This window comes from Pelagibaculum spongiae (assembly GCF_003097315.1).
GTDB classification, from domain to species: Bacteria; Pseudomonadota; Gammaproteobacteria; order Enterobacterales; family Pelagibaculaceae; genus Pelagibaculum; species Pelagibaculum spongiae.
On the sequence record NZ_QDDL01000002.1, the window covers coordinates 576,713 to 629,729 of the forward strand.

Annotated in this window: 50 protein-coding genes and 3 rRNA genes (1 of these 53 only partly in view); 26 read left to right on the forward strand and 27 right to left on the reverse strand. The window is 42.1% G+C overall.

All coding sequences use genetic code 11. The annotated features are described in order from the left end of the window. The 5 genes from DC094_RS08550 to DC094_RS08570 all read left to right on the forward strand — a co-directional run. Window positions 1–830, forward strand: a protein-coding gene (locus DC094_RS08550; RefSeq protein WP_116686107.1) for an IS3 family transposase; it begins 723 nt to the left of the window's first position. Within the gene, window positions 1–830 belong to an annotated coding region that runs on past the window's edge; the region does not span the whole gene. Window positions 831–891: 61 nt separating this feature from the next. Then, window positions 892–1,230 (forward strand): hypothetical protein, encoded by a 339-nt coding sequence (locus tag DC094_RS08555; RefSeq protein WP_116686693.1) that lies wholly within the window; start codon window positions 892–894, stop codon window positions 1,228–1,230. After that, window positions 1,227–2,966 (forward strand): hypothetical protein, encoded by a 1,740-nt coding sequence (locus DC094_RS08560; protein WP_116686694.1) that lies wholly within the window; start codon window positions 1,227–1,229, stop codon window positions 2,964–2,966. Before DC094_RS08555 ends, DC094_RS08560 begins: the two co-directional genes overlap by 4 nt. A gap of 451 nt (window positions 2,967–3,417) precedes the next feature. Next, window positions 3,418–3,666 (forward strand): Rossmann-fold NAD(P)-binding domain-containing protein, encoded by a 249-nt coding sequence (locus DC094_RS08565; RefSeq protein ID WP_116686695.1) that lies wholly within the window; start codon window positions 3,418–3,420, stop codon window positions 3,664–3,666. Between the two features lie 334 nt (window positions 3,667–4,000). After that, window positions 4,001–5,155, forward strand: coding sequence for a PDDEXK-like family protein (locus tag DC094_RS08570; RefSeq protein WP_116686696.1), 1,155 nt, complete (start codon window positions 4,001–4,003; stop codon window positions 5,153–5,155). Between the two features lie 147 nt (window positions 5,156–5,302). Here DC094_RS08570 and DC094_RS08575 read toward each other — a convergent pair whose 3' ends face one another. Then, a complete protein-coding gene (locus tag DC094_RS08575) occupies window positions 5,303–6,304 on the reverse strand; it encodes a hypothetical protein (RefSeq protein WP_116686697.1) in 1,002 nt (333 codons plus the stop codon). Between the two features lie 861 nt (window positions 6,305–7,165). Here DC094_RS08575 and DC094_RS08585 point away from each other — a divergent pair. Further along, window positions 7,166–7,426 carry a DUF4404 family protein gene (locus tag DC094_RS08585; RefSeq protein WP_116686699.1) on the forward strand — a complete coding sequence of 87 codons (261 nt, stop codon included), beginning with the start codon at window positions 7,166–7,168 and terminating at the stop codon, window positions 7,424–7,426. Window positions 7,427–7,584: 158 nt separating this feature from the next. Here the strand turns inward: DC094_RS08585 and DC094_RS08590 are convergent, their stop codons facing one another. Next, entirely contained in the window at window positions 7,585–7,926 is a 342-nt protein-coding gene (locus DC094_RS08590) for a PilZ domain-containing protein (protein WP_116686700.1), read from the reverse strand. A 286-nt stretch (window positions 7,927–8,212) separates the two neighbouring features. Between DC094_RS08590 and DC094_RS08595 the strand changes: the two genes are divergently transcribed. Beyond that, window positions 8,213–8,407, forward strand: a complete 195-nt coding sequence (locus DC094_RS08595; protein WP_116686701.1) for a hypothetical protein — start codon at window positions 8,213–8,215, stop codon at window positions 8,405–8,407. A gap of 34 nt (window positions 8,408–8,441) precedes the next feature. On the opposite strand, the gene DC094_RS08600 is transcribed toward DC094_RS08595, so the two are convergent. Both DC094_RS08600 and DC094_RS08605 read right to left on the reverse strand, forming a co-directional pair. Then, window positions 8,442–9,161 carry a TetR/AcrR family transcriptional regulator gene (locus tag DC094_RS08600; RefSeq protein ID WP_158527268.1) on the reverse strand — a complete coding sequence of 240 codons (720 nt, stop codon included), beginning with the start codon at window positions 9,159–9,161 and terminating at the stop codon, window positions 8,442–8,444. Between the two features lie 65 nt (window positions 9,162–9,226). Further along, window positions 9,227–9,871: a TetR/AcrR family transcriptional regulator gene (locus DC094_RS08605; protein ID WP_116686703.1), complete on the reverse strand. Its 645-nt coding sequence runs from the start codon at window positions 9,869–9,871 to the stop codon at window positions 9,227–9,229. A gap of 162 nt (window positions 9,872–10,033) precedes the next feature. On the opposite strand from DC094_RS08605, the gene DC094_RS08610 reads away from it, so the two are divergent. Continuing rightward, window positions 10,034–10,579 carry a PaaI family thioesterase gene (locus DC094_RS08610; protein WP_116686704.1) on the forward strand — a complete coding sequence of 182 codons (546 nt, stop codon included), beginning with the start codon at window positions 10,034–10,036 and terminating at the stop codon, window positions 10,577–10,579. Beyond that, window positions 10,576–11,019 carry a PaaI family thioesterase gene (locus DC094_RS08615; RefSeq protein WP_116686705.1) on the forward strand — a complete coding sequence of 148 codons (444 nt, stop codon included), beginning with the start codon at window positions 10,576–10,578 and terminating at the stop codon, window positions 11,017–11,019. The genes DC094_RS08610 and DC094_RS08615 overlap by 4 nt, the downstream gene beginning before the upstream one ends. 129 nt (window positions 11,020–11,148) lie before the next feature. Here DC094_RS08615 and DC094_RS08620 read toward each other — a convergent pair whose 3' ends face one another. The 3 genes from DC094_RS08620 to rsmD form a co-directional block, all read right to left on the reverse strand. After that, entirely contained in the window at window positions 11,149–11,460 is a 312-nt protein-coding gene (locus tag DC094_RS08620) for a hypothetical protein (RefSeq protein ID WP_116686706.1), read from the reverse strand. Next, a complete protein-coding gene (locus DC094_RS08625) occupies window positions 11,460–12,245 on the reverse strand; it encodes an SDR family NAD(P)-dependent oxidoreductase (protein WP_116686707.1) in 786 nt (261 codons plus the stop codon). The genes DC094_RS08620 and DC094_RS08625 overlap by 1 nt, the downstream gene beginning before the upstream one ends. Window positions 12,246–12,326: 81 nt before the next feature. Next, window positions 12,327–12,932 (reverse strand): 16S rRNA (guanine(966)-N(2))-methyltransferase RsmD, encoded by a 606-nt coding sequence (gene rsmD, locus DC094_RS08630; RefSeq protein ID WP_116686708.1) that lies wholly within the window; start codon window positions 12,930–12,932, stop codon window positions 12,327–12,329. 197 nt (window positions 12,933–13,129) lie between these two features. On the opposite strand from rsmD, the gene ftsY reads away from it, so the two are divergent. The 5 genes from ftsY (at window position 13,130) to DC094_RS08655 (ending at window position 19,464) form a co-directional block, all read left to right on the forward strand. Then, window positions 13,130–14,998 (forward strand): signal recognition particle-docking protein FtsY, encoded by a 1,869-nt coding sequence (gene ftsY, locus DC094_RS22845; RefSeq protein ID WP_116686709.1) that lies wholly within the window; start codon window positions 13,130–13,132, stop codon window positions 14,996–14,998. Continuing rightward, window positions 14,998–15,735: a cell division ATP-binding protein FtsE gene (ftsE, locus tag DC094_RS08640; RefSeq protein WP_116686710.1), complete on the forward strand. Its 738-nt coding sequence runs from the start codon at window positions 14,998–15,000 to the stop codon at window positions 15,733–15,735. Before ftsY ends, ftsE begins: the two co-directional genes overlap by 1 nt. Then, window positions 15,732–16,790 carry a permease-like cell division protein FtsX gene (gene ftsX / locus DC094_RS08645; RefSeq protein WP_116686711.1) on the forward strand — a complete coding sequence of 353 codons (1,059 nt, stop codon included), beginning with the start codon at window positions 15,732–15,734 and terminating at the stop codon, window positions 16,788–16,790. The genes ftsE and ftsX overlap by 4 nt, the downstream gene beginning before the upstream one ends. Window positions 16,791–16,946: 156 nt before the next feature. Further along, window positions 16,947–17,807: an RNA polymerase sigma factor RpoH gene (gene rpoH, locus DC094_RS08650; RefSeq protein ID WP_116686712.1), complete on the forward strand. Its 861-nt coding sequence runs from the start codon at window positions 16,947–16,949 to the stop codon at window positions 17,805–17,807. Between the two features lie 109 nt (window positions 17,808–17,916). Beyond that, complete coding sequence (locus tag DC094_RS08655; RefSeq protein ID WP_116686713.1) at window positions 17,917–19,464, forward strand: hypothetical protein; 1,548 nt, start codon at window positions 17,917–17,919, stop codon at window positions 19,462–19,464. Window positions 19,465–19,659: 195 nt separating this feature from the next. Here the strand turns inward: DC094_RS08655 and DC094_RS08660 are convergent, their stop codons facing one another. The 3 genes from DC094_RS08660 to DC094_RS08670 all read right to left on the reverse strand — a co-directional run bounded on the left by DC094_RS08660 (window position 19,660) and on the right by DC094_RS08670 (window position 23,337). Next, entirely contained in the window at window positions 19,660–20,928 is a 1,269-nt protein-coding gene (locus DC094_RS08660) for an MFS transporter (protein WP_116686714.1), read from the reverse strand. A 95-nt stretch (window positions 20,929–21,023) separates the two neighbouring features. Then, window positions 21,024–21,758 carry a gamma-glutamyl-gamma-aminobutyrate hydrolase family protein gene (locus tag DC094_RS08665; RefSeq protein ID WP_116686715.1) on the reverse strand — a complete coding sequence of 245 codons (735 nt, stop codon included), beginning with the start codon at window positions 21,756–21,758 and terminating at the stop codon, window positions 21,024–21,026. A 274-nt stretch (window positions 21,759–22,032) separates the two neighbouring features. Beyond that, the gene (locus DC094_RS08670) at window positions 22,033–23,337 is read right to left on the reverse strand and encodes an L-cysteine desulfidase family protein (protein ID WP_241503996.1); all 1,305 of its coding nucleotides are present in this window, start codon (window positions 23,335–23,337) and stop codon (window positions 22,033–22,035) included. 521 nt (window positions 23,338–23,858) lie between these two features. On the opposite strand from DC094_RS08670, the gene DC094_RS22850 reads away from it, so the two are divergent. Both DC094_RS22850 and DC094_RS08680 read left to right on the forward strand, forming a co-directional pair. Beyond that, window positions 23,859–24,065: a Rid family hydrolase gene (locus DC094_RS22850; protein ID WP_206605617.1), complete on the forward strand. Its 207-nt coding sequence runs from the start codon at window positions 23,859–23,861 to the stop codon at window positions 24,063–24,065. A gap of 150 nt (window positions 24,066–24,215) precedes the next feature. After that, the gene (locus DC094_RS08680) at window positions 24,216–24,668 is read left to right on the forward strand and encodes an Lrp/AsnC family transcriptional regulator (RefSeq protein WP_116686716.1); all 453 of its coding nucleotides are present in this window, start codon (window positions 24,216–24,218) and stop codon (window positions 24,666–24,668) included. Window positions 24,669–24,675: 7 nt separating this feature from the next. On the opposite strand, the gene DC094_RS08685 is transcribed toward DC094_RS08680, so the two are convergent. Further along, the gene (locus tag DC094_RS08685; protein WP_116686717.1) at window positions 24,676–26,190 is read right to left on the reverse strand and encodes an MATE family efflux transporter; all 1,515 of its coding nucleotides are present in this window, start codon (window positions 26,188–26,190) and stop codon (window positions 24,676–24,678) included. 243 nt (window positions 26,191–26,433) lie between these two features. Here DC094_RS08685 and DC094_RS08690 point away from each other — a divergent pair, with 243 nt between their 5' ends. Then, window positions 26,434–27,351 (forward strand): hydrogen peroxide-inducible genes activator, encoded by a 918-nt coding sequence (locus DC094_RS08690; RefSeq protein WP_116686718.1) that lies wholly within the window; start codon window positions 26,434–26,436, stop codon window positions 27,349–27,351. A gap of 205 nt (window positions 27,352–27,556) precedes the next feature. On the opposite strand, the gene DC094_RS08695 is transcribed toward DC094_RS08690, so the two are convergent. Together DC094_RS08695 and DC094_RS22090 are read right to left on the reverse strand one after the other, a co-directional pair. Next, on the reverse strand, window positions 27,557–28,186 hold the full coding sequence (locus tag DC094_RS08695; RefSeq protein WP_116686719.1) for a TetR/AcrR family transcriptional regulator: 630 nt from the start codon (window positions 28,184–28,186) through the stop codon (window positions 27,557–27,559). A 78-nt stretch (window positions 28,187–28,264) separates the two neighbouring features. Beyond that, window positions 28,265–28,423, reverse strand: coding sequence for a hypothetical protein (locus DC094_RS22090; RefSeq protein ID WP_158527269.1), 159 nt, complete (start codon window positions 28,421–28,423; stop codon window positions 28,265–28,267). 189 nt (window positions 28,424–28,612) lie between these two features. Between DC094_RS22090 and DC094_RS08700 the strand changes: the two genes are divergently transcribed. From DC094_RS08700 to DC094_RS08710, 3 genes are read left to right on the forward strand one after another with little or no spacing between them, the layout of a single operon-like run. Further along, window positions 28,613–29,461 carry a DUF72 domain-containing protein gene (locus DC094_RS08700; RefSeq protein WP_158527270.1) on the forward strand — a complete coding sequence of 283 codons (849 nt, stop codon included), beginning with the start codon at window positions 28,613–28,615 and terminating at the stop codon, window positions 29,459–29,461. A gap of 60 nt (window positions 29,462–29,521) precedes the next feature. Then, on the forward strand, window positions 29,522–30,076 hold the full coding sequence (gene moaB / locus DC094_RS08705) for a molybdenum cofactor biosynthesis protein B (protein ID WP_116686721.1): 555 nt from the start codon (window positions 29,522–29,524) through the stop codon (window positions 30,074–30,076). Next, entirely contained in the window at window positions 30,058–31,344 is a 1,287-nt protein-coding gene (locus tag DC094_RS08710; protein WP_116686722.1) for a molybdopterin molybdotransferase MoeA, read from the forward strand. Before moaB ends, DC094_RS08710 begins: the two co-directional genes overlap by 19 nt. Before the next feature lie 109 nt (window positions 31,345–31,453). Here DC094_RS08710 and DC094_RS08715 read toward each other — a convergent pair whose 3' ends face one another. From DC094_RS08715 to polA, 10 genes are all read right to left on the reverse strand, one after another. Next, the gene (locus DC094_RS08715) at window positions 31,454–33,115 is read right to left on the reverse strand and encodes a hypothetical protein (protein ID WP_116686723.1); all 1,662 of its coding nucleotides are present in this window, start codon (window positions 33,113–33,115) and stop codon (window positions 31,454–31,456) included. Between the two features lie 40 nt (window positions 33,116–33,155). Continuing rightward, window positions 33,156–34,463 carry a tetratricopeptide repeat protein gene (locus DC094_RS08720; RefSeq protein ID WP_116686724.1) on the reverse strand — a complete coding sequence of 436 codons (1,308 nt, stop codon included), beginning with the start codon at window positions 34,461–34,463 and terminating at the stop codon, window positions 33,156–33,158. Continuing rightward, on the reverse strand, window positions 34,460–35,899 hold the full coding sequence (locus DC094_RS08725; protein WP_158527271.1) for an LPP20 family lipoprotein: 1,440 nt from the start codon (window positions 35,897–35,899) through the stop codon (window positions 34,460–34,462). The genes DC094_RS08720 and DC094_RS08725 overlap by 4 nt, the downstream gene beginning before the upstream one ends. A gap of 80 nt (window positions 35,900–35,979) precedes the next feature. Continuing rightward, a complete protein-coding gene (locus DC094_RS08730; RefSeq protein ID WP_116686726.1) occupies window positions 35,980–37,002 on the reverse strand; it encodes a penicillin-binding protein activator LpoB in 1,023 nt (340 codons plus the stop codon). A 66-nt stretch (window positions 37,003–37,068) separates the two neighbouring features. Then, window positions 37,069–37,671 (reverse strand): hypothetical protein, encoded by a 603-nt coding sequence (locus DC094_RS08735; protein WP_116686727.1) that lies wholly within the window; start codon window positions 37,669–37,671, stop codon window positions 37,069–37,071. 457 nt (window positions 37,672–38,128) lie between these two features. Then, the gene (locus DC094_RS08740; RefSeq protein WP_206605606.1) at window positions 38,129–40,024 is read right to left on the reverse strand and encodes a methyl-accepting chemotaxis protein; all 1,896 of its coding nucleotides are present in this window, start codon (window positions 40,022–40,024) and stop codon (window positions 38,129–38,131) included. 370 nt (window positions 40,025–40,394) lie between these two features. Then, on the reverse strand, window positions 40,395–41,084 hold the full coding sequence (locus DC094_RS08745; protein WP_116686728.1) for an RNA ligase family protein: 690 nt from the start codon (window positions 41,082–41,084) through the stop codon (window positions 40,395–40,397). Beyond that, a complete protein-coding gene (locus DC094_RS08750) occupies window positions 41,074–41,616 on the reverse strand; it encodes a hypothetical protein (RefSeq protein WP_116686729.1) in 543 nt (180 codons plus the stop codon). Before DC094_RS08750 ends, DC094_RS08745 begins: the two co-directional genes overlap by 11 nt. Continuing rightward, window positions 41,613–42,896, reverse strand: coding sequence for a DUF3696 domain-containing protein (locus DC094_RS08755; RefSeq protein ID WP_116686730.1), 1,284 nt, complete (start codon window positions 42,894–42,896; stop codon window positions 41,613–41,615). The genes DC094_RS08750 and DC094_RS08755 overlap by 4 nt, the downstream gene beginning before the upstream one ends. 158 nt (window positions 42,897–43,054) lie before the next feature. Then, entirely contained in the window at window positions 43,055–45,823 is a 2,769-nt protein-coding gene (gene polA / locus DC094_RS08760) for a DNA polymerase I (protein WP_116686731.1), read from the reverse strand. Window positions 45,824–45,916: 93 nt separating this feature from the next. On the opposite strand from polA, the gene DC094_RS08765 reads away from it, so the two are divergent. From DC094_RS08765 to ccoS, 6 genes are all read left to right on the forward strand, one after another. Beyond that, the gene (locus DC094_RS08765) at window positions 45,917–47,536 is read left to right on the forward strand and encodes a hypothetical protein (RefSeq protein ID WP_116686732.1); all 1,620 of its coding nucleotides are present in this window, start codon (window positions 45,917–45,919) and stop codon (window positions 47,534–47,536) included. Between the two features lie 136 nt (window positions 47,537–47,672). Then, window positions 47,673–49,043 (forward strand): YjiH family protein, encoded by a 1,371-nt coding sequence (locus DC094_RS08770; RefSeq protein WP_116686733.1) that lies wholly within the window; start codon window positions 47,673–47,675, stop codon window positions 49,041–49,043. A 236-nt stretch (window positions 49,044–49,279) separates the two neighbouring features. After that, on the forward strand, window positions 49,280–49,600 hold the full coding sequence (locus DC094_RS08775; protein ID WP_116686734.1) for a DUF2782 domain-containing protein: 321 nt from the start codon (window positions 49,280–49,282) through the stop codon (window positions 49,598–49,600). A gap of 67 nt (window positions 49,601–49,667) precedes the next feature. Next, window positions 49,668–50,597 (forward strand): homoserine kinase, encoded by a 930-nt coding sequence (locus DC094_RS08780; protein WP_116686735.1) that lies wholly within the window; start codon window positions 49,668–49,670, stop codon window positions 50,595–50,597. A gap of 80 nt (window positions 50,598–50,677) precedes the next feature. Further along, window positions 50,678–51,091 carry an aspartate 1-decarboxylase autocleavage activator PanM gene (panM, locus tag DC094_RS08785; protein ID WP_116686736.1) on the forward strand — a complete coding sequence of 138 codons (414 nt, stop codon included), beginning with the start codon at window positions 50,678–50,680 and terminating at the stop codon, window positions 51,089–51,091. A 6-nt stretch (window positions 51,092–51,097) separates the two neighbouring features. Next, complete coding sequence (gene ccoS / locus DC094_RS08790) at window positions 51,098–51,295, forward strand: cbb3-type cytochrome oxidase assembly protein CcoS (protein WP_116686737.1); 198 nt, start codon at window positions 51,098–51,100, stop codon at window positions 51,293–51,295. Window positions 51,296–51,365: 70 nt separating this feature from the next. Here the strand turns inward: ccoS and DC094_RS08795 are convergent, their stop codons facing one another. The 4 genes from DC094_RS08795 to DC094_RS08810 all read right to left on the reverse strand — a co-directional run. Beyond that, complete coding sequence (locus DC094_RS08795) at window positions 51,366–52,016, reverse strand: hypothetical protein (protein ID WP_116686738.1); 651 nt, start codon at window positions 52,014–52,016, stop codon at window positions 51,366–51,368. Window positions 52,017–52,412: 396 nt separating this feature from the next. Next, window positions 52,413–52,528 (reverse strand): 5S ribosomal RNA (rrf, locus tag DC094_RS08800). Window positions 52,529–52,663: 135 nt separating this feature from the next. After that, a 5S ribosomal RNA gene (gene rrf, locus DC094_RS08805) occupies window positions 52,664–52,779 on the reverse strand. Window positions 52,780–52,929: 150 nt separating this feature from the next. Next, window positions 52,930–53,017: ribosomal RNA gene (locus DC094_RS08810) — 23S ribosomal RNA — on the reverse strand; the annotation flags it as partial.

Below are 53,017 nucleotides of genomic sequence, written 5' to 3' on the forward strand. Positions count from 1 at the left end.
TAAATATTAGTAATCAAAAAGAATTCAGTCGGTTACCGCCTTGTCAGATTGTCCCTACGCTTGCAGATCGCGGCACCTATATTGCCAGCGAATCCTCTTGGTACAGAGTATTAAGACGAAATGGCCAATTAACGCATCGAGGCCGTAGTAAAAAGCCTCATAAACGGCGAAAGCCGACAACGCATATCGCGACAAGCGCAAATCAAGTCTGGACATGGGATATTAGTTATTTACCTTCTCGAACCAAAGGCTTGTTCTGGTATTTATATTTGATTGTCGATATTTACAGTCGAAAAATTGTTGGCTGGGAAGTCTATGAAGTGGAATCGGGTGAGTATGCCAAGGTATTGGTAGCGCGCACTTTATTATCAGAAAATTGCTTGAAAAACCCACCCGTACTTCATTCTGACAATGGTGCGCCGATGAAGAGTTTTACCTTTAAGGCGCGCCTCGAAGAATTAGGTGTTGGATCTTCATATAGCCGTCCTAGAGTCAGTAATGACAACCCTTATTCAGAATCGTTGTTTCGAACGGTGAAATACTGCCCTGAATATCCGAGCAGCGGCTTTGCAACTCTGGATGATGCCAGAAGCTGGATGTTAAAATTTGCACGTTGGTACAACCACGAGCATCGACATAGTGGTATCAAATTTGTGACGCCGCACCAGCGCCATAATAATGAAGACAAGCAACTACTTGAAAAGAGAGTGGCGGTTTATGAATTGGCTAAATCAGAACATCCAGAGCGATGGCCAGGCGCAATCAGGGATTGGAGCCATATAAATGAAGTCGCTTTAAATCCAGAAAGAGAAAGGGCGGGTATAAATTAATCTAAAAAGGGACAACTACCTTGAAAAATACCGCAAAGAAAAAATAGAAGAAACCTTTTCTATGATGACAGAAAGTAAAAAATCTTTTAATTTTTGGAGAAGCTACTCTAAAGAGTTAGCGGCCCAGCTGGAGATTTCACTCCCCATACAACGAAAATCGGAAGAGCTACTTAAAAACTGCTTTGATTATTTCAAGGATATTGAGCAAATAGAATATAGAAAAATCTACAATTTTGTGAAAGATAGAACAGATATTGATGAGAAGCACATATCTGAAGCCGACTGTATAGTTGACATGTACAAGACATATAAAAAAGAATTTGATCCGAGATTAGAAAACCATATGGTGGCATTTTCTATAATTGCAGCATACGTCGAAACAAGAGGGATGGATGAATGATTTCGCTGATTTTTAAAAGTCTTCTAGTTTATTCGCAAAACAAAGGCCATGGCTTTCACACTCATTTTAGCGATACAGTAAACATCATCCACGGAAGAAACACTTCAGGCAAGAGCACACTAATCCAATCAATCATTTATTCCATGGGTATAAATGATTCTAAAGAAAATTTAAGCGACATAAACGATCCACATACAATTTTTCGTTTAGATTGTGAGCTGACAAAGGAAAATGAAGGAACCAAATTATCATTCATTAGATCTGATGACACTATCGTCTTAGCCATTGACAATAAGCCGCCGATGAGATTTGATGGCATCAATTCAAACAACTCTTATGAATATAAAAAATATAAAGATATAATCTCCAGTCTGTTTTCTTTCAAGCTGCTTCTTCAACAACAAGGTGAGCAAGTAAAGGCCCCTCTGGAAGCAGCTATGCTGCCATATTACATATCACAGTCTGTTGGCTGGGTATACATTCGAGAATCAATAGGTAACTATAGGTTTTATAAAGACTTCAAGTATGATTACCTGGACTACTACTGCGGCATCGAAAGCAACGCAAGAAAAATCGAAAAATATAAATTAGAGAAAGAAAAAAAGGAGCTGACTTTTGAACTTAAACAGCTTGAATCTTATGAGGAAGGAAATAAACAACTTAAAATATCAAAAATTATAGATGAAAAAATAAAAGGAGAAGCATCAAGATTTTTTGATGAGTATCAAGAGCTAAACAATGACTTGACTGCAAAAGAATCGGAACAGACCAAGCTTTGCAATAAGATCAGCATGCTAAAAAATAGGCAAAAGGTTTTATCCCAGGTTATCAGAAACATCAAACACCAAGTTCCTGAAGTAGACAGCTGCCCAACTTGCCAACAGCGACTTCCTGGTGATTTACGAGAGTTTTACAAGTATACACAGAATGTTAATGATGCCATAAGCGAGCTGGAAAAAACTAAATCTGACATAAAAAAAACATCCTCATCCTTGAATTCTTCAGAAGTGAAAATAAAAAAATTGCGATCCGAGTTTGAAGAAAAGTATGGCTTGATGGAGAGGGTTAAAATCGAAAATGTTAGCATCAACTCCTGGATTGACCATCAGTCAAACTTGAAAATGCTGAAAAAAATTGAAGGACAAAAAGCTTTCACCCAAAAAACAATTGACGGAATTACAAGCAAAATAGAGGAGAACCAAGATGGAGACATCGAAGACCTCAGAAAAAAAGCAGATGGAAAATTCCTGAAAATCTTCAAATCCAAAGTCAAATCTCTAAAAATTAAGCTGCCAAAAGAAAACAAGTATAAAGAAATTTACTCCATCAACGCATTTCCATACCAAGGTGTAGAACTGCACCAATTGCTGATGGCTTACAATTTTTCTTTTTATGAAATGGTCAGCAAAAACAAAACACTCCACACTCTACCTTTCATAATGGATGCCGTTTTCAAAGAAGATATAGACATAGAAAGCAGGAAAAACATTTTTGATTTTCTATCAAAGGAAACAAACAATGGTCAGCAAGTAATATTTTCAGTTGCCGAATACAAAAACAACAGCCAGTCAAACTCAACCTTGTTTGATATTGAAGAAGTCAAACGTGATTACTTTACTGACGATACAAAACTAATTTGTATCGGCGATAGTAAGACAAAACGATCCTTTATGTCTTCAAAATTAATAGCGCCAGAGTTAATTGAAAGCACACTATCACTCTTTGAATCAGCATGATTTCAGACACCATAAACAATAATAATTATTTTAATTAATTGCACACCCCAAGCAAACTGGCCCCATCCAGTTTGCTTTTATTTTACCCATTTTATTCACCCCTCCAATCCCACGTATAAATCGTTGGGTTTCGCCTTTGGCTCACCCAACCTACATTGACCCACACAATAACCAACCACAAAACCCGAAAAAAAACCAGCACTATCAACTTCTGAGAATTCTTCTCACCCATTCCATTATTAAAAATTCAAAGAAAATATTTCACAGCAGCACCACCTTCATAATTAAAAAAATGGTTTGATTCAAAGCTAAACTTTCCATCGGTCTGTGAAGATAGATTGCAGATGCAGAATAGCCTCTCATCGACTAACTGGCAGCAGATGTAAAAGCACAACTGGTTAGCCTTCACCCATCACTATTTTGATGATCATTACAGCGAATTCTGCATATAATGGAAGCAACGGCACCCAACCTGATAGACGACCTGGAATGGGTGGTGCTAACACTACCAACTCATCAGGCAAATATCAGTGCCGCAACCCAGATACGTAAAATGGGCTTTAAAGGAAAAATGGCCGCAACCACCAGCTATGCCGACGAAAAAGAAAAGCTTGAGTCCCTCGGTGTTCACTATACGTTCAATGTTTTTACTGAAGCCGGCTATGGCTTTGCCAATGAACTAAAGAAAATGAAAGCATAACAGATGAAATTAATGTCACCACCCTCGTAAAGCGGAGATTCAATTCTGCGTTTGCAATATATGACTGAACAATAAAATAAACCGTCCTCCCTAGCTGCTTGTTTGTAATTGGTCACTTAAAATTTACCAAGCACTATTAACCATGAATGATGCAGATTCTTAAACACGCTACATAATTCATCAATACTCCATTCTGTTCTCTATTGATTGGTATCGTGGCAATACGCGGTAAAACCCTCATTATAAATTACCCCACCGACTGGCTCTTTGTGCCAATTCTGTCAAGGCCTGTAAGTGCGGGTACGTCAACCTGCCAGCCAACCAGGAAAGGCTTATGGAACAAAACTTTCAAAAACTATTGCTTTCAAATCACTTTATGCAGCTGGACAGCTTTTCCAGTGAGTTTGATCTGTTCAAGATGATGGGGGTAAGAAACAAGGAGCTGATTCACTCTAATATTATCGCCTGCTTGCTAAACCCGTCTTATCCACATGGTTTGGGCCATGCATTTCTCAACGCCTTCACTCGTGGGGTTAGTCAGCTCGAACTCATCGAGAGTTCGGCTCGAGCCGTTCCTTTGTCTGCCTTGATTGCCGCAACAGATAACCAGGTGATTATTTCCCGTGAGCTGGAAAACATCGACCTGGTAATTGAGTATCCACAAGCGAAGCTGGTGGTCGCGATTGAAAACAAGATCTGGGCTGGCGAGCAGAAAGAGCAGATTCTTCGCTATCAGAAAATCCTCACTTCGAGATACAGCGGCTATACCCACGCACTGATTTATCTGACACCCAATGGCAAGCCGCCAACCACCGATGATACCAATTCATCCGTGCCTGTTTATCTAATGTCATACGGCCAGATGATTGATCAACTGGCTATGGTGAAAAGCCGAGCTAACCAGAAAGCCTTATTTTTTATCGAGCAATTTAGCACCCATGTGGAGCAGTATATGTCTGGAAGTAATGAAATTAGAGATCTATGCTGGAATATTTTCGAGAAGCATGAGGATGCCTACCAGCAAATGGCGAAACACTTAGCTTATTGCGTACAAAGAAAAATTGAGAATTTTTTTGAAAAAATAGAAGGCAAGTTGAATAGCGACTCAATGTTTAGCGAATTTGATGGTATGGAAATCATTTCTGCTTATAGAGAACGCGAAAACAAAGATCATTTCGATTTAAATATCCGTCTGCAAGGCTGGCCTGAAGGGCTTTACATCAAGATTTACAAACATAGCTGGTTTGCAGTCTTTCCTTTTGTAGAGAAAGAAAACCTCAATAAGGTTAAAGCACTACTGTGTGCTATGAACTCCAAAGCAACTAAGGTCAGTGCGTGGCAGGGGAAATATTACGTTTCCAAACATTCAGACCTGGATAGTCGACGCAAGATTCTTGAACAGGGTAATGAAATATCAGAAGAACATATAAATAGTGCTTTAAACAAGGTACGTGAGCACATTATTGAAATTAACAAGGCATTAAATTAAGAAATTAAATAGTTTCTAAATCTTTTGGATAAATCATACATTGCAGACTATAAAAGATTCTGAATTGAGTATATTTTTAAAAACGGCTATTTGATAAATAGTCAAATAGCCGTTTCCAGACAAACCTCTAAATGCCCAATTAGATGATTATTCTGAAATACCGTCACAATCGCGGTCTGTAACAAAATTACCTTCATAAATAAAGAAATCATGTACTTTGCTAAAAACACATAGCTTTTGGCCATCACTGGTAAATTTCAGCATCTGCTTGCCACCGGAATCCGCATTTACTGCCGACTGGCTTCGGGCTACTACTTCAAATCCAAAGCTGCCTACAAAACCTCTCGCTCCCAGCCCTATGCCTGGTAAAAAGCTTTTATCACCTGAGTAATCTGCATTAACATGTCCGGTGATATTGGTAAAATAGTCTTGATCGAGATATTTATTAGCTAACAAAAGATTACTTGATTCAATAATTCTTTCTGAATACTTGCTAACAGGCAGAACAAACTTGATTGCTTGCTCATGGTATTGATTAATCTCACCCTGATCTGTTGAGACTTTTGAGGAGTTTAACCTGTTAGTACTTAGAATCAGGTTCGATTGATCAAAATCTTGAATATCTGTTTTTTCGTTCCATAACCCACTCAGGGTAAAAATAGGAAAATCAATTTTTGATGCAAAAATAGCTTCATAACTACTCGAACGTACTTCCTGCTCACCCGTGAGAAACCCGTATTGCTGATGTGCACAATGCTGCCGTTTGAAATTATTCTTTTCAAAGGTTTGGCAATTTTTCAATATCAGATCGACTGCATCTTCGTCCTCATCTGGATCTTCGTCATCATCTTCTTCGTATGATGCTGCGATATGGTTTTGTTCGATTAATAGCTTCCAATCAGGGTTCAAATCAGCAAACAAATCATTAACGATGACAAGCAGTAAGGCTGGATCAGCACTATTCAAGTCAACCGAGTCAAATGTATCGCGCCGATCAATCCTATCCAGGGTGAAGCCTTCAGTTGTATCGACAACAACAGGGCCTGCTAAATTTGAATCTTCTGAAGAGTTATTATCTGGTTGGCTGGATGATCCACCGCAACCTGCTAGCAGAGCAGAACTTATTACAAGAGGTAACAGATATTTCATGACACTTCCATGTGCTGATTATTCTACCGCTAAAGTATCATTTTACAGAAACAGCTACAATGGCCCTATTGGAAATTCAACAGCATCCAACAAGGTCTGGAGCAAGCTGTTTTGTTCTAACCAAAAATAACGATCACAGCTAAAACAAAGGCAGCCTAAACGGATAGAACAGATACCTATTTAACCAGCTAGGCGCCCCGGTTTCTTATTAGACAGCAGCTAGGGGCTTAAAGGATATCTAATTATCGGCATCGATTCTTTTGTCAGTGCGCTGATTTATAAGTCACCTGAAATTTTTACCAAAAATCATGCCGCTTAGCTGAAAAGAATAATTAATAGTTGTAGCTATTTAAAACAACATTGCTTTCCAAACTCAACAACCACCAGCTAAAACCGCCGAGCTTGTTGTGCGGACTAAAAACCCAGACACGACATACCTTTTACTGGGAGTACATGAAACTCGCCTGCAAAGTGCCAAAGGCATATGGATTATATAAATGCTTTCGCATTTATATACAGGCACACCCCTTAAGCTATCGGCATAAAAAAACAGGCCGCAACCTATTTTTTTATTAATTGATATGAATAACCTGTGTTTTAACAATTCGGTATAAAATCAGTATTGCAGAGCCCCGTTACGGGTAAAACCTGTAGGTTATTAGTTCTTTGATCAGCCATCAGACCATCAACAAATAGTTTAAAACCCAAACTGCCATAAATGTTAGTAATTAAATCTGCAGTAATAATTTGAGACCCGCCCGATGACAAGCTACCTACCAAACCATCAACAACCGATTCTCCTATTGTTCTGAGAACAATGCGGCTTATACTAAAGCCACAGCATCAGCGAGGAGTGGTTCTATGGACAACAAATTGAAACAACTGGTCGGCCAACTTCAGTCTGCTCTTGATACCCTTGAAGACTCTCAGGCTCGTGAGCGAATTGAGATTTCCCTATCTGAAATCCAGCAAACACTAGACAGCCAACAGCACCCTGTAGAAGTAAGCGATGAGTGGCTGGATGGTATGAGAAGAATGGCTGCAGAATTTGAGCAACAGCACCCCACTGCCGCCGGACTGTTTCGTCAGATTACCGATAGCTTGAGCAAGATGGGCATTTAAAACATTACCATCAAAGCCATCAACAACTGTTTGGCTAATGACAATTTAATAAAAAAAGGCCGTGACATCGAAAGATGCTACGGCCTTTTCTTTGAAAATATAATGCATACCACAGAGCGACAGAGTACCGGTGTGGATATTTACAAGGGCATATATAGCTACTGATCGTTAGCTGCATCACTCATTAGTTCAGCAAATAATGCTTGCCAGTCTGCGCCATCTTCTGTCGCTTTGACATCAATCTCAACACCCATTCGGTGCTGCCCTTCTTCATCACGGCACCAACGAATATCGCCTTGAAGGTAATACTTTCGTTGCTGCCCTGGCCAACCAATAATCAATTCCACTGTGGTATGGGGTTCTAGCGGCATTCGTGCATTGATGCACAGGCCTTCCCGACTCATATCAACACTGTGAGTACTGAATACTTTGCCATCTACATGCACGAACAACCGCTCTGAAATTACCTGACGACCGGTTTGACGTCGATCCTGATCCATTGCTTGTTCTCCTGACCTACTGATCAAGTTAGCTAATTTAATCTGTTGGAATATTTATAGCCGTTGTTCGGCATATTCGTACCGCGCCAGATCACAGTATCAGTATCATTCTGCTGCTTCAAATGATCTATTTCACAAGCAAAGTTATAGCCAGCTTACTCACTCCATTACCTAGATCGAGTAATCAGCAAAACCTTATGATAAATAGGTAAATAAGAATCAGATGCATTCCGCTAAATGAGCTGTTAGAATCAGCGCATCTCTAAGCTGCAAAAATTAAATTCTAATGCCGAAATTTCTAAAACTGCTGCATACCGCAGCACTTGAGTTGGTCATGATGGTGCTTTTTTCAGCAAGCGTAGTTTGCTGGGTATTTTATGAAATATGGGGTATTCCAGCGGCGGCGATCTGGGGTTTGGCTAGCGTTATCTTTATCGCCAAGTGGATTCATTATGAAGCAACTTGCCCCAACCGAGCTTAATCGGCTAGGGCAAATATTGGTCTAATCAGTTTGATTAGGCCAGTGCGTTATCTGCAGAATTTACCTGAGATAAAGGCACTTGAGGAACGTCAGCCTTATTCATGCCACCCAATCGGGCCATGGCGTAACAACTTATCATTAGCTTTAACTCTTTCAACATATACTCCACCTGCTCTGGAGGCATTTGCTGAGATTGCTGCAGCATATGAACCACGGCATCTGAAATCATCCAGCACGCCATGCTAATGTCTGGGCCAGCTAGGTGTGGATATAATTTAGTCACTGCTTTTTGAATGGCTTCAGCTGCCATTTTACGATCTTGTTCTTGCTGTTCTTTCAATTCTGGCATTGAACCTATGCCACGCAAAATTTCTACGAAGCCAGGTTTGTTTCGATAAAAATCTGATAATTCATCGATCAAATTACCAATTTGCTGCAAATCGAAATTTTCAAGAAAGCTGGATAAGTAGTTTCTCAGTTCCTGAAAATACCGGTCAGCAAGGGTTGCAACAATTGCCGTTTTATTAGGAAAATAGCGATAAAGAGACGCTAGCGAAATTCCGGCACGCCGAGCAATTTCACTGGTTTTTGCACCGTTAACCCCCACTTCACAAATAATTTCTACAGTACAACGCAAAATCAGATCAACGCGTTCTTTGCTTCGCGCTTGCGAAGGCAGAGCTCTCACCCGATTGCGATCTAGTGTTTCTGCGTACCCGTCAGTTTGTATCGACGATTCTGTGGAACTGTTCACTCTGGTCACCTGCTATCTAGAGTTAAAAAATGTTTTATGATTAACATTTGTTTAAAGCTTAAAACTTATTCTGAAAAAGTTTGTAAATCACGTGCAAAAGCAGGCGACAGTTCACTCATTCGAGTTAATACAAAACCACGTATCATCAGTTTTAATTCTTTAAAAAGCTCCATCCGCTTTTCTGGACCCTGATTGGTTGCTTGCTGACACAGATAAAACATCATTTCACTGATTAACCAGCATGCAGGATAAACTTCTTCTGCTGTTACATCACCATACCTAGCAACTGCAGCCTGTTGCATAGTGAGGGCAACCAGTTCTCGATCACGCTTTTTAATTTCAGCCAATTCTGGCATTGAGCCCATACCTTTGAGAATTTCAACAAACCCTCTTTTTTCAAGGTAAAAACTAAACGACTTTTCAATCAACTGATCGATTTCTTGCAGTTTAAAATCTTCAATAAATTGATACAAAAAGGTGTGCAATTCTTCCAGATATTGCTCAGCCAACATGCCGATAATTGATGATTTATTAGGGAAATACCGATACAAAGAAGCTAGAGAAATTCCCGCTCTACGCGCGATTTCACTCGTCTTTGCACCATTAACTCCCACTTCACAGATAACATCCACTGTACACCGCAGGATCAAATCCACCCGCTCACGGCTACGATTTTGTGATGGAACTGCTCTAACCTGAGTCTTAATCATTTTTATTTTCTCTTTGCTCCCGGACAAAAGTTATGAATAGCCACGATTCCCCTAATCAGGGCAAGGATTATCCGATAACAGGCACCATCTTGACCGGTGCCCGGTTTAGTAGCATCTTTACCGCCTAACTGACTGACCAGTCGGAATAAGAGGTTGACAAAAATGTCAGAAGCAAAAACGCCCTTACTAAACACTTCGGACTTTCACTCGTTGTGCAATCAATTTCTAAGCGCTATTCCTCATTCTCAGACACTGGGAATGCAAATAGTTCATGCTGTCAGGAATAGAGTGATCATTAAAATGCCTTGGCGGTATGAAATGGTCGGAAATAGCCAAACAGGTGCATTGGCTGGTGGTGTAATAACAACACTTCTTGATACGGTGTGTGGGTCAGCTGTGTTATGCGCACTTCCAAAACCTGAAGCGTTCGCCACACTCGACCTTAGAATTGATCATATGAAGCCCTCAGAAGGCCACAGAGACATTTTTTGTATGGCCGAGTGCTATCGGCTAACTAATTCAATTGCATTCGTTCGCGGCGTTGCCTATCAAGACGATCCACAAAAACCTATTGCCCATGGCGTTGCCAGCTTTATGCGCGCTTCAAGCAGCAATGGAAATATGGTGAAAACTCGGCAGCAGCCACAAAAACAGCCCGATGAAGCACCTATCGCAACACTGAACAAGGCGCCGGAGTTAAAACAATGAATGCGTTAGAGATTATTCGACAGGTGCAGCAAAACAATGACTTTTCGCCGCTATATCAGCTAATCCCTTATGCCAGCCTGATTGGCATTGAATTTGAACGGCAGCAAGATGCACTTTTATTTCACATGCCGTTCAAAGATGAGAACATTGGTAACAGTGCGTTACCTGCATTGCATGGCGGTGTTTTGGGTGGTTTTATGGAGTTGTCTTCGACGATTCATTTGTTATGGCATATGCAAACCAATAGCTTACCGCGGGTGGTTGATACTTCGGTCGATTATTTGCGTTCTGGGCGGCCTATTACCACTCATGCAAAATGTGAGGTAGTGCGGCATGGGCGGCGAGTTGCCAACGTGATGACTCAGATCTGGCAAGATGATCCGGATAAGCCAATCGCTACCGCTCGCACCCATTACATACTGACACCAGTTGACCAGTAAATTGTTTTGAGCCAATCAAACCTACAAATGGTTTGATAACTCAAATAGCGTTTAGTTATTTACACAGGGCAGACTTTTGTTGAGTCTGCTCTGTTATCACGTTTTTACTAGTTGCTATATCTACGATGCTTATGCCTGCTTTTTATGTTCAGCAATTTGCCTAGCTAATGATTCTTTCATCATCGGGATTAATCTAAAGCCACCAAAAACCAGAATTAGCGCTAAATCTCGTGCTGGTTGTTGCAAGTGCTTTTTACCAAACGCTAAAATCATTAGTGCTTCTAGTGCATGCAATCCGCCAACAATTAAACCTGCCCAACCAATTTTGCTGCCGATGTCTGGCGACATAAATGGCGAGAAACCAACCGCCAACCAAAACAAAACAACAATCCAAAAGAAACGACCGAGTAATTTTCCTGAAGGTTTAAAGAAATCGTGCATCAAGCTTTTACTCCTTGATTAATTAAACCAGAAATTCTGGCTGCCATATTTCGAGTGGCAAGACGAATTGATTGCGCTAAAACCCAGTTTATTTTTCCTGCAATAACATGGGATTTTTTATTTGATAAAGCAGCCATGCCAATTTTAGCAACTTGCGCTGGCTGCATCATTAAAGGTGATTGTGATAATCGTACTGAAGTTATTTCGGATCGTTCAAAAAATTCAGTTTGTACTGGGCCTGGACACAAGGCCGTTACAGTGACACCAGATTTTTTTAACTCATGATGCAATGCAACTGATAAAGACAACACATGCGATTTTGACGCATAATAACCGGCCATGAACGGCCCGCTCTGATAAGCTGCAACCGAAGCAACATTTAAAATTTCACCAGCACTTTTCTCGGCCATTATCTTGCCAATTCGATGGCATAATAATGTTGGCGTAGTTACATTTAAATGCAATTGATTGGTTTCTTTTTGGAAATCATTTGCAACAAATGCTCCAGAAACCCCCATACCGGCATTGTTAATTAATACATCTGGCATTAAATTGTCAGTTTTCAGTTGTTCAAACAAGGTATCTGCAGCATCTGCTTTAGCCAAATCACATGGCAAAACTTGGCAATGACAGTTGTATTTTTTCTGTAACTGCTCAGCTAGTTGTTCAAGCCGCTGGGTATTTCGCGCTACCAGAATAACCTTGTCTCCACGCTGTGCACATAATTCTGCGAATGCTTTTCCAATGCCAGATGAAGCACCGGTAATCAGGGTTGTTTTTATCATTTTTATTTACCTGGTTATTTTAAAAATTTGAGAAATGCTAAATCGTATTAGTAACAAAAGCTGCCTGAGATTCAACGCCGTTTAACTCTGGTTAAATAACCAGCCAGAAACTTGCCCTGCAGAAGTTTGGCGATGTAATTGCCAACCAACGGGCACTACTGGTTGGCCCAGTTCGGTTTCAACTTCGACATAAATCATCGATTTTCCAGTTAACCAACCTTTGTCTTGCAGCAGCTGGCAAGTAGGTTCGGCAAAACCCTTGTGGTAAGGCGGATCGAGCATGACTAAATCAAACTGCTGGCTCGCGGGTTGGTCGAGCCATTTTAAGCAATCTGCTGTGGCGATTTTGGCCTGTGAGCAATTAAGTGTTTTTACATGGCCTTGCAAGGCTTGACTCATTGGGCCAGATGCTTCTACAAACTGGCAATTCGCCACCCCTCGGGATAAAGCTTCAAGCCCTAAAGCACCGCTTCCGGCAAATAAATCTAGGCACTGGGCATTATCCAACTGAAATTGCAGCCAGTTAAACAAAGTTTCTCGTACCCGGTCAGGTGTTGGCCTAACGCCAGGTAATGCCGGAAAGCTCAATTTACGGCCACGCCAGCGGCCAGCAATAATTCGAAGCTGTCCTTGCGACTGATTTTGGGCGCCTTTTGCAGCGCCTCCCTTCAAGGGCTTGCGTTTCATCTCTTACCCGGATCTTCTGGGAATGATAGGATGCGGCATTCTAGTACCTCTGCAACGGACTGTCGCGCCAAACTGGTAGCCAAACTCCGCCTAGGGCACTAAAAAGCTTTATCGGTTGCAAAGCTTGCAACTAAACCATCCATTTACCCAAATTTTTTTACTTGTTGGCTTGGCCAACAATTGCACGGAGCAGTCCCATGTTCGGTTCCGGAAAGGACAAAACAAAGAAAAAAGGTGGTCTGTTTTCCTGGTTTAGAAAAGACAAACCAGAGCAAGCCCCTGAGCCAATCGCTGAAGTAGAAGCAGCCGTTGAAGCGTCACCAGAAATTACTTCTGTTGATGCTCTACCTGTTGAAACAGCGGTTGATACTCAAATTGAAAATCAGCCAGCTGAAGCCATTCATTCTGATAATGATGATCATCAAATTCAGGATACGGTACTTCTCAAAGCAGCAGCTGAACAGCAACAGCTTGAAGAACTCGAATCAGAAGATGAAACCATCGAACTGACTCGCGCCGATATTCAAAGCATCGAATCTTCGGTCGGCGATTTGCGGGATATGTTTGCTCCAGCAACCGAGCAGGCAGAGCCTTCTTCAATCGAATTACCAGCAGGTACTGAGTCAGAAATTGAAGAGATTGAAATTGCCGCATTGCCTTTGGTTGCCGGTGAGTCTCGCGATAACGAGCTAACCCGAAAAGTTGCTGAACAAGCCGCAGCTGAACAAGCCGCAGCCGAGCAAGCAGCAGCCGAACAAGCAGCAGCTGAACAAGCCGCAGCCGAACAAGCAGCAGCCGAGCAAGCAGCAGCCGAGCAAGCCGCAGCCGAACAAGCAGCAGCCGAGCAAGCAGCAGCTGAACAAGCCGCAGCTGAACAAGCCGCAGCCGAGCAAGCAGCAGCCGAGCAAGCAGCAGCCGAGCAAGCCGCAGCCGAACAAGCAGCAGCCGAACAAGCAGCAGCCGAGCAAGCAGCAGCTGAACAAGCAGCAGCTGAACAAGCCGCAGCCGAGCAAGCCGCAGCCGAGCAAGCCGCAGCCGAACAAGCAGCAGCCGAGCAAGCAGCAGCCGAGCAAGCCGCAGCCGAACAAGCAGCAGCCGAGCAAAAAAAGCCTAAAAAACGTGGCTTTTTTGGTCGATTAAAAGATGGTTTAAGCCGCACTCGCGCCAACCTTGCAGAAGGCTTGGCCAGCGTAGTGATGGGCAAGCGCAAGATCGATGATGATCTATTGGAAGAAATCGAAACCCAACTGCTAACCGCAGATATTGGTGTCGATGCCACGATGGATATCATCAGTCAGCTGACTAAAAAAGTAGCGCGCAACGAGCTGAAAGATGCCGAAGCCTTGATGAATACTCTCAAGCAGTTACTGCAAGAGATTATCGAGCCAGTATCTCAGCCATTGGAAATTGATAGCAGCTTGAAGCCGCATGTGATTTTAATGGTCGGCATTAATGGTGCGGGTAAAACCACCACCATCGGCAAAATGGCCAAGCGTTTCCAAAGCGAAGGCAAGTCAGTCATGTTGGCTGCCGGCGATACCTTCCGCGCCGCCGCTGTTGAACAGTTACAGGTGTGGGGCGAGCGAAACAATGTACCGGTTGTGGCTCAGCAGACTGGTGCCGATTCCGCTTCAGTTTGTTTTGATGCGCTACAGTCAGCCAAGTCGAAGGGAATCGATGTTCTGATCTGCGATACGGCCGGTCGCTTGCACACTCAATCGAATTTGATGGAAGAATTAAAGAAAATCCACCGAGTTTTGGGTAAACAAGATGGCGGCGCACCGCATGAAGTGATGTTAGTCCTCGATTCAGGTATCGGTCAGAATGCGATCAATCAAGCAGAGCAATTCCATAAATCTGTTGGGGTAACCGGTTTAACCTTAACCAAGCTTGATGGCACCGCTAAAGGCGGTATTGTATTTGCGATCGCCAAAAAAATGGGCTTGCCGATTCGCTTTATTGGCGTAGGTGAAACCATTGAAGATCTTCGCCCCTTCAAGGCCGATGAGTTTGTTGAGGCATTGTTTGAAGGCACTGAAATAAGAACCGAAGAAGAAACCACTTAATGATCGAGTTTCAACAGGTAAGCAAGAGTTATCCCGGCGGCTATCAGGCGCTGAATAATGTCAGCTTCGCCCTGGAAAATGGTGAAATGGCTTTTGTCACGGGCCATTCTGGGGCAGGTAAATCAACTCTGTTGAAACTGGTCTGTTTGATCGAGCGACCCACCAGCGGCACCTTGCTGGTGGGCGGTTATAACCTGAGCAAAATCACCGACCGGCAGATACCATCGTTACGACGGCAAATTGGTATGATTTTTCAAAATCATAAACTGCTTAATGACCGCTCGGTATTCGACAATGTCGCTCTGCCTTTGGTTATTGAAGGTTTAAACCAGAAAGAAATTGGCCGGCGCACCCGAGCTGCCTTAGATAAAGTTGGCTTGTTGAGTAAAGAAAAATACTCACCTTCAACCCTTTCTGGTGGTGAACAACAACGAGTCGGCATTGCCCGCGCAGTGGTTAGCAAACCACCGGTGCTATTGGCTGACGAACCTACCGGCAACCTTGACCCTGGGCTTTCGGCAGAAATCATGCAGCTGTTTCAGGAGTTCAACCGAGTCGGTGTTAGCGTGTTAATCGCAAGCCACGATTTGGCCTTAATTGAAACGCTACCTTGTCGTCAGTTAGTGCTCAGCCAAGGCAGTATTATCACTCCAGATCAAATCGGCTCTGTTGATACCGGCACGAATACTACCAACGATACTTCCGGCCAAATTAGCAATCAGCAGGCGGTCTTATGAGTAAACTAGACAACTCAAAAGGTCGATCTGCCACCACATTTGCTAGCCAACCAGAACCTAGCAAAGCGGACGCTAAGAAAACCGAAGCTAAAAAAGATTCACACCGTGGTGCCAGCCTACAAAAGCATGGGCTGATTTCTCGCTTGAAAGGCTGGGGCAACGCCCACGGCCAGGCAGCATTTTCTAGCCTTGGCGATCTCTGGCGTCATCCAGTGTCAGCATTAATGACCTTGCTGGTACTTGGCGTTGCACTTTCGTTACCCGGTGCATTTCACCTTCTACTGAAAAATACCGGCGCAGCAACCACTGACTGGCAACAGAGCGCAAAAATTTCTATCTACCTGAAAAGCTATGTCAGCGACAACGCCGCTGAAAAGCTCAGTTTAAAACTGGCTAGCCGACCAGATATTTTTAGTGCTGAATTCACCAGCGCCCAACAATCGCTAGAAAGTTTTAAACAAGAGTCAGGCTTGGCCGATGCATTGGCGATTCTCGACCACAATCCACTGCCCGGTTTAATTACCATTCAACCAGCAAATACCAGCAATTTAGCGGCGGCTGAAAAGCTAAAGTCTGATTTGGCACTACTCAATCCAGTTGACCGAATTCAACTCGACCAGCAATGGCTGATGCGTTTGAACTCGATTATTGAAGTGGCGCGTCGTTCTGGGTTGGTGCTAGGGGTACTTTTATCGCTGGCGGTGTTACTGGTGATCGGCAATACCATTAGGCTGTTGATCATGAACCGTCGTGAAGAAATTGAGATCATTAAATTGATCGGTGCTAGCGATGCTTTCCTGCGCCGACCATTTTTATACAGTGGCATTTGGTACGGACTAGGCGGCGCGATTATCGCCTGGCTAGCGGTTCATATCTCACTGCTATGGCTCGATGGCCCAGCAGCAGCACTGGCGAGTTTGTATGCATCCAGTTTTAGTTTGCAGGGACTTAACTTTGCAGAAACTGTGAAATTACTTCTCACCGGTGGCGGTTTAGGGCTAATTGGCGCATGGTTAGCTGTCAGACGTCATCTTAAAGAAATCCAGCCTAGCTAAGCTTTTGCAGGTCGTTTCAATCATCTTCGATGCAAAAATGGAATCGAACTTACCGCAAGGGAACCGTGACATAAACTGGCAGTCTTAGAAGTCGGGTGCTAGAATCCCGACGCTTAGCGTTTAAGAACTGGTAAAAATCAGGAGCGCATTATTACCATGAAACCAAATCTTCCAGCATTAGCCTTTTCGGTCCCGAAGGGTAGCCTCGAAGCCTATATCCAGCATGTAAACCAAGTGCCGGTTTTAACACTGGAGGAAGAGCAGTCTCTGTCTCGTCGCTTAGTTGCCGACGAAGATATCGATGCTGCCCGCCAATTAATTCTTTCCCACCTGCGTTTTGTAGTCCATGTAGCTCGCGGTTATTCCGGCTATGGCTTGGCACAATCTGATCTGGTTCAGGAAGGTAATGTTGGCCTGATGAAAGCGGTTAAGCGTTTCGACCCAGACCATGGGGTACGTTTAGTTTCTTTCGCGGTTCACTGGATTAAGGCGGAAATTCACGAATTTATTTTGCGTAACTGGCGCATTGTTAAGGTGGCAACCACCAAGGCACAGCGGAAATTATTCTTTAATCTGCGCTCCAGTAAGAAACGTTTGGGCTGGTTTACCCATAAAGAAGTTCAAATCGTTGCAGAAACCTTAGGTGTTCAACCAAAAACCGTTCTAGAAATGGAACAGCGCATGGCGGCGGTTGATGCTGGCTTTGATGGCTACGGCGATGATGGCGACGACGACTCTTATGCCTATGCACCGTCTCAATGGTTAGGCGACCAATCTGAAGATCCTGCGTTACGTGCTGAACACGACGACTTGGAATCTCAGAATAACAACGCACTCATCTCAGCCATGAAAGCATTGGATGAGCGTAGCCAAGACATTTTGACCAGCCGTTGGTTGCAAGATAAGAAAGCTACCTTGCATGAATTAGCTGACAAATATGGCGTATCTGCTGAGCGTATTCGCCAGTTAGAAAAGAATGCGATGAAGAAAATTAGAGTGGCAATGCAGCCTGCATAAACCCGTCTACTTAATCACAAATTAAAAAAACCGGTAATCGAAAGATTACCGGTTTTTTTCTAGACTAGGTTACAAAGGAGTTTTACATACTTATAGAAGGATCTATGCCATGCCTGGTATTCCTGCCAATCTATTATCTGATCCAAGCGTCCTTAGCCATATTATAAAATTTCTAGATCATGTATCGATTGCAAAGCTTGGCGCCACATCAAAGTCTATAAGAGCATCCATAAAACCTGCAATGCTGGCATGCTTCAGTGATTACACGCTTGAACCTGATCACTATAAACACCTTGAATATTTCAATGCATCTACAGAAAATTTTTCTACAGAGACAACCAGAGCTTTATATCTAAAAAACCAATTCACCAAACGATTTTCTAAAAACAAGTTTTGTATCTGTTTTGAATCTGTTGAGCACCATGAACCTAAGATTTTTATTAACAAGAAAGCCGCTTTTTTTTCTGCGATAAAAATTGGCACAACATATCAACTTCTTAAAACTCCGCTCGAGCATGAAAGCCAAGTTGTACTCTATTCTGACTATCCAATCCACATGAGTTTCGTTGAAAAATTTAATCTGCTATTTGCTTCGTTGGGGAATGGACAACTAATTAAACATGACTTAGAAAAAAACAAAACAAAAAAAATAAAATATGACAACGAAATGTCTGATATTGTTCTGATAAGAGTTAATAATCCTGATTCTGATTCCCAGATACTAGTTTTAGTAGCTGATAAACAAGGGAAGATATTAATACTAAAAGGAAAATATATGGAGCAAAGAAATTATTTAGATCTTTGTTCCATACCAACCGAAATTTCTTTTAGCGATGAGATTGTCGGAATTTTATATATGAAAAATGATACTCTTAGCTACATTGAATCCTCGCAAGATACATCTCTAGAATACGAAATTCCATTCAAAGATTTTATGCTAGAACAGTATGGCAGAACTACTCTACTGGCAAAAAAAAGCACTTTACTGGCATACTCCGCAGCAGATGCAGCAAATACTTTTGGAAAAAAACTAGAAACTACTTCTGATTTGCCATTACAAAAATCCTTGTGCAATTTTTATCTTGATGAAGAACTCGACCTGAAGAGCAAGATAACTTGTTTGACCACACCAAAACCTGGATATTCTAATGATCGATTTCTTGAGTATTGTGTAGGAACGATCTCGGGCGAAATATCCATGAAAATCAGCCCCAAAAATTCCATTCTAAATCAGAGAGATTCTGATGCAGAAGATTGGGGAGAAGCAGCAGATGAAAGACTTAACTCAAAATATTACATTGAAACAATGCATGGTTCAATTTATAGAATATCAATTGACGATACAAAGACATTAGTTGCTGTTTGTTGCATTAAAAATATCATGTCAATCTGGTCAATAGAACATAGAATTTTTATTAGAAAAATACATACTTCAGGGCATGTCTTCGATATTAAATTTATGAATAATTTAAAGCTCGTAGCGATACAATATAGAGATCGTCTTGAAATACATAAAACATTTATGGATACTGAAAGCTGGTTGACAACTGATGCCGAGCCTGGATTTATTCGTCATGAAGATCGCGACATTTATTATCCAGCTCAAAGCAGTTTTGATAGTGATGATGGAGATTACTTTTCTGCTTCTGAAAACTAGGCATCTATATTTTAATTCGTTATTTTCACGATCATCGCATCAGTTTTTTGTATTGTTTGATTACCAGCAACCCTCAGATTATTAATGGTTATTTCAAGATTATAAAAAAGCCCGCCATATAGCGGGCTTTTTTTTGCGCAATCCGTTTAAGTGAAAAAAGCACTAGCCGAATATACTAGCGCTTTACTTATTCAATTATGCAGAAGCTTCAGCAGCTTCTAATTGCTTAACTTTTTTACCGTTATACATTCTTAATGCGGTAGACATTACCAGACCAAGAACACTAAACCCTAAAATAATCATAAATGCCATTTCAAAGCCTTTAGCACCTGGATTTGCATCCAAGATACGACCAATTAATGGTGACAAGAAAGCGTCCGGTGCCATACCAATGGTACAAATAAAGCCGATAAATGCACCGGTATATTCCATTGGAACTTTACATTCTTCAATCGTTGCAAAGTAAACACCACGCAGTGCTGCAACACTAATGCCAAGGAATACCAACAAAGCGATAAACACAGTATGGTTGCCAGCACCGATTGTTAAAATACCGACCCATACGATACATAACAGGCCAAATGCCCAGCTTAGTACGCGAGATGGCGAGTTAACTTTATCAGTAATAATGCCCAGTAGAGGTGCAAAAATTGGCTTGATTGCATAGCTGCGCATAAAGCCAAGCATAATAACTAGGCCACCGCTAATTCCAAGAATGTTTTTCATGTATGGCGTGGTGTAATGTTGGCCACCATTAGTTGCCATAATTGCCATCACCATAAAGCCAATAATCCAAGCCTGAGGCATGCGAACTACCACACCTAGGTTTTTAATCAGGTCTCTATTGTCTTTAGTTGGTGCGGTATCCTCGAATTGGAACCAGGTCAATACTGCCGCAATAATATTGGTGACAGAATAAGTCAGAATAACTGCTTGTAAGCCAGCTTCTGGGCTATCGAATACTGAGAATAATAAACCTGCAATCGCAGAAACCATTGTGATGGAAAGTGCGCGACCGCCTTCTAAGAAGCCGAACAAACGTCCCTGTACTTCAGAGTCACCCAAAGAACGAGTCAATTTAATGTACGATGCCCAGAAAATTAAGGTATGTGCAACACCCCAAACAAAGTGCAAGCCCATGCCTACTTCGTATGACGGTAATGTAGAGTAAATAAATCCACAAACACCGGTTAAGATATAACTAGCAACCAGTACTTTTCTCGCAGATAATTTATCTGCAACAATACCGCCCACCAGATATAGAACCATGGTAGTTAAACCATACAAGCCCATCATATCGCCGAACTGGGTATTGGTTAAACCCATGCCTTCTACAATTTGGTCATAAAACATGCCGCGCATATATACCAGCATGTAAATATTACCACCACCCAAGCATAACGTTGCCAGCTTGAACATCATCTTTTGGTCAAACAGCCCTGTGCGAGCTTTTGAACTAGTCATCGAATCCCCCAAAGATTCAAAAGTTAAGTGCCTGAAAACTCAACTACAGCTCAACCAACATCGAAAATCAGCTATGCTAAACCGCAGTTTTTGAGTTAACTTTCTTTTCTGGCACTAATGTTTTCAATAAAATCCGTAAATATTCTTTTACAAACCAAGTTATCATCCACCATCATTTCTGGATGAAATTGATAGCCAGAAATATATTTTTCAGCATCAATGTGTTCGATTGCTTCAATAATTTTATCTTCTGAATAGGCTGATACTTTCAGATCTTTAGCCAGCTTATCAATCGCCTGATAATGAAAAGAATTAACAAGTGCCGAGTCAGAACCAGCGATATCAAAAAATCTTGTTTTTTCTAAAATCTCAATAGAATGAGCTGCATATTTCATAGGCGTATCCCCCGCCCAATGCCCTGCAGAGCCTTCTACTTCTTTATGAAGATTGAAATACAAGTCACCGCCAAAGAATACATTTAGCTGTTGCATTCCCCGGCAAATACCCATAATTGGTTTGTTTTCTTTTATGAAAGCTCTAATTAGCTCATGTTCCCAATAATCACGCAGAGGATACAAATAATCGGTATGCTCAGAAATTTTACTTCCACATAACAATGGATAAATATTGCTTTCACCACCTGTTATTACCAGGCCATCCAGTGTTTTTGCGATAGTTTCTGCATGTTCTTTAGGAGAGTGCATAATTTGTAAAAGCAGCGGTGTTGCACCAGCAGCACTTATGGCGTGACCATAACCACTATTAATCTTTGACTGTAGGCCTCTCAGATACCCGCTTTCATCTATTGTAATTCCAATAATTGGTTTCACTTAAAAATCCTGAACATAAAAGTTGCTTAAATCATATGGGATAGAAATATGATCCGGGTCACGATGCCATGAACTTAAATATAAGACGTCCCACAACATACTCACAATCCGATATTACAGGCATAACAAGTTTCACTCTTGACAGCAGTCAATCAAATTTATCATAAATAGAAGCATTTAATTGATTTAACTTATTTTCTAAGAACAAAAAAAACCACCATAGAAAACTATGGTGGCAAAGTTTGTTACAACGGGTCGAAATAAAAAGTTAATGCTATTTACTATTCATTATTTCAATAATCATCTTATCAGTCTCTTGCATCGCATTGCTTGCAATCAGCCCGATATTATCGATACTTTTTTCAATACACTGTTCAATAATGCCTTCATTGCATGTGACGCGAATACCATCAATTGCCATCAGTGCGGCTTTCACCGCTGACGACGCTGACGTGGATACTTTTAAAGAACAACCGGTTTTAGCACCATCACAGAAAATACCTGATACATCACCGAACATATTAAAAATAGCATTTTCTACTTCTGGTAATTTTCCGCCTAGTAGCCAGGCAATAGCTGCACTAGAGCCAGTACCAGCAGTCGTTGCCGCACACAATGCAGATAGTGAATTTAAATGAGATTTAATATGAATTGATGATAAGTGGCTCAGTATTAATGCTCGAGTTAACTGCTCTTCGGTTGCATTAATCTTTTCGGCAACCGCAACGACCGGCATGGTTGCTGCAATACCTTGATTACCACTGCCAGAATTACTCATTGCAGGTAGCATCGCACCATCCATACGCGCATCAGATGCCGCAGATGAACGCATCATCGCCGATATTGCTAAATCATCACTTAACCAACCCTTAGTAATATTTTTCTGCATGGTTCTACCCACTTGCAGTCCATATTCTTTATTAAGTCCGTCATCAGATAATGCTTTGTTTAATTCAGCAGATTGATTAATGAATTGCAATTTATCTAAATCTGCAGTAGTTGCGAACTGGTAAATATCTGCAATAGACAATACTGGGTTATTTGAAGTAGTCGAGCCAAAACCACTGGCACCATTCTGTTCTGAAAATACAATTTTGTCGTTTAATTGCTTTAGTGTGACTTGCGTATGGTCATCTTTAATAATGACGCGCGCCTTATCGTCACCGGAATAAGCAATGACTTCGGAATATAATACCGAATCAGTTTCTTTAACAGAAATTGTAACTTTACCGTCTAGAACCATCTGCTTGGCAGAGGCTAGAAGCACTTCATTTACACTGGATAAAACCTGTAAACCTTGTTGTGAGTCACCACCTAGCGCGCCCAATGCAGCAGCAATCGGCAAGCCGACTTCACCGGTTCCCGGAATGCCAACACCCATTCCATTTTTCAATAGGTTGCCGCTAACATATATTTCCAGTATTTCAGGCGTTTTACCGAGTAACTCTGCAGCATAAGCAGCAGCCAGCGCGGTCGAGACAGGCTCGGTACAACCCAGTGCGGGCAGTACTTTCTGCTTCAACAATGCAATATAGCCGTTCCAAGTCTCATGCCACATAGGTTTTTTCTCGGTCTTCATCAAAATCTGCAAACAATTTTAGCCAAAGCACTTCAGAAAAATCTGCTTAAATATTGCTTGATCATCGCAATCAAACAGAAAATAATTCTTTAAAACCACTATAAATAAGAAAAATTTACTCTAACAAGATAAACACACAAAAAACGCTAAAAACACACATTATAAAGATGCAGCTAGATGGAATGATATTCGATCGTAATTTTTTCTGAAGAATGAAACAAAACCTATGTGCTTACCCAATAAAATCACTCATGACTCAAATCAAAACTTTTATTTTCAAAGGCCATAGGATAAAAATTATTTTCTATAGCTTTTATTTAAAAATAGTTAAAGACTTGATCAGACATGAAAAAATAATTAATTAAGAATTAGCACCTGAAGCTATCAGGCCATATTCTCACAGCACTTCTTTTGTCGATTTACTTTCACATCTGGTCAACTGCCAATCAACAAAGCTGATAACGGAAGTATTCCCCAAGATATTATTGCTCAATCTTATCAAGCATTAGAAAACTTAAACGCTGTGCTGGCGGTGGCGGTGGCGGTGGCGGCTTAACAAGTATTTAAAAACAAACTGTTTTTTATCTAATATCGAAGACTTTGCGGCGTTCAATACTGTGTATAACGAGTATTTTCAGGAAAAGTACCCGGCAAGAAGCTGCTTTGCTGTTAAAACTTTGCCGCTAGGCGTCAAAGCTGAAATCGAAGCCATCACACATAAAAGTTAGATAGGCCGTAAGAGATCAGCGACCTCCCGGAAACTGGTCTCTTACTTTTATAAGGTGCTACTTAGATCAAAAGATCCTCTTAAAATGCTTTTTTTCGAATAAAACTAGAATAACATTCTGACAAATAGCCGATTTAAGAAGTTTTTTACCATGGATAGCAAAGATAAGAAAATTCTTGCCTCACTTCAGCAAGACTGCACCTTGTCGCTAAATGCATTGGCTGAGCAGGTCGATCTGTCACCTAGCCCTTGCTGGAAACGTGTACAAAAACTCAAGGAAAGCGGTGTCATTAAGCAGCAAGTTGCTTTGATTGATCAGGATAAGGTCGATTTGCCACTGTCTGTTTTTGTTCAGGTGAAAAGTGGTAATCACACTGAAAAGTGGATGAACAATTTTTCTGACAAGGCAAGTAACTTCAAAGAAGTGGTTGAGCTCTACCGAATGGCAGGCGACTGGGACTATATGATGCGAGTGGTGGTTCAGGATATTCACGCTTTCGACCGCTTCTATAAAAAACTGATCAAGGCGATTCCCGATTTAACCAAGGTATCTTCCAGCTTTGCTATGGAGCAAATGAAATACACCACGGCGCTGCCTTTGTAATTTCAAACTAACCCACCCTTTCTTGCGCCAACTTTTCAGCGCGAAGTTCACCTTCAAACTCGGCCTCTTCGGCCAATTGGCACAGCTGTGCTGAGTCGGAAGATTGTGGGTTTAGAGTGCAAGGTAATGATTCTTGCTCGGCAGCTTCTTGCTGCTCTTCCAGCAATGGTGCTTTGACCACCATCGGTACTTCGGCCAGTTTGTTTTCCAGACTGGTGATATGCCGCATTGCCAATACCATAGCGATAATAGCAAAGATAATGCCACCGATTGCTTGGCCTGCTAACACGCCATATGCACCTGCCATCTGCGAGCCAATTACTACAAATGGAATGGTGCCTAGCGTTGCTCTCGCCCAGTTTAACCCTGTTGACCAGGTCGCTTTACCCAAATTATTAAATGCCGCATTCGAGACAAACAAAAACGCATTAAACAGAAAACTGATCGCAATATAGCTACAGAAAAATTGCACTAGTTGCGCCGCATTTCCTTGGGCATTGAACAAGCCTGCAATTTGGTCTTGCAGTAGCAATAACAAGATCGAGACAGAGACAATATAAATACCAGAAAATAGATAAGCATCTTTCAAACTCTGGCGAACTCTCGGCATTAAATTAGCACCAAAGTTTTGGCCAATGATTGGGCCAATCGCCCCAGACAGTGCAAACACCACACCAAAAGAAACCGGAATCAACCGTCCAACAATTGCATAACCCGCAACAAAGCCATCGCCATATTCAGCAATTGAACGGGTGACAAATGCCGAGCTAATCGGTGTTGCCAAATTGGTCGCCATTGCTGGTAGCGCCACTTTTAGGATAAAGGGTAAATCTCTTTGGAAATGTGCCGGAATAAATCTACCAATTAAGCCGTGCTTAACCACCACGCCATAAGCCGATACCAGCATCATGGTCAGTCGTGCTAATACTGATGCAATGGCCGCACCTTCTATCCCCATCGAGAAAGCAAAGATAAACACCGGATCTAACATGGCATTCACCGCACCGCCGGCCAATGATGAGTTCATCGACAACTTGGCATCACCAACTGCGCGTAATCCGGCACCAAAACTCATTGCCAGCGCTAAAAGCGGCATGGAAGGAATGATGATTTTCAGATAAGACTCGGCCAGTCGGTGCACTTCACCTTGGGCACCCACCCATGAAAGTAGCTGTGGAATCATCAGCCAAGTCACTAATGCCACCAAGCAGCTAACGATAATTGCCAAGGCAACCGCATTAATCATTAACCGGTTGGCTTTACCTCGATTACGCTCACCCAATGCCCGAGAAACTGTGGCAGTGGTTGCGATGGATAAACCAATACTGATTGAAGTGGTTAAGAATAATATGGTTGAAGCGTAACCAACTGCTGCGGCTAGAAAGTCTTCACCCAACAAACTGAGAAAAAACAGATCCAGCATATCGACCAAAAATAGCGTTGTAAGACCCATCGCTCCGCTCATGCTCATGGCAATAACATGGCGCATGGTCGAACCTTGTACAAAACGAGGTTGGGTCAAAATACGGCTCCGATGACTAAGATAAAAAATGACTTTAAAACTGATAGGTTGTTCATAGTTAAATCCAATCAGATAACGCTTTCCTGATGGTTTTCAGCTAAGATTGATGGTGCAGTTCAGCAGGTTGAAACCTTGGAAACTAGGCATCGAAATATTTGTCTCTGACAATTAGGCCTAGCTAAGTTGAACACTGCCAACCAGAGATGCGGATCATAACAGCCGCCGCCACATCGAGACATATTTATGACCCTGACAGAACTGAAATACATCGTCGCCGTTGCCAGAGAAGCGCATTTTGGTCGCGCAGCAGAAGCCTGCTTTGTCAGCCAGCCCACCTTGAGTGTAGCGGTGAAAAAACTGGAAGAAGAGCTGGGTATTACGCTATTTGAACGTGGTAAAAGCGAAGTCAGAATTACCGATATTGGCGAGCGAATTGTTGAACAAGCCGCCCGAGTATTATCTGAGAGTGAAAACATCAAACAGATCGCTTTTACTGCTAAAGATCCACTGGCAGGCCCATTACGTTTAGGTGCCATCTACACCATTGGGCCATATATTTTACCTAGCCTAATTCCCAATCTGCGTGCCATGGCACCGCAAATGCCGATGATTCTGCAAGAAGATTTTACTGCTAATTTGCGGGTGAAACTGCGCCGTGGTGAGCTGGACGTCATTTTGATTGCTCTGCCATTTGAAGAGCAAGGCGTAGAAGTGATGCCGCTGTACCAAGAGCCCTTTGAGGCACTATTGCCGCAAGATCACAGCCTGTGCAAAAAAGAGTTGGTTAACGCTGAAGATATGAGCAAAGAAAACTTATTACTGCTCGGTGAAGGCCATTGCTTCCGTGATCAGGTATTAGAAGTTTGCCCTAGCCGACAAGTGCTCGATAGCACCCATACCAAAGTTGAAGGCACTTCGCTAGAAACCCTGCGTCATATGGTTGCTTCTGGCATGGGCGTGACAATTTTGCCAAGTTCTGCGTTGGGCGAAGGCCAGTACGATACCAATTTGTTAGTGGCTCGACCTTTCTGCGACCCTAAGCCTAGCCGAGTCGTTGCACTAGCATGGCGAAGTAGTTTTCCACGACCACAAGCCATCGAAGTAGTTCGCAAGGCCATTTTACAATGTGAGCCGATTGCCGACTTAAAAACGGCTAGCTAGCAGTGATGCTTCTTTAAAAGATAAATTCCGTCTCTGGAAATCGTCGCGCCGGCATCCTGGCAGATAATTGCTCCCGGCATTATCTGCATTCCTCACATCCATGTGAGTTCCTCCTTGCGGTATACATTCCATCCCTGGAAATAAAACGCCAAACTGAAATCAGTTTGGCGTTTTTTAATTCAATTTAGCTTCGCGCTTGAGTGCTTTAACTCTTGGGAACAATGCCATGAATTAAAATATCCATCACACCCCGGGCAAAGCCTTGTGAGTCTTTAGCAAAATCTAGCCCAGTCATTGCATTGAGTGCCGACTTACTCTGGAAGAAAAACATATTGCTACTGACCATTAAGGTAGCTAGCAATGCAGGGTCGATATCTTCTCGCAATAATCCAGCTTGCTGGCCAGCCGTCAGTAATTTAATAAAGCGAATAAAGCGAATATCAAACTGAGCAATAACCTTTTCTGCCGGTACGTTAGCAGCCGATAAACCTGCTCGACCAAGCTCTCGGGTCATTAAACGCGTGCTATCAGGATTTTGCTCCAGCGATGCTAAAAACCCGCAGTGCAGTAGGGTAATTCGCTCTTCAAAAGTCGAATTTTCTGGAATAGGCGTGCTATCCATAACGTCTGAAGCACTCTCACAGGCCATTTCTAGCACCGCTAGATAGAGCGCTTCTTTGTTGGAAAAATGGTGAAAAATATTGGCTTTGCTAACACCTGCCTCAGTGGCTAGTCGGTTCATCGAGACACCTGCATAACCTTCACGGGCAAACATTTGGGTCGCGGTTTGAAGAATCGCTCTGGCGCCCAGGCTATCTGGTCTGTTTTGACTCATCGCTTCATATAGAAAAAGATCAATTCAGCCAGATTAGCCCAAGCACACTCAAGCAACAAACACTTGTGACCAATGGTTTTATCTATAGCGTGAATTATGAGACTTCCTCTGGGTAGCTTTAAGGCTGGCATGGGCTCGACTAGTTCGCTTAACACGGGATGCTTTCATCAGCTGTCCATCACCAGATGCTGAGTCAATTGAAATACCAGTGGCGGGGGCGCGATTCCTTCTAGGCATGGGTATAATCCTTTACAGCAGATACAACGAGACAGCCTTTTAATCATTGTTTTAGACAGTTAAAACGCGATTCAAGCTATCCCACTCCCTGTAAAAATTAGTTAAGAACCATAGCGGGCAATGATAGAAATCTCACAAAACAGCGGTTTACTTAATCCATCCGACCAATGCTATTTTTCTGGTTGTCCGATGTGGCAACACAGTCAATGGGATGGCAGCCTGTGCAGCCCCGGCATCCATCAACAAAAAATGTTGTACGAATACAGCCGAGCATTTAATTCAGTCGAAGGCAATACCACCTTTTATGCCACGCCGACTAAAGAACGGGTGAAAGGCTGGGCCGATCTCACCCCTACCGGTTTTCAGTTTTGTTTTAAATTTCCACAGCAGATTACCCACCATCTGATGTTGGCCGGTAGCCAAAGAGAAACCGAGCAGTTTCTCGATGTCATGGGCACGATTGAAGATCGGTTAGGCAGTTTTCTGATTCAGCTACCGCCGGGCTTTTCTCCACAACAGATCGACCTGTTAGCAGGTTACCTTGACCGACTTCCCAAATCTTTTCGCTATGCTGTGGAGGTACGCCATTTGCGCTTTTTTACTAATACTAATGATTCGCATCTTCTTGATCAGACACTGAGCTCTCGGGGTATTGATCGAGTATGCTTCGACAGCCGGGCCTTGTTCAGCATGCCCGCTGAACTAGCAAAAGCAGATCTGTTAATCGCTGATGCCTTTGCTAAAAAGCCCCGGTTACCGGTGAAACCCAGAGCGATTGCCAAACGCCCAATGGTGCGTTTGATCGGCTTACTCACACCGCAACAAAATCTGCCGTGGCTAGAACAATGGGCCGACAAATTCGCCTTGTGGATAACTCAAGGTCGTCAGCCCTATATCTTTTTGCACACCCCAGATAACCGACTGGCACCTCAGATGTGCCGGGAATTTCATAAGCTGCTGCAACAACGATTGCCGCAGTTAGCTGCATTACCTGAATGGCCGGGCGAAGGCTTTCCCAGCCAACAAGGTTTGCTATAGCATTTGCTGTCACTTTATGGCGTATCGACACCATGTCGAACGTTATTACTGGAGAAAAATATGGCCCACGTTAGATTTGACGATCTGGTTCCACTGCACATTGCAGTTTTAACCGTTAGCGATACCCGTACTTTGGAAAACGACACCTCTGGCCAGTATCTGGTCGATCAGCTGCAAGAAGCCGGCCATAAATTGGTGGATCGAGCGATCATACAAGATGACGTTTACCAGCTACGTGCCAAGGTATCTGCCTGGATTGCCGATGAAAATGTTCAGGTTGTATTAATGACCGGTGGCACCGGCTTTACTGCTCGCGACAATACGCCACAGGCAATGCGCCCATTATTCGATAGCGAAATTCAGGGTTTTGGTGAATTATTCCGCCAGCTGTCTTACGACGATATCGGCAGCTCAACTATTCAGTCTCGCTCGGTAGCTGGATTTGCTAACGGCTCGGTGATTTTTTGTATGCCAGGTTCTACTGGTGCCTGCCGCTTGGGCTGGACAAAAATTCTAAAAGAGCAATTAGACAGTCGTCACAAGCCATGTAATTTCGTTCCTCAGCTGAAATTGTTTGATAACCAGGAAGCAATGAAATGTCAGAGCCGCGGTTAGATTCAACCTCAAAATCAGCCAATGAAACTGCTGGCGGCGGTGATTGTGATTGCAGCCGCTTTGAAAAGCCCGGCGGATTAATGCCAGTTGCCAAGGCACTGGAATTATTGCTGTGTGCCGCCAAACCTGTGACCGACACAGAATCTATTCCTTTGTCTCAAGCATTGGATCGGGTATTAGCCAAAACGATTCATTCACCGATCGCTGTTCCACCAGCCGATAACAGTGCAATGGACGGCTATGCTCTGAATACCGAAGACACAGGGTCAGCAGCTGCAACCTTGCCGATTAGTCAGCGTATTCCAGCGGGGCATGCACCTAAGCAATTAAAGCCAGGTACTGCCGCACGTATTTTCACTGGCGCACCTGTACCTCTCGGCGCAAATGCCGTGGTGATGCAAGAGCAGTGTGTTGCTACCGAAGGTCTGGTGACTCTGCCTGCAGACATTCGTCCCGGTCAAAATGTTCGTCCTGCCGGACAGGACATTCAGCCAGGCGCTTTGGCACTAGAAGCCGGGCAACGACTTCGCGGACAAGAATTGGGCTTTTTAGCCTCGCTGGGTGTTTCTCAAGTTGAAGTATTCCGCAAACTGAAAATTGCCGTGATCTCCACGGGTGATGAACTGGTTGAGCCGGGAACCGCTTTAGCCGCCGGAAAAATTTACAATTCCAATCGCTACACCTTAATGGGGTTAATCCAGCGATTAGGCATGGATTATATCGATTGCGGCGTAGTTCCTGACGATCGCCAAGCAACTATTGAAGCTTTCTCTGCTGCTGCAAAAACGGCTGACGTAGTAATTACTTCTGGCGGCGTATCGGTCGGTGAAGAAGATCACGTAAAAGCAGTAGTCGAACAACTCGGCCGATTGGATATGTGGAAACTGTGTATTAAACCGGGCAAGCCATTAAGCTTCGGTGAAATTAACGGCACACCATTCCTTGGCTTACCGGGCAACCCGGCTGCAGTGCTGGTGACTTTCTGCGTATTGGGCACCAGTTATTTACGCAAACTGTCTGGCGAAAATGTTAAACCGCCAGCGGCACGTAAAATGATTGCAGACTTTGAATGGCTAAAAGCCGGCAAGCGCCAAGAATATTTACGCGCACGCATCGGTGAAAAAGGTATTGAGAGTTATCCAAACCAAAGCTCAGGCATGTTGTCATCAGCTTGCTGGGCCGATGGTTTAGCTGTCGTACCGGTCGATAGCACTGTTGCTAAAGGCGATATGGTTGAATTTTATTCTTTTGCAGATTTATTGGGGTAGACATTGGGATAGGTATTGAGATAATTTTTCTTTCAATATCGTCTCAAATAAAGACGCCCTGATTATTCAGGGCGTCTTTGGGTTAAAAAAGTATTTATAACATCAGAGATTAAAAATCATCGTCATCTAATTCAGGCGCTGCAAAAACACTGGTGCTAACCGTTGCTTTTCCCGATGACTGTTGTTTTTTACTTGCCGGCTTAGTTGATTTTTTTACCGTATTAACTTCTACAGATTTCGCAGGCACATTCGAAGAAATTACTAATGGTTGGCTTTCAGCAGCTTTCAAATTTGCTTCATTTTTTGCTTTAACCTGCCGCCGCCCTTCATTCACTCTCGTAGCTATTACTGCATTACTATAATTTCTCGCTTCCGCTTGTAATGCACTTACAGCGCTATCTGAGGAAATTGCGTATAACACTACATATAAATTTTGACCGGAAACTGGGTGCTTAACTTTACGGCTCAATAATTTACTCATACCACTAATTTGTCGATTTTCAATCGATTGACGGGTTTTTTCAGCAAAACTGGAAGCCACAGTTGTAGAGTCTTTACCACCTAATTCGGTGCCTCGAGTTTGCATTGCAATGGTAGCTTGCTTATGTGTTTCTAAATCAGCAAACAACGATACCGCCACTTCTTTACGCGCCATTATATCGGCAATACCTTTAGCCTTACGCTTGGCTGAAGAAGAACCTTCAAGTAATGTGCCGTAGGCACCAATAAACCAACGCACACCGTCTTTATCGCGAAATTGTCGAGAACCAACCATGGTCGATAAATCTTGTGTTTTAGACCATTCATTAATTGTTCTACCTTTTTTAGATTTAGTTTTTACAACTTTACCTAATAAGATATTTTGAGCAGCTTTTTCTAGCTTTTCGCTCCAAACCACTAAAACTGCTAACTGATATTCTTCTTCCTCAGCATCCCATGATTCAGCTTGTGCTAAAATAGTTGCGCCGAGTAGCGGTGCTTTAGCCAGTGCAGATACTTTACTGTTACTCTCCAGCTTAACTTCGCCAGCAATAGCTTGTGCCTGCTGCTGTAACGAATCCAAGTCACCACTTGCTGACTGATAGCGTTCCAACGCTTTATCATAAGATTTTCTATTTTTTTCTTCTATTAAACCTTGGTCAAAAGAATCATCTAGTTTTTTAATAATCGCAGACATAGCAGTCTTTGAGAGCTGCCCCCAAGTCACTCCTTCCAGTTTTTTTGCTTCGGCTTCATCTACTTGGCTTAGCAGTTTCACCATTTTTTCTTGCTGTTTGGCAATTTTATTTTGCAGCTTATTATATTTTGCATTCAACGCTTCATGGACATCTGTACCAGGTGCGGTCATCTGGTCAGTTGCAGACATTTCAGTCCGCATGAATTCAATAACTTTAGCCTTAGCACCCATAGAAGCCATGGTTGAAAATAAGCTTCTCTTTGCAATAAAATCAGTATCGTATGATGGATCTTCTACATCAAAGCTTTCACTATAAACCACAAACATTCGTTTCTTTTTATCATCCCATCCTTCTCGCCAATTCTTGGATGACAAGTATTCATTAAGCTGGTCTTCAGCACTAACGAAATCAGTTGGTTGCTCCTGGGTATATGGTGCTTTTACTGATTCATTAATCGCTGCAGTCGCTGAATCAACAACTGCAACTTGATCGATAGTACCACTATCAGCTGGAACGAAATCTTGTGCAGATACCGCACATGAAAATATTAAAGATAGTGCAAGTATTGTTTTTGATAACTTTATATTAAACATAAAAATAAACCTTTATATGTAAAGAAAAGAGAAGCAAAAATTATTTTTTGATTTGCTGCATCCCCCAATCTGAAATAGTAAATGTATTCTTCAACTTCCTAGCAATAGAAATTATTCTATCTGCCCGATCTGTATCACCGAACCGCTTGATTACTCTGGATAGATTTATCCAATTATCAATATTTTCTGGCTCTAACAACAATGCTTGAGAGAAACCAGCTTGTGCTGCACCGTTCAGCTTATACGCCAGAAAAATAGACCCGAGCTTTCGCCATACATGAGGCTGGTTCGGTTGAATGTTTAAAGAACGAATCATCAAAGATGTTATTCTCTTAGGATCAACACCCTTACTGTACATATCAAAAGCATCAGCATTAAGTTTTTCTATATCTTCAGAAACTCCAACACGATGGTGAAATAATACAAATCCAGAGTTATCGAGAACTGAATTTACTACTGAAAATTGATCGCTCTCACTTAAAACACTATCAAACATACCAAGCGATATATTTTCCGATAAATAATTCTGAAGATCTTCTTCTCGTGGATACACAGAGTTACAGAAAGAAGGTGCTGTAAACCTAATTAACATCGGATATCGATAACTCGCCACATCATCTTGAATTCGCTTACAACGCTCTAAATCTGTTGAAATTTTAAAAGCATCATTTAACCAATTGAAAATAATTGGATAATAAAAATTTTGCTTCGTTTGGCTATCTTGTGCAGAAAATGATATTGCTAATTGGGTCAGATCAAGCGCTGAAAAATAGTCTCTCAATCGTTGATAATCATTTGATTCATTGGCTTTTGAAAATACATAGATAAGTGCCGATTCTTCATCGATAGATAATTTTTCGTTTACAATTTCAGGTTTAATTTTTTCCTTAGAAAAAGCGACTACCACGCGCCTAGTACAACCACCGATATCTCTATCGATGATTCTATAAGCATCAGCCATCATTTTTCCAATTGCTGCATTTTTCAACCGAGCGACACTATATGTAATGTCTTCGGCTAACCTGCCTTTGTACGCACTCTTGATTTTGTTATTAGTAATTTTTTTATCAGTAAAATAGCTTGCAGCATTTTCAATAATTTTTTCGTATGCAACTTTTGATTCTTTCGTTCCCGAAAACTTCTTTTTAACCAAGCACATTTGTTCTGTAACGAAAAAGACAAACTGGTTTTTTTCAACAATAACTGAACCAGAATTCAATTCAATTTCGCTAGAAAGCTTATTAAAATCAGCCAACGCATGAGCTGCAACTGAAGTATTACTCGCCATCAGCAACGAAGGAAAGATTACAGAAAATGCAACAAACAAAACTTTTATAATTTTTTTCATTTTGTCACCATTTCAAAAGTAGCTTTACTTCCACCAATATTCAGAGCAGTGGGGCGACGTCCTTTCCCTTGAGTTTTAAAAGTTGTATACAGCTGAGAAAGCCCTTCATCTAACGCCGTACTTAACTTTCCACCATATCGGTATTTTAGTGTGATCGTTCTAGTGCCTTTATCCCATAGCCAACTTTCTACAGAACCTGTAGTGGCATTCTCCAGAACATGCTTAAAAATTTTCCAATCGGTTCGTCGAGCATTAACAATTTCAATATCAAAAAGCTGACCACTTTCTGCCCGCTGCGATAACACTTGTATTAATTCAGCACCAAGTTTTTTATTTATTTGCTTATAAGCCGCTCTTGATGAAACTTTTTTAGCTCTAGAAATAGGCTCAACAGAAAAGCGTGTTTTTCTAGGTGCATTGGTAATTGTGGATAAAACTTCACCTGTCTCAAGATCCTTTAGTTGAACATACAGCTTGGTTTCTATGGCTATACGATCGAGGTGATCTATCACTTCAGTTTGCGTTTTGTTAACAATAAAGGTGTGTGTAGCAGATTTTGTCCCTTGACTAATATTAAAGCCAAGTCGTTCTAACTCATCAGCAACCCACGCAGATTCAGCTAGGTCATTCGAGGTAATGGTGAATACTGGGTCAGAAAATATATTCAGATAAAACTGTAGATCACGCTCTAATTTACCTGCCGAAACACTGGCAGAAATCAGTACATAGTAACTACCACGCTCTATGTCTTCATCCTCAATTTGATAGCTAGAAACATAGCCTCGGGTCTTAGTTGAAAGTGCTGTATTCAGCGCCTCACCAAAAGTACCCGACTTTCCTTCCAGAATAACCCCCTGAACTTGCTGTACTGCATTCCTTAAAGCATTCTGTAGCGCTTGTTCTCTAGCTTTACTCTCACCAATTTTAAGGCTGCTTAATCCTTTAGCTTCTACCGGTTTAGTCTCATTAGAAAAAGTAGGTGCTTCGCCAGAATCTTCTGAAAAATCTGCAGTACTCGCTTTCATTTTATTTAACAGTTGAATGTTTTTTTCTGTAATCAGCATGGCAATAAACTGCTGACCGTCATATTCGCCTTGCTTTAAAACTTGTGCGGCACTAATTTTTCCGGAAAATTTAGTTTCAACTACATCGATGAAACTAGATTTAGAGAATGATTTTTTGTACTTCTCTCCAGTACTGGAATCAGATGATTCTTCAGTAATGTACTCGCTTAGCATTGAACTACTGCCTGAAATGGTAACTCCATTTACCATTTCATTAAGTTGTCGAATGCAATCAAGTCGAGCCAATTCAGAAGCCCTTGTTTCAGACCGACTGTCATTCAACGAAAGCGCCAGCATGTAATATCCATCAGAATCACTAACACCGACCCTAAGCCCACCACCACTATCTAGCAGGTCAAAAACATCATCCATTGGTGCAGATAAACAATTGAGACTAAAAAAAAGACTCAAAAATATAATCGTATTCTTAAAAATATTACATGCTGACATTTTTATAATTTCCAGTCTTCAGGCATACCAACAGAAACAGCGTAAACTTTATTTCGCTTCAGATATTCCTTGCCCAGAGATTCCATCTTTTTCTTAATCTTAACGACTTCTGGATCATCAGTTAGCCAGGTCATAATGGTGCCAGAACCAGAATTACGTGCTGGAGTAACTTCTGCAGAAGCAATTGGAATATCCAATCCATCATCACTCAAGAAAAGAATCACACCTGATTTACTTGCAAACCCTTGGTTAATACCAGCATCAATACCAAAGCGATTTCCACGCATGTTGGTGAGGCGACCACCTGTTGGGTAGTAATTCATCACACGGTTAACTAAAACTTGGATGCTTTTTTGCGCAGCTTCTTTATATGCTTCCTGAAGCTCATTTTGTTTGTTCAGATTGAATCCACCCATAAATTTATCTTCAATCATGAAGAAATTTTTAGCGGGAAGGTTAAAGCGAATCGGCTCAAACGATTCAATAATCTGATTGGTATTCGGATCAATCAGTTTAGTGGTTACCAAACTACGGAAAATAATTTCATAATGATCAAATTTTTCTTTTACTACAGTACCCAGAGAAACTGAGGCTTCTAGGATAAAATCAGGATTTAACTTTTCACCCTGCTTTATAGCGCCTGCTTCAACCGTATTGTCTATCTGAAAGGCCGCTTCAAAATCTCCAGAAGCAAAATTTCTGCTTAGCACATCAAATCGCTTGGTACGCGCCAGCTCATTTTCTAACAGCTTGGCAATAATACCTTTGTCTAAATTGGTTTTTCTTGCGTCTTTTTCCCAATCGAGTTTATCTAGGTATGCGGCAACGCGTACCCGAGAGAATGATTTAACATCATAATTATCTGGAAGTTTTATATTGTCTTGATGTAATAGCGCATCCTTGTCAACTTTTTCAATTTGACTATTAGCGCTCAAATCTGCTTCAGAATTTATTTTCAGGGGGTTTTTAGCTACACAACCTGTAAAAAGTATTGATATTGCTAAAGTAATGAGTATTTTTTTCATTTCTATTCTTCCAATAAAAAAGGCTTAAGAAAAATATCTTAAGCCTTAAAATAAAAAAACATACTGTTACTGAGCAACTTTAAGCGACTCGATAACTTGATAATTTTTATTGATTTTTCCTGCGGTTTCTGAAACAAACCCTAGTTGATCTTTAGTTAATGATAACTGATCTTTAACATCCATCATTTCTGAGAACTTTACTTCTTTAAGTAAAGAACCAGTATCCAATTCATTAAACAACGCTTGTTGAGCTAATAAATCGATTGAAATCTTAAAAATACGTTTCATCAAATCATCATTTGCAGCATTGAACTCGTTAACTACGCCACGCTGCTCATCAGTTAGAGCATCATATGCAGCTTTTGCATCTTCATCTGACTTGTTTTCAAGATCTAAGCTACTCATCACCTGAGCATATTCAGGAGCAGCTAAGACCTTATCGGTGTATTCCGTATATAGCGGAAGTGCATTAATGAATAATGCATTAATTGGTTGCCTTGCTTCATCGATTGAAGAAATTTTAGTCGGTGCGAACTCAACTGCCATCAACTCTTGACCTTGAGTTTTATAATCTGTCACAGTCATTTTTTCTGAGCCGCTAGTCGCACAACCAGCCATTAACAAAGTCGCCACAGATGCAACAAGAATCATAGTTTTAAAGTTTTTCATTGAGAATTCGCTGTCAGTAAAGTTGAGTACAGTTTACGCCGTACAATAAAATAACTGTATATCACGTTACGGCAAAGGCAGCATATTGACCTTCAAGCTGACCCGTGTCAACATTTGATATTTTTTATATTGAAAAAGCGGCAAACTAATGAAGCGGATGTCTCGTAATCAGAAATATTTCAACCTGTACTTATAATCACAACATTGGGTTGTTAGAGTAAACAAGTATTTTACAACGATGTTTCTGAGTACACGAAAAAGCTTATCAAATTTCGTATCTAACTCAGGTCAGTTTGTAGCCTAGGAAAGTTTTAATTGCACTTTTCGCGATTAATCGATTGTAATTTATAATAAAAATAACTTGGACGAAACACTCAACTTAAAATCAACCCGACAGTCGCCCTAGTATGCCCAGCATAGCTGGCAACTGTCAGGTTAAGACTACATTTATAAAACTCTAAGCCAACTTAAACTTCCGGACTATCCCCGCCAGCTGATTATTAACCGCTGCAATATTTTCGGTCTGTGAAACTGTTTCTCTACCCGTCGCATTTAACTCGCCAACAATTCCGTTAATTGCCGACATATTACGACTAACTTCATGGGTGACATTGCTTTGCTCTTCGGCAGCGGTGGCAATTTGCGTACTCAGGTTATTAATTTCAGAAACTAGGTGATTCATACTTTCCAAGCTATCTGAAACATCGACAGTGCCTGCCGCGGTCTCTTGGCAACGATTACGGGTATGGGTCATCGCGTCAACTACCGATTGATTACCACGTAACAGTTTTTCCAGAGCTTGTTCAATTTCTGAAGTGCTCGCTTTAGTTCGGCTGGCCAAATTTCGTACTTCATCTGCTACCACTGCAAAACCACGGCCCTGCTCACCAGCACGAGCCGCTTCAATCGCAGCATTTAATGCCAGCAGATTCGTTTGCTCGGCAATCGCGCCAATCATACTCAGTACGCTATTAATGCTTTGAGTTTCTTCGCTCATTTGCTGAACATTTTTAGTCGCGCTTTCTACCTCATCCACTAGTGCAGTCACTGTTAGCTGCGACTGATCAATAATCAATCTAGAAGCCTTACCCGTCTGATTGGCTTTTTCAGTAAAAGTAGCTGCTTCTGCCGCATTGGCAGCAACCGATTCAGAAGTGGCGTTCATTTCTTCAACTGCCGCTACTACTTGCTCCGTTTCCATTACATGGCTTTGTAAGGTAGCGGCACTGTTATCTGTTTGCTGTTTTAGCGATACAATATTTTCTTGTAAATGATCAGATGCATCTTGAATTTCTAGCATCATCAATTGTAGATTTTCAATAAACTGATTAATGCCTTTTGCTAATTGCCCGAGGTCATCGTCAGTTTTTACTTCTAATCGCTGAGTTAAGTCACCATTACCGCTAGATAAATCGATCACGGTTTTTTTCAAGCTAATAATTGGACGATAGAGATATTGCAGAATAAAATATGCCAGAATCGTACTGACTAAAATTGAAATAATAACCGTAATAATTGCTTCAGTTTTTACTTCTTCCAACCTAGAGAAGGTCACTTTTTTATCCAGTGCGATTATTAAATACCAATTTCTTTGGCCGACTTTAATTTTCTTAGAGAAAACCAACTTATCGACACCAAATAATTGGTAATCTTCTGCCACTTCATCTTTACCAATAATATCTCGTGCCAACTGGCGTAAATCTGGATAGTCATTCAGCTTTGCACCTAGCTTCACTTTCGCTGAAGTAGAAGACAATGCACTACTATCTTCTGCCATAACCAAGGCGACCGCACCTGGCATGTTGACTGCTTTTTCGACCATTTTTTGTACGGTATTCACTTCAAAATCTAGCGCAATGACTGCATTTTTAGTTTTCTCAACCATGCTAATCCAATAACCATTAGCATCGCCATAAGGCGTGGTTACCGCCAAACCATTAGCATTCTGGGCTGTGGTATACCAAAGGCTGTTTAATTCATTTTTCTCAGATTTATTGTTCGCCCAACCTTCACCGGTCTGGTTCCAGTAAGAATCACCATTATTCAAAGTAATCGTCATACTACTGGTGGCAGCTGCCGCAGCAAATTCCGTTACTTTTTCGATATAGTCGCCAGTGATATCTTTATTTCGATAATGCTGTGCCAGTCTGTGTACTGTTTCAGTATTACGATCAATTTCGTTCTGAATCAGTTTGGCCTGATTTTTTACAAATCGTTGGGTCGATGTGGTGATTTGCTCAGTTAAGGCATCTCGCTCTGCTTGATACAAAATATAGCTAACGCTACATACCGAGATGGCTACCAATGCCAGTACCGATACCAGCAACAGTGTTTTAAATCCCAAAGTTTTCACTTTGACTCCTGACTAAGTTGGTGAAGACATATTCGATGTTTGCCATCTTTTTTTAACAAAGATTTAACATTCACCTTTAACAACTCAAGACGTTAACAATTCAAAACGCGGCGATTACAATAGCTCTAGTCTTTATAGCGACATTTACAAAAAATACTTTAGATAGTTTTGTCAGTATCGAAAAGTCGAATTTCGTATATAGCGTTGATGTCTAGCTCCAGCGGTTGCCAAAGCATTGGCTAGAAAAAACCACATTTATATGATTATGAAACTCATTTATTTTGTCTTGATTAATTTACAGGCTGGATTTTAAAAGGTGGGAATGAATATCATCAAATGAAAGCTGAAAAAAGCCTTTATAGATTAAGCTCTAGTCAGAAAATGATTGTAGGCAGTTGTGCATTAATGGCTGCTTTGACCAGTGTTGTTCAATCGTTTGAGTAAAATCAGATCGTACCAACTTGGCTCTTTGGTTAAGCCATTGGCGATTATCTTGTCGTAGATAAATACCTTCCAATCGCTTGGCACCATATTGTGAAGATACATTTAACATGCCGATTAACTGGTCGATTGAAAACTGTCTTTCGGCAATCGGCCTGATCGCTTCCAAACCTAACAAGTTAAGTAACTCATTACGGCGAGCAACCGAATAAAACGCTTTAGAAGATTTGCAGTAAATATCAAAACCAATAAACCAGTCAGGCAAGTGATCATATGCCAGCGAATGTTTGGCATAACACCACTCACCAAATAATATGAGCTCTGAGCCCAGCAGTTCGATCAGATCATCTTCATGGGGCTTCAACCATTTCCACAAATGCTTGAACTGCCCACCGGCATCTCGCTCGATCCATGCGCCACGATTTTGTGCCTGTAACTGGCCATTTTCTGCCACAGAAAACCCGATATTGGCGCCATCAATTTTTTCTTCAATGGTAAGCGAATGGGATAATAAAGATTTAATTTGAGAAGAATTTAATAATTTATCACCGCGCGGTTCATTTTGGCCGAGCCATTGAATATGTGGTGTAGAAGGGAATCGGAAGAAATTATCGGTCATGGTGCGCTTGCCATTTAACCCTTAACCAGGCATCTATAACTTGCTCAACAATAACGCCGTGTGCTTTTAGCTCGATTTCCCAGTCATACCAATCAGTATCACAAGCATTCATTACGGTATTATCCAACCCTGAGCTTTTTCCAGATATACATGCCGCAACCATTTTGGTATCAGCTAAATCATGTATCACCGATTGCAAGGTAGATGGTAATTTGGCAACCGGGTCTGGGTGGGAAGGATCATCAATCCATTCAACATCGATATAATCAACCTCCCCAGCACTGATTTTATCGATAATGACTCTGTGGCCATAATCCTGTTCTGTTAATTTATTGCGATATTCTTTAAAAATTTCCTGATCAAAGTCCAGAAGCACTCGGTCAGAACTATTGGCAAAATTTAACAGCCACTGCAAAACCTTCTCTGCCTGATCAGGATCTTCAACCGGGTGCTTATCTGAAGCAAATGGAGAAGCAGGATGCTCGCCACTGGCAACAATCAATACATTGGTATCGACTACATGCCGTTTCATTTTTTACGCTGCTCTTTCATGCGGCGCATACTTTCTATCGCTTGAGACCTTACTTCACCGGTCGCATCACCAAAGAAATTCTTTGGCCATTCAGCGACACGACCAAACTGATCCAGCTTAAGATCTTTTAATTTAGCCTCGGCACCTTCGCGCTCGACAAAATACAGCGCACAGTCATCAGCAGAGGCTTTTTGCTCAGCAACCCTGGTTTGTAGGCGGCGGAATAAATGCTCGGAATGCGTTTCAACCAGGAACTGTACATTGCGCTCTTTACTAACTTCCAAAAACAAATCAGCCAGCAATGCTTGTGCTTTGGGATGCAGATGAATTTCAGGTTCTTCAAAAATTAAAGTGGTTCTTTCTGGCATTAAATAAGTTTGAACCAGTACCGGCAACACCTGAGCAACACCAATACCTACGTCTAAAATATTGGCTGCTATGCCATCGCGGTGAATAAGAATCTCATACGATCCAAAAGCGTTCCTTGCTTCAATTTTATCTGCCACCCCCATTTTATTGAGCCAATAAGATAAGAAATCTATGAGATCTGTTCCACTATCATTTGACAAGGATGAAATTATTAGTGGAATCGCATGCTCGCCATTTATCCCGACAGTATGAAATCCTTTTTGCCCTTGATAATAAAACCTCTTCAATCTACTTCTATATGCGCTTAGATATACAATTCCATGCGCAGATATAGTTAAGAAAAAATCCGTATCAATTACAGCAGCCAGTACTGATCTACTGTTAATTTCATTAGTTCGCTTGGCTTCTGTAGATATTTTCAAAAGATGGCTTAAGTCATCATGAGCTATTGCAGCTTTTTCATTTGTTCCAGTTTCTCGAATAGTATATCCAGCAATATCATTTTTAATTTCGAAGCCATTAAAACCAAAAGCTCTCATTTCGCTACCATTGCAAGCAGCTTTGTCTAAAACTGCCCTCCCCTCATCAGAGGTAATAGAAAAACTCGCGTTTAAATGCTCTACTCCATTGATCTCTCCAATGGAAAGTGAAATTTCACAATTACCTGAGCAGCCTCGATTAACTAGTCCTTTAAAGCTTCCAAAATCTACTAAATCTGAATCATCACCACCTAAATTCAAATGAACATCTTGATTGGTAGACTCAAAAGTCTGCTTCATTAAAAGCAAACTTTGCAAAATACTCGATTTACCGCTGGAATTTTCTCCTAACAATAAAGTCACCGGAGCCAAGCGTATATCCCCTGAGTCTTTCCAGGCTTTAAAATTCTTTAAGCGAATTCTGGTAAACATACGGCTACTTGCTCCATTTTTTCCGGTAACTATTAAATATTCAATCAATGTAACTTATTGTAGGTTTGATAAGCGCCAGCGCAATCAGACACTTTAAATCGCAACGTTAAATGCTGTCTGATTACGCCTTCGGCTAATCAAACCTACAAAATCAGAACTTAATGCGCTTCTTCCCAGCTATCGCCCTGGCCAATTTCCACCAGCAGCGGCACATCAATGCTCATGGCATTTTCCATCGCTGGCTTTAAACCTTGTCTGAAGGCTTTCAAGTCTGACTCGGCGACTTCAAATACCAATTCATCGTGTACCTGCATCAGCATTTTTGCATCCAGCTGTGATTCAGTCAGCCAATGGTCAACCGCTTTCATTGCCAGTTTGATGATATCGGCGGCAGTGCCCTGCATCGGCGCATTGATTGCGGCTCGCTCGGCACCTTTGCGCACCATGGCGTTTTTAGCATTAATGCCCGGCAGTTTTAACTGACGACCCGAAAGGGTTTTTACATGGCCGTGTTCTTCAGCATATTGGCGGGTGGTTTCCATATAGGTTTTCACCCCAGGGTAGCGCTCGAAATAAAGATTGATATATTCCTGAGCCAGCCCACGAGCAATACCTAACTGCTTGGCCAAACCAAATGCCGACATGCCATAAATTAAACCGAAGTTAACCGCTTTAGCGTTACGCCGCATGTCATCAGTCACTTCCATTGGCATTACGCCAAACACTTCTGCCGCAGTCGCTTTGTGGATATCTTCACCAGCAGCAAAAGCATTTAATAAGCCTTCATCGCCAGAAAGATGGGCCATAATCCGCAATTCAACTTGCGAATAGTCCGCCGCAACCACCACATAACCTGGCTCGGCACGAAATGCCTGACGTACCTTGCGGCCTTCCGCATTACGAATAGGAATATTCTGCAAATTCGGATCGGAAGAAGATAAACGCCCGGTCACTGTTACGGCCTGATGATAACTAGTATGTACTCGACCGGTTTTTTCCTGTACCAATTTAGGCAATTTATCGGTGTAGGTAGAAACCAACTTACTTAAAGAACGGTGCTCTAAAATTAGCCGTGGTAATTCATGTTCATGGGCTAATTCTTCTAACACTTCTTCTGCAGTAGATGGTTGACCTTTTGGGGTTTTCTTAATAATCGGCAGTTGATTTTTTTCAAATAAAATCACTTGCAATTGTTTTGGCGAAGCGAGATTAAATTCTTCACCGGCTAATTCATAAGCTTGTTTTTCCAGCTCATCAATTCGCTTTTTTAATTCGATAGTTTGGCTAGCTAATCGTTCGCTATCAATTAATACACCCCGGTACTCCATACCTTCTAAAATGCGCACTAATGGCATTTCTATATTGGTATAAACATCGAGCAGTGTTGGAATTTTTTCCAGTTCAGCCATTAAGTGCTGGTGTAATTGAAGCGTAATATCGGCATCTTCTGCGGCATAAAAAGCCGCTGCCGGGTTTTCATCATCACCTAATTCAATCTGGTTAAAGGTTTTTTGTTTAACCCCCTTGCCAGCGACTTCTTCAAATTTAACCGTTTGCCGATCAAGATATTTATCGGCCAAGGTATTCATGTCGTGACGGCCATTGCTATCGAGCACATAGGCCTGCAGCATGGTGTCGTGGGCAATACCTTTTAAATCAATATTATGATTTCTTAAAACATGGGCATCGTACTTAATATGCTGGCCGACTTTTTTATGCTGGTCAGATTCAAGCAATGGCTTTAAATACTGCCATACCAAATCTTCTGAAAGCTGCTCAGGCGCATCTATATAATCGTGGCCAAATGGCAAATAGGCTGCTTTTCCTGCTTCAACCGCAAAAGAAACACCCACCACCTTGGCTTTCATATAATCCAGCGCGGTGGTTTCGGTATCAAAAGCAAAAATATCGGCCGCTTTTAATTGCTCGACCCATTGCTTGAGCTGATCTTCACTGAGGATGGTTTGATAATCAGTTTCAACTTTTTCTGCTGCTGGCGCAGTCGCTGCATTATTAATAGCGGCGCTCGCACCGGCATTGACCGAACCTTGTCTTTCTAGCTCATCTATCAGGCCACGCAATTCAAATTCAGTAAAGATTTCGACTAGCTTATCACCATCAACCGGTTGCATTTCTAACTGGTCAATCGACTGTTCCAGTTCAACATCGGTTTTAATGGTCGCTAACTGATAAGACAGCTCGACCACTTCTTTATGCTGCGCAAACTTGGCCGGAAAAGTTTTACTGCCACGGAATTTCAAAGCGGGAATTTCTTCGAGGCGCTCGGCAATTTGTTTAATCGAGCCGATGCCTTGCAACAAAGCCACTGCGGTTTTTTCACCGACGCCTGGCATGCCAGGAATGTTATCGCTCGAGTCGCCCATCAATGCCAGATAGTCGATGATCAAATCTGCGCCAAAGCCATACTTTTGCTGAACACCATCCAAATCGAGCTTTTCGTCTTTCATGGTGTCGATCAAAGTGACATGTTCCGATACCAACTGAGCGATATCTTTATCGCCAGTGGAAATCACCACATCGATTTTTTTCTCAGTTGCCTGAGTAGCCAGCGTGCCGATAACGTCATCAGCTTCAACACCGCCAACCATTAACAGCGGCATGCCCATGGCTTTAACAATCTGGTGAATTGGCTCAACCTGTGGTCGCAAATCATCCGGCATCGCCTTACGAGTCGCCTTATATTCGACAAACATCTCATGGCGGAAGGTTTTACCCTTGGCATCAAACACCACGACTACGGTACTGCCCGGATATTGCTTTGGCAGCTTGCGCAGCATGTTGGTCATTACGCGAATCGCGCCGGTTGGGCGGCCATCTTTAGTGCGTAAATCGGCCTTAAAACTGGCGTGAAAAGCTCGGTATAAATAAGAAGATCCATCGACCAGGATCAGAGGCGCTTGGCTCATCGGGCAGACCTATAGGCTGGGTATTGTTCGTATTGTACAGGCAAAGTTTGCGAGAGCCATATCAGCAGTAACTGATAGTTTGAACTATATACAATGCAAGCCACTAAAGTTAACTGCTCAATGCCTTTTTCTAAGCGAAAAAAATCAAATAGGCCCCATTCACTTCAACGATCTAGAAGCTACAGAGGTTGGGGGAACCCAAACGCAGGGAAATTTAAAACATTTCTAAGATTACTTTGGGATTTTATAGCATTACCGCTGCTGTTTGGTTTTACTGCCTATGGTTTAGTCGGAGTACTATTATTGGGCCTAAGAAATAACAAACAGGGCGATTGGATGAATGTTTTTAATATTTTATTTGTCCTTACATTTCATTTCGCAAGAGGTTTGTTCTCTCGGGCCGCTTTAGCTGCACCCAACGAGTCTCATTTTCAAATTGAACCTAATAATTCGAATAATTCACACTTTATCTCAAAACAAATTGCCAGAGAACTACCTCTTCTTATTCACATACCTTCTCGAGTACTCAGTCGTTATTTATCTATTTATCTACTGCTTCAAGCAGATGTCGCTTCGGGATCTGGATCGGGATCTGGTTCTGGTTTTGACTTAGCTTCTGGCTCGGCTATCGGCCAAGAAGCGTTTGAAATAGATGCAAGTATTCAACAAGATATTCTATTCTTCTCTACTAATATTTTTATTGCAGCAACGTCAGTTTTTGCGCTTGGACGCATTTTTCAAACATTACGTATTTTAATACAAAAGAAAAATATCACAGAACACTCTCAATTCAGAAGCCATCCACAATTTTCTTGCGTTGAAATCAAAAAACAATTTTTATCTGGTTATGGCATCTCAAATTTAATCGGCTATTCGCTTGCTTTGGCTCCCGCTTGTGTCGGCTTGGCGGCCTTTGGCCCAGCAGCAATCATTAGAGATTTAACCTCAAAAGATGTAGACCCTGTTGTCGCCGTTCTTGTAGCAGAATTAATTAGCTCAACCGCTATTTTTGGTAGTTGGCAACTAGGTAGACCTGTAGCAACACTTCTAAGAAGAGGTAGTAAATGCCTTCTGCCAGTATTAAAAAATATACAAGATTCGTGGAGAGAATCCCACCATTTACCTCGCTTAAATACTACAAGCCATTCTGGTGAACATGAGCTGCAAGAAGTTATTGTGCAAAAGATAGGAATGACTTCCAGACAAAACTCTAGCGATAGCTCTAATACCACAACTACTGACTTAAATATTTCAAGATCTTCTTCTCAGCAAATGCTTATAAGGGATTTTTCCAGACAAAACTCGAGCAACAGTTCAAGCAATATCAATCTAACGCTTTCTAATTTGGTCGTTTTTCAAGTTAGCGCTTTAAATAATTCAGTATCTGCATCTGAAAATACTCTTGATGAATCTGCAGCAAATAGCACTATTGAGTTGTCGCAGTCCGGACGATTGCCAACATTCCATTCTCATAATGAATTTCTTCGTACTCATAGCGCTCCTAACTTAACCCAGAACTCTTTACAGCCCTCTAAAAGAAAACGATTACTGAGTGAAATAGCTGAAGAATCCACAGACACGAATCCAGACATAACCCCTCCAAGTTCTCTAACTTCTCTAAGACGATCAGACTCGACGCCATCAATGCTAATTGCACACCTTGATACTGTAGAAAGGCAAGTCAAAGAGCATATAACTGACAACTCGGTATAGCTTCTCTCTTAAACTTTTCCATATGAGTCAAATCAAGAAACCTAATGATCAGCTCGCTCTGCCTACCATGACTATTCAATTTAAAGCATAATTATGCGCTTGAGATTTTCGTTTAGTTTTTATCAGGGCAATACAAATGCAGCCTCAGACCTGTGATATTAAATCATCAACCTCGCCATTGAATTGGTTGGCTTTTCTAATCCCTTCATTAATTGGTCTGACCCTATTTGTTACGCCTGTTAGCTTTAATGGCGAAATTACTATTCCGGTTGCCTTATTAGCCAAGCAGTTAAAAGTGCTATTAGGCGATAGCATTACTGGTATTATTTCAGCTGTGGTTATCTTTACTGCGCTGGTCAGTGCTGCTGCAACTTTATTCAAACCAAAAAAAATTGCTGGATCTGAATTTTTACGCGATCTATTCAGCCCAAGCAAAGGCTGGTTAGCAGTTCGGGTGTGTGGCGCTATTTTTGTTGCCTTAACCTATTTTGGCCTTGGCCCAGAAATATTACGCTCCGGTGCCACTGGCGGATTAGTTCTTAACGATTTACTACCAACCTTGTTTGCAGTATTTATTTTTGCTGGTTTGTTATTGCCACTATTAATGAACTTCGGCTTACTAGAATTACTCGGTGCCATGGCAACCAAAGTGATGCGGCCTTTGTTTAATTTGCCAGGTCGTTCAGCCATCGATTGCATGGCTAGCTGGTTGGGTGATGGCAGTGTTGGCATCTTAATGACCAGCAAACAGTACGAAACCAAGTTCTATACCCAACGCGAAGCGGCGGTGATCGGCACTACCTTCTCGGCAGTTTCAATTACTTTTTCACTGGTGGTGATTGCCGAAGTCGGGCTAGAGCATTTGTTTTTGCCTTTCTACGCCACAGTCTGTTTGGCTGGTGTTGTAGCAGCCTTTATTGTTCCCAAACTGCCTCCGCTATCACGCAAGAAAGACTTATTCTTTGATGGCAGCCAACGTACTGCTGAACATGATTTAATTCCAGCGGGCAAAAGTAGCTTTAGCTGGGGTCTGGAAAAAGCACTGCAGCGTGCAGCAGAAGTTAAAAATCCGAGCCAAGTATTTGTTGATGGGATAAAAAATGCCGTTGATATGGTATTTGGCGTATTACCAGTGATTATGGCAATCGGCACCGTAGCTTTGGTGATCGCCGAACATACCCCCATATTTAACTGGCTAGGCATGCCTTTCTTGCCATTACTGGAGTTATTACAGATTCCAGAAGCTCAGCAAGCATCAACCACCATGGTCGTTGGCTTCGCCGATATGTTTGTACCGGCGATTCTTGCTTCATCGATTGAAAGTGAAATGACTCGCTTTGTCATTGCTGCTTTATCGCTCACCCAGCTGATTTATTTATCAGAAGTAGGGGCGTTGTTATTAGGCAGCAAGATTCCAGTAACGCTGGGTGAGTTATTTGTGATTTTTATATTAAGAACGCTGGTGACCTTGCCGGTAATCGCCGGGGTTGCGCATCTCATATTTTGATTGGAAATCCCCCAGATTTTCTTTCACATGATGATACAAAACCAAGGGTAATCTGACGTTTCAGTTTGCCCTTTTTTTTGCGCTAAATTCGTTCTATCAACTCAACATTTTAAGCCAACAAAGTTTATTGATAGATCATTCAAAAGTAACTAATTTGCAGAAAACTCCGCTTTTATTTTCAAGCACCTGCTTTGGCTGGTTATAATCGATGACAAGCCAATTAGCAGGACAGAAAAATGAAAAATCTTGCAGCCTTGGCAGGCTTGCTGCTTAGCAGTTCAATAGTATTCGCTGCTGATGATCTAAACAGTCCTCTCTCACAACCGTCTGTGGCACCGGGTAATCTGCCAGAACCGGAAATCACCATCAGCACCAATGACGACAAAACAGCTTACGAGTACCGGATTAATGGCCGACTCTATCTGATCAAGGTGGTGCCGAGCATTGGCAAGCCTTACTTTCTGATTGACCCAAATGGCGAAGGTAACTTTCAACGTCGGGGAATCGATTTGGGGCCACCTAGTGCGCCACCAACCTGGGTATTATTTCGATGGTAACAGGCCATAAGACTCAAGTTTTTTGGTGACCTTACAGTTCTGATAGAAGATCAGGGAGTTTTACTGAATGTCGGTGTACACCACTATTGATCGAGATGAATTACAGGCCTTTCTCGACAGCTATCAAGTAGGCCAGCTGGTTCGCTACCGTGGAATCAGTGCAGGTGTGGTGAATACCAATTATTTTGTCACCACCGACCAGGGTGAGTTTGTTCTGACTATTTTTGAACAAACCGAAGCAGAAGAACTGCCTTATTTCCTCAATCTGACCAACTTTTTACATGCGGGTGGTTTACGCTGTGGCTGGCCGTTAAAAAGAGCCGATGGCAGTTTATTCGCCTGCTTCAGTGAAAAACACGGCAAGCCCGCTCAGTTAGCAGTCCGCCTGCCAGGTGAAGTACTAGAAAAAACCCTGTTCAGCCATTGTCGAATCATTGGTGCAGAGTTGGCAAAAATGCACTTGCTATGCGCTGATTATCCTGATCATCGAGATAATGAAATGGGTCATAGCTGGCGAATGCAGGCAGCCGGCGAAATGATGTCTGCCCTGCCAGAGAAAGACCAGCAGCTGTTAAAAGATGAGCTGGTTTTTCAACAAGCCATCGACTGGCAAAGTTTGCCGCGGGGCGTTGTTCATGGTGATTTATTCCGCGACAACGCTCTTTTTGATGGCGATGAATTATCCGGCATGTTGGATTTCTTCTTCGCTTGTGACGATGTGCTAGTGTTTGATATTGCGATCACTGCACTGGATTGGTGCCGAGACAGTTTGACCAGTTTCAATCGCGATAAGCTAGAAGCTTTGCTGGAGGGTTATCAATCTCAGCGCAGCTTGTCGGAAGCTGAGAAACAAGCATTACCTGCCATGCAACGGGCAGCAGCTTTGCGTTTCTGGTTATCCCGTCTGACTGATGTATTGAACCCTCGCGACGGTGAACTGACTGAGTTAAAGGATCCTACGCAAATGCGGGATCTGTTATTGGATGCGCGCCCCTGATCACCCATAAAGATTGGCATTTTGCCGATCTTTTATGATCAAGCGACGATCCGTGTGTTTTCATTACTTGAGCAGGTTATATGCGATTAAGCGCCTTTCCCCTTACAGAACTGGATCCGTTTACCGAAGATCAGCTAAGCAAAATCTTTCCGGAAGAACCCGATATCCAGAGCTTTTGGCGCGATGCAATTGTTCAGGGCAGTAAAATTTGGGTAGCAATGTTTAATGGTCGCTATTTAGCTGCCGCTATCATGGGCCCAGTCAACCAAGGCACCGTAGAAATCAGTGTCATCACGGTACGAGAAGTCACGCGAAAAAGAGGTGTTGGTCGCTTCTTATTAGAACAAATGGAGCAAAATGCGCTAGAAGCTAAAGCCAAAGAAATTTGTATTTTGGCTTCTTCTGAAGATGCTCAGCAGTTTCTTAATCATTGTGGTTACCAAGAGCAAATGCAGATTTTTCGCAAAAAGCTCGCGCTAACTACTCAAGGGTAAGCCGCTATGGATGTGATCTATACGCTGATTCCTTTAATGCTAATTATCGGTGCAGTGATGTTGCTGGTATTTATCTGGAGCGCTAAGTCCGGGCAGTTTGATGACTTAGAGGGCGAAGCCAGCCGGATCTTACTTGACGAAGATGTCGACGATTTAGATCAGAAATCTATCGAGCACTCCATAAAAAAACCGCCCTCTCAATAAATAGAGAAAGGCGGTTTTTTTGCGATTCTAAAATATTTCTCGCTTGTTTATCTAGTGTTTAGAGCCATTGCTAGCGACCATAATGCAGCACTTCACGCGCTGAATCACTGACCGTTATTTGCAACTGTTTCTTTGGATAAATCCATTCAACCGACTGCTGTTCTTTAGCTTTTTCTGAGCCAACCTCAGCATCGGGATGTGCCATTACTGGGCGTTTTTCAGCCGGCTGGCCAAAGCGTTGCTCTAAAATATCTTCTGGTAAATCGGTTTTTGGCAAATAACTAATCGCACGAACCGGTAACTGAAATGCCAAAGCTAAGTCGGTCTTATTCAAGCTAATCCGCTTACCGCCCGACTCAACATTTTGAATTCGAGCACCCCGATCATATAACTGCTGCAGCGTTAGATCATCGGCCAAAAGTACTAAAACCATTCGTGCTCGCAAACCATTTAGATCCAGCGTCTGGAAGAAAGCCTCCAGTTGACGAGAACCATCTGTATCTTCAAACAAACTAACTGCAGGTGGTTCACCATATAAATCGACCACTTGCTGCAAACGAGTTTGTCGCAAGGTAATTCCCATCACACGAATCGAGTTATTTTCAGTGGTTTCAATTTGCCAAGGTGGTGGAATATTACGAGCTGGCTCGCTGGGAAAAAGCCACAACGCCAGCACCAATAAAACAACAACAGCAATCAATGATGAGAAAAAGGGTTTCATAATTTTTTAAGATCAGCTTGTTAATTCAACTACGTCTCACAACATTATGCCTGTTTAGCCTTATTTTCGGTATCTCTGATTAAGGATCAATACACGTAAACAATTAATGGCAGCGGCTCAATCCCAATCTTTGGAATTAACCGCAATTCAATCTGGCCTTTGGCATTAATTGCAGCATGGTCAAGTTGCAGCTCGCTAACGCTCGGTGTCAACCTATCTAAAATTCACCCGAAATTAAATGCTTGGCATCGTGGGTCGTTACCGAGCAGCTGTAGGCCCGAGCGACGACATTCGGGGATTACAGTGGTTACCTGGCCAATATTTTTTTGTTTTATTCATTTCCTACAGACATAAAAAAACCCGATTGCAGTTAAGCAATCGGGTTTTCAAATTGGCGTCCGGCAGTGACCTACTCTCACATGGGGAAGCCCCACACTACCATCGGCGCTAAACGGTTTCACTTCTGAGTTCGAGATGGATTCAGGTGGTACCCGTTCGCTATGGCTGCCGGACAAACTATGCATAACTGGCTGACTCGAATAATTCGCTATCAACCCTTATGGCTTAAATTGGCTTTAACCGATCATAAATAGATATCGGTTAAAAAAAATCCCGAATCATTTCTGACTCGGGATTTTCTATTTGGCGCTTGGCGGTGACCTACTCTCACATGGGGAAGCCCCACACTACCATCGGCGCTAAGTGGTTTCACTTCTGAGTTCGGGATGGATTCAGGTGGTTCCCACTCGCTATTGCCGCCAAGCAAACTGCGCATGAAGTTGCTGAATGGATTGATTAACTTTCGTTATATCGATTCAACAATCACGACTTAATTCGGTTTTGTAAGCTTACTTTAATCATTTTGTAATCTATCGATTACTCGCAAACAACCAGCAAACTGCTTGGGTGTTATATGGTCAAGCCTCACGGGCAATTAGTACAGGTTAGCTCAACACCTTACAGTGCTTACACACCCTGCCTATCAACGTTGTAGTCTTCAA

Bases quoted from the DNA above. Each gene is read 5' to 3' on its own strand.
- DC094_RS08555 (WP_116686693.1), top strand. From the start codon at position 892: ATGATGACAGAAAGTAAAAAATCTTTTAATTTTTGGAGAAGCTACTCT.
- DC094_RS08560 (WP_116686694.1), top strand. From the start codon at position 1,227: ATGATTTCGCTGATTTTTAAAAGTCTTCTAGTTTATTCGCAAAACAAA.
- DC094_RS08565 (WP_116686695.1), top strand. From the start codon at position 3,418: ATGGAAGCAACGGCACCCAACCTGATAGACGACCTGGAATGGGTGGTG.
- DC094_RS08570 (WP_116686696.1), top strand. From the start codon at position 4,001: ATGGAACAAAACTTTCAAAAACTATTGCTTTCAAATCACTTTATGCAG.
- DC094_RS08575 (WP_116686697.1), bottom strand. From the start codon at position 6,304: ATGAAATATCTGTTACCTCTTGTAATAAGTTCTGCTCTGCTAGCAGGT.
- DC094_RS08585 (WP_116686699.1), top strand. From the start codon at position 7,166: ATGGACAACAAATTGAAACAACTGGTCGGCCAACTTCAGTCTGCTCTT.
- DC094_RS08590 (WP_116686700.1), bottom strand. From the start codon at position 7,926: ATGGATCAGGATCGACGTCAAACCGGTCGTCAGGTAATTTCAGAGCGG.
- DC094_RS08595 (WP_116686701.1), top strand. From the start codon at position 8,213: ATGCCGAAATTTCTAAAACTGCTGCATACCGCAGCACTTGAGTTGGTC.
- DC094_RS08605 (WP_116686703.1), bottom strand. From the start codon at position 9,871: ATGATTAAGACTCAGGTTAGAGCAGTTCCATCACAAAATCGTAGCCGT.
- DC094_RS08610 (WP_116686704.1), top strand. From the start codon at position 10,034: ATGTCAGAAGCAAAAACGCCCTTACTAAACACTTCGGACTTTCACTCG.
- DC094_RS08615 (WP_116686705.1), top strand. From the start codon at position 10,576: ATGAATGCGTTAGAGATTATTCGACAGGTGCAGCAAAACAATGACTTT.
- DC094_RS08620 (WP_116686706.1), bottom strand. From the start codon at position 11,460: ATGCACGATTTCTTTAAACCTTCAGGAAAATTACTCGGTCGTTTCTTT.
- DC094_RS08625 (WP_116686707.1), bottom strand. From the start codon at position 12,245: ATGATAAAAACAACCCTGATTACCGGTGCTTCATCTGGCATTGGAAAA.
- rsmD (WP_116686708.1), bottom strand. From the start codon at position 12,932: ATGAAACGCAAGCCCTTGAAGGGAGGCGCTGCAAAAGGCGCCCAAAAT.
- ftsY (WP_116686709.1), top strand. From the start codon at position 13,130: ATGTTCGGTTCCGGAAAGGACAAAACAAAGAAAAAAGGTGGTCTGTTT.
- ftsE (WP_116686710.1), top strand. From the start codon at position 14,998: ATGATCGAGTTTCAACAGGTAAGCAAGAGTTATCCCGGCGGCTATCAG.
- ftsX (WP_116686711.1), top strand. From the start codon at position 15,732: ATGAGTAAACTAGACAACTCAAAAGGTCGATCTGCCACCACATTTGCT.
- rpoH (WP_116686712.1), top strand. From the start codon at position 16,947: ATGAAACCAAATCTTCCAGCATTAGCCTTTTCGGTCCCGAAGGGTAGC.
- DC094_RS08655 (WP_116686713.1), top strand. From the start codon at position 17,917: ATGCCTGGTATTCCTGCCAATCTATTATCTGATCCAAGCGTCCTTAGC.
- DC094_RS08660 (WP_116686714.1), bottom strand. From the start codon at position 20,928: ATGACTAGTTCAAAAGCTCGCACAGGGCTGTTTGACCAAAAGATGATG.
- DC094_RS08670 (WP_241503996.1), bottom strand. From the start codon at position 23,337: ATGAAGACCGAGAAAAAACCTATGTGGCATGAGACTTGGAACGGCTAT.
- DC094_RS08680 (WP_116686716.1), top strand. From the start codon at position 24,216: ATGGATAGCAAAGATAAGAAAATTCTTGCCTCACTTCAGCAAGACTGC.
- DC094_RS08690 (WP_116686718.1), top strand. From the start codon at position 26,434: ATGACCCTGACAGAACTGAAATACATCGTCGCCGTTGCCAGAGAAGCG.
- DC094_RS08695 (WP_116686719.1), bottom strand. From the start codon at position 28,186: ATGAGTCAAAACAGACCAGATAGCCTGGGCGCCAGAGCGATTCTTCAA.
- DC094_RS22090 (WP_158527269.1), bottom strand. From the start codon at position 28,423: ATGCCTAGAAGGAATCGCGCCCCCGCCACTGGTATTTCAATTGACTCA.
- DC094_RS08700 (WP_158527270.1), top strand. From the start codon at position 28,613: ATGTGGCAACACAGTCAATGGGATGGCAGCCTGTGCAGCCCCGGCATC.
- moaB (WP_116686721.1), top strand. From the start codon at position 29,522: ATGGCCCACGTTAGATTTGACGATCTGGTTCCACTGCACATTGCAGTT.
- DC094_RS08710 (WP_116686722.1), top strand. From the start codon at position 30,058: ATGTCAGAGCCGCGGTTAGATTCAACCTCAAAATCAGCCAATGAAACT.
- DC094_RS08715 (WP_116686723.1), bottom strand. From the start codon at position 33,115: ATGTTTAATATAAAGTTATCAAAAACAATACTTGCACTATCTTTAATA.
- DC094_RS08720 (WP_116686724.1), bottom strand. From the start codon at position 34,463: ATGAAAAAAATTATAAAAGTTTTGTTTGTTGCATTTTCTGTAATCTTT.
- DC094_RS08725 (WP_158527271.1), bottom strand. From the start codon at position 35,899: ATGGATGATGTTTTTGACCTGCTAGATAGTGGTGGTGGGCTTAGGGTC.
- DC094_RS08730 (WP_116686726.1), bottom strand. From the start codon at position 37,002: ATGAAAAAAATACTCATTACTTTAGCAATATCAATACTTTTTACAGGT.
- DC094_RS08735 (WP_116686727.1), bottom strand. From the start codon at position 37,671: ATGAAAAACTTTAAAACTATGATTCTTGTTGCATCTGTGGCGACTTTG.
- DC094_RS08745 (WP_116686728.1), bottom strand. From the start codon at position 41,084: ATGACCGATAATTTCTTCCGATTCCCTTCTACACCACATATTCAATGG.
- DC094_RS08750 (WP_116686729.1), bottom strand. From the start codon at position 41,616: ATGAAACGGCATGTAGTCGATACCAATGTATTGATTGTTGCCAGTGGC.
- DC094_RS08755 (WP_116686730.1), bottom strand. From the start codon at position 42,896: ATGTTTACCAGAATTCGCTTAAAGAATTTTAAAGCCTGGAAAGACTCA.
- polA (WP_116686731.1), bottom strand. From the start codon at position 45,823: ATGAGCCAAGCGCCTCTGATCCTGGTCGATGGATCTTCTTATTTATAC.
- DC094_RS08765 (WP_116686732.1), top strand. From the start codon at position 45,917: ATGCAAGCCACTAAAGTTAACTGCTCAATGCCTTTTTCTAAGCGAAAA.
- DC094_RS08770 (WP_116686733.1), top strand. From the start codon at position 47,673: ATGCAGCCTCAGACCTGTGATATTAAATCATCAACCTCGCCATTGAAT.
- DC094_RS08775 (WP_116686734.1), top strand. From the start codon at position 49,280: ATGAAAAATCTTGCAGCCTTGGCAGGCTTGCTGCTTAGCAGTTCAATA.
- DC094_RS08780 (WP_116686735.1), top strand. From the start codon at position 49,668: ATGTCGGTGTACACCACTATTGATCGAGATGAATTACAGGCCTTTCTC.
- panM (WP_116686736.1), top strand. From the start codon at position 50,678: ATGCGATTAAGCGCCTTTCCCCTTACAGAACTGGATCCGTTTACCGAA.
- ccoS (WP_116686737.1), top strand. From the start codon at position 51,098: ATGGATGTGATCTATACGCTGATTCCTTTAATGCTAATTATCGGTGCA.
- DC094_RS08795 (WP_116686738.1), bottom strand. From the start codon at position 52,016: ATGAAACCCTTTTTCTCATCATTGATTGCTGTTGTTGTTTTATTGGTG.